Source organism: Marivibrio sp., from assembly GCF_040218065.1.
Lineage (GTDB): Bacteria > Pseudomonadota > Alphaproteobacteria > UBA8366 > Aestuariispiraceae > Marivibrio.
In genome coordinates, this window is record NZ_JAVJQE010000007.1 from 54,286 (window position 1) to 110,473 (window position 56,188).

At 69.3% G+C, this 56,188-nt stretch carries 52 protein-coding genes (2 of these 52 running past the window's edge); 24 read left to right on the forward strand and 28 right to left on the reverse strand.

Annotation, left to right across the window (positions count from 1 at the left end):
- A protein-coding gene (locus RIB45_RS05400) for a hypothetical protein (RefSeq protein ID WP_350049209.1) crosses the window boundary here: on the forward strand, positions 1-242 show its 3' portion. It extends 289 nt beyond the left edge of the window; the window shows 242 of its 531 coding nt (coding positions 290-531); the start codon falls outside the window, past its left edge; the stop codon is at positions 240-242.
- A 13-nt stretch (positions 243-255) separates the two neighbouring features.
- On the opposite strand, the gene serA is transcribed toward RIB45_RS05400, so the two are convergent.
- Together serA and RIB45_RS05410 are read right to left on the reverse strand one after the other, a co-directional pair.
- On the reverse strand, positions 256-1,848 hold the full coding sequence (gene serA / locus RIB45_RS05405) for a phosphoglycerate dehydrogenase (protein WP_350049210.1): 1,593 nt from the start codon (positions 1,846-1,848) through the stop codon (positions 256-258).
- Between the two features lie 42 nt (positions 1,849-1,890).
- Positions 1,891-3,060 (reverse strand): phosphoserine transaminase, encoded by a 1,170-nt coding sequence (locus RIB45_RS05410; protein ID WP_350049211.1) that lies wholly within the window; start codon positions 3,058-3,060, stop codon positions 1,891-1,893.
- A gap of 306 nt (positions 3,061-3,366) precedes the next feature.
- Between RIB45_RS05410 and RIB45_RS05415 the strand changes: the two genes are divergently transcribed.
- Positions 3,367-3,804, forward strand: a complete 438-nt coding sequence (locus RIB45_RS05415; RefSeq protein ID WP_350049212.1) for a CBS domain-containing protein — start codon at positions 3,367-3,369, stop codon at positions 3,802-3,804.
- A 10-nt stretch (positions 3,805-3,814) separates the two neighbouring features.
- On the opposite strand, the gene folK is transcribed toward RIB45_RS05415, so the two are convergent.
- Positions 3,815-4,321 carry a 2-amino-4-hydroxy-6-hydroxymethyldihydropteridine diphosphokinase gene (gene folK / locus RIB45_RS05420; protein ID WP_350049213.1) on the reverse strand — a complete coding sequence of 169 codons (507 nt, stop codon included), beginning with the start codon at positions 4,319-4,321 and terminating at the stop codon, positions 3,815-3,817.
- A 4-nt stretch (positions 4,322-4,325) separates the two neighbouring features.
- Positions 4,326-5,204, reverse strand: coding sequence for a dihydropteroate synthase (gene folP, locus RIB45_RS05425; protein WP_350049214.1), 879 nt, complete (start codon positions 5,202-5,204; stop codon positions 4,326-4,328).
- Between the two features lie 185 nt (positions 5,205-5,389).
- Between folP and folB the strand changes: the two genes are divergently transcribed.
- Together folB and RIB45_RS05435 are read left to right on the forward strand one after the other, a co-directional pair.
- The gene (gene folB / locus RIB45_RS05430) at positions 5,390-5,884 is read left to right on the forward strand and encodes a dihydroneopterin aldolase (RefSeq protein WP_350049215.1); all 495 of its coding nucleotides are present in this window, start codon (positions 5,390-5,392) and stop codon (positions 5,882-5,884) included.
- Between the two features lie 284 nt (positions 5,885-6,168).
- Positions 6,169-9,045, forward strand: a complete 2,877-nt coding sequence (locus tag RIB45_RS05435) for an ankyrin repeat domain-containing protein (protein WP_350049216.1) — start codon at positions 6,169-6,171, stop codon at positions 9,043-9,045.
- Here RIB45_RS05435 and RIB45_RS05440 read toward each other — a convergent pair.
- From RIB45_RS05440 to RIB45_RS05485, 10 genes are all read right to left on the reverse strand, one after another.
- Positions 9,042-10,322 carry an FAD-dependent oxidoreductase gene (locus RIB45_RS05440; RefSeq protein WP_350049217.1) on the reverse strand — a complete coding sequence of 427 codons (1,281 nt, stop codon included), beginning with the start codon at positions 10,320-10,322 and terminating at the stop codon, positions 9,042-9,044. The genes RIB45_RS05435 and RIB45_RS05440 overlap by 4 nt on opposite strands.
- A gap of 203 nt (positions 10,323-10,525) precedes the next feature.
- A complete protein-coding gene (gene boxB / locus RIB45_RS05445; protein ID WP_350049218.1) occupies positions 10,526-11,950 on the reverse strand; it encodes a benzoyl-CoA 2,3-epoxidase subunit BoxB in 1,425 nt (474 codons plus the stop codon).
- Positions 11,951-11,955: 5 nt separating this feature from the next.
- The gene (boxC, locus tag RIB45_RS05450; RefSeq protein ID WP_350049219.1) at positions 11,956-13,665 is read right to left on the reverse strand and encodes a 2,3-epoxybenzoyl-CoA dihydrolase; all 1,710 of its coding nucleotides are present in this window, start codon (positions 13,663-13,665) and stop codon (positions 11,956-11,958) included.
- Positions 13,666-13,828: 163 nt separating this feature from the next.
- Positions 13,829-14,683, reverse strand: coding sequence for an ABC transporter permease (locus RIB45_RS05455; RefSeq protein ID WP_350049220.1), 855 nt, complete (start codon positions 14,681-14,683; stop codon positions 13,829-13,831).
- Positions 14,680-15,645 (reverse strand): ABC transporter permease, encoded by a 966-nt coding sequence (locus tag RIB45_RS05460; protein ID WP_350049221.1) that lies wholly within the window; start codon positions 15,643-15,645, stop codon positions 14,680-14,682. The genes RIB45_RS05455 and RIB45_RS05460 overlap by 4 nt, the downstream gene beginning before the upstream one ends.
- 53 nt (positions 15,646-15,698) lie before the next feature.
- Complete coding sequence (locus tag RIB45_RS05465) at positions 15,699-17,198, reverse strand: ABC transporter substrate-binding protein (protein ID WP_350049222.1); 1,500 nt, start codon at positions 17,196-17,198, stop codon at positions 15,699-15,701.
- A gap of 73 nt (positions 17,199-17,271) precedes the next feature.
- On the reverse strand, positions 17,272-18,231 hold the full coding sequence (locus tag RIB45_RS05470; protein ID WP_350049223.1) for a P1 family peptidase: 960 nt from the start codon (positions 18,229-18,231) through the stop codon (positions 17,272-17,274).
- Positions 18,228-19,718, reverse strand: coding sequence for a M81 family metallopeptidase (locus RIB45_RS05475; RefSeq protein ID WP_350049224.1), 1,491 nt, complete (start codon positions 19,716-19,718; stop codon positions 18,228-18,230). The genes RIB45_RS05470 and RIB45_RS05475 overlap by 4 nt, the downstream gene beginning before the upstream one ends.
- Before the next feature lie 61 nt (positions 19,719-19,779).
- Entirely contained in the window at positions 19,780-21,159 is a 1,380-nt protein-coding gene (locus RIB45_RS05480; protein ID WP_350049225.1) for a sensor histidine kinase, read from the reverse strand.
- A gap of 95 nt (positions 21,160-21,254) precedes the next feature.
- Positions 21,255-22,034: a TVP38/TMEM64 family protein gene (locus RIB45_RS05485; RefSeq protein WP_350049226.1), complete on the reverse strand. Its 780-nt coding sequence runs from the start codon at positions 22,032-22,034 to the stop codon at positions 21,255-21,257.
- 211 nt (positions 22,035-22,245) lie between these two features.
- On the opposite strand from RIB45_RS05485, the gene rpmH reads away from it, so the two are divergent.
- From rpmH to RIB45_RS05515, 6 genes are all read left to right on the forward strand, one after another.
- Positions 22,246-22,380: a 50S ribosomal protein L34 gene (gene rpmH, locus RIB45_RS05490; RefSeq protein WP_210682604.1), complete on the forward strand. Its 135-nt coding sequence runs from the start codon at positions 22,246-22,248 to the stop codon at positions 22,378-22,380.
- A gap of 15 nt (positions 22,381-22,395) precedes the next feature.
- Positions 22,396-22,863 (forward strand): ribonuclease P protein component, encoded by a 468-nt coding sequence (gene rnpA / locus RIB45_RS05495; protein WP_350049227.1) that lies wholly within the window; start codon positions 22,396-22,398, stop codon positions 22,861-22,863.
- Positions 22,850-24,643, forward strand: a complete 1,794-nt coding sequence (gene yidC, locus RIB45_RS05500) for a membrane protein insertase YidC (RefSeq protein WP_350049228.1) — start codon at positions 22,850-22,852, stop codon at positions 24,641-24,643. Before rnpA ends, yidC begins: the two co-directional genes overlap by 14 nt.
- 5 nt (positions 24,644-24,648) lie before the next feature.
- Positions 24,649-25,326: a ribosome biogenesis GTP-binding protein YihA/YsxC gene (gene yihA, locus RIB45_RS05505; RefSeq protein WP_350049229.1), complete on the forward strand. Its 678-nt coding sequence runs from the start codon at positions 24,649-24,651 to the stop codon at positions 25,324-25,326.
- Positions 25,327-25,423: 97 nt separating this feature from the next.
- Positions 25,424-26,332, forward strand: coding sequence for an acetylglutamate kinase (argB, locus tag RIB45_RS05510; RefSeq protein ID WP_350049230.1), 909 nt, complete (start codon positions 25,424-25,426; stop codon positions 26,330-26,332).
- 34 nt (positions 26,333-26,366) lie between these two features.
- Positions 26,367-27,326: a DMT family transporter gene (locus tag RIB45_RS05515; RefSeq protein ID WP_350049231.1), complete on the forward strand. Its 960-nt coding sequence runs from the start codon at positions 26,367-26,369 to the stop codon at positions 27,324-27,326.
- A 1-nt stretch (position 27,327) separates the two neighbouring features.
- Here RIB45_RS05515 and thpR read toward each other — a convergent pair whose 3' ends face one another.
- The 4 genes from thpR to RIB45_RS05535 form a co-directional block, all read right to left on the reverse strand.
- Entirely contained in the window at positions 27,328-27,894 is a 567-nt protein-coding gene (thpR, locus tag RIB45_RS05520; protein ID WP_350049232.1) for an RNA 2',3'-cyclic phosphodiesterase, read from the reverse strand.
- Between the two features lie 113 nt (positions 27,895-28,007).
- Positions 28,008-29,063: an NADP(H)-dependent aldo-keto reductase gene (locus tag RIB45_RS05525; protein ID WP_350049233.1), complete on the reverse strand. Its 1,056-nt coding sequence runs from the start codon at positions 29,061-29,063 to the stop codon at positions 28,008-28,010.
- A 56-nt stretch (positions 29,064-29,119) separates the two neighbouring features.
- Complete coding sequence (locus tag RIB45_RS05530) at positions 29,120-30,268, reverse strand: FIST signal transduction protein (protein WP_350049234.1); 1,149 nt, start codon at positions 30,266-30,268, stop codon at positions 29,120-29,122.
- Positions 30,265-31,020: an arylesterase gene (locus RIB45_RS05535; RefSeq protein WP_350049235.1), complete on the reverse strand. Its 756-nt coding sequence runs from the start codon at positions 31,018-31,020 to the stop codon at positions 30,265-30,267. Before RIB45_RS05535 ends, RIB45_RS05530 begins: the two co-directional genes overlap by 4 nt.
- A 49-nt stretch (positions 31,021-31,069) precedes the next feature.
- Between RIB45_RS05535 and RIB45_RS05540 the strand changes: the two genes are divergently transcribed.
- The 3 genes from RIB45_RS05540 (at position 31,070) to RIB45_RS05550 (ending at position 35,289) form a co-directional block, all read left to right on the forward strand.
- Positions 31,070-31,777, forward strand: coding sequence for an ABC transporter ATP-binding protein (locus tag RIB45_RS05540; protein WP_350049236.1), 708 nt, complete (start codon positions 31,070-31,072; stop codon positions 31,775-31,777).
- A gap of 14 nt (positions 31,778-31,791) precedes the next feature.
- Complete coding sequence (locus RIB45_RS05545; RefSeq protein ID WP_350049237.1) at positions 31,792-34,332, forward strand: ABC transporter permease; 2,541 nt, start codon at positions 31,792-31,794, stop codon at positions 34,330-34,332.
- A 207-nt stretch (positions 34,333-34,539) separates the two neighbouring features.
- Complete coding sequence (locus RIB45_RS05550; RefSeq protein ID WP_350049238.1) at positions 34,540-35,289, forward strand: Bax inhibitor-1/YccA family protein; 750 nt, start codon at positions 34,540-34,542, stop codon at positions 35,287-35,289.
- 90 nt (positions 35,290-35,379) lie between these two features.
- Here RIB45_RS05550 and RIB45_RS05555 read toward each other — a convergent pair whose 3' ends face one another.
- A complete protein-coding gene (locus tag RIB45_RS05555; protein WP_350049239.1) occupies positions 35,380-35,688 on the reverse strand; it encodes a DUF1674 domain-containing protein in 309 nt (102 codons plus the stop codon).
- Positions 35,689-35,909: 221 nt separating this feature from the next.
- Positions 35,910-36,551, reverse strand: a complete 642-nt coding sequence (locus RIB45_RS05560; RefSeq protein ID WP_350049240.1) for a dimethylsulfonioproprionate lyase family protein — start codon at positions 36,549-36,551, stop codon at positions 35,910-35,912.
- A 74-nt stretch (positions 36,552-36,625) separates the two neighbouring features.
- On the opposite strand from RIB45_RS05560, the gene RIB45_RS05565 reads away from it, so the two are divergent.
- Positions 36,626-37,405 (forward strand): MBL fold metallo-hydrolase, encoded by a 780-nt coding sequence (locus tag RIB45_RS05565; protein WP_350049241.1) that lies wholly within the window; start codon positions 36,626-36,628, stop codon positions 37,403-37,405.
- A 65-nt stretch (positions 37,406-37,470) separates the two neighbouring features.
- On the opposite strand, the gene RIB45_RS05570 is transcribed toward RIB45_RS05565, so the two are convergent.
- Positions 37,471-38,010 (reverse strand): PAS domain-containing protein, encoded by a 540-nt coding sequence (locus RIB45_RS05570; RefSeq protein WP_350049242.1) that lies wholly within the window; start codon positions 38,008-38,010, stop codon positions 37,471-37,473.
- 106 nt (positions 38,011-38,116) lie between these two features.
- On the opposite strand from RIB45_RS05570, the gene RIB45_RS05575 reads away from it, so the two are divergent.
- The 3 genes from RIB45_RS05575 (at position 38,117) to RIB45_RS05585 (ending at position 40,313) form a co-directional block, all read left to right on the forward strand.
- Positions 38,117-38,527: a very short patch repair endonuclease gene (locus RIB45_RS05575; protein ID WP_350049243.1), complete on the forward strand. Its 411-nt coding sequence runs from the start codon at positions 38,117-38,119 to the stop codon at positions 38,525-38,527.
- Complete coding sequence (locus tag RIB45_RS05580) at positions 38,524-39,690, forward strand: DNA cytosine methyltransferase (RefSeq protein WP_350049244.1); 1,167 nt, start codon at positions 38,524-38,526, stop codon at positions 39,688-39,690. Before RIB45_RS05575 ends, RIB45_RS05580 begins: the two co-directional genes overlap by 4 nt.
- Positions 39,691-39,767: 77 nt before the next feature.
- Positions 39,768-40,313 carry a PAS domain-containing protein gene (locus RIB45_RS05585; RefSeq protein WP_350049245.1) on the forward strand — a complete coding sequence of 182 codons (546 nt, stop codon included), beginning with the start codon at positions 39,768-39,770 and terminating at the stop codon, positions 40,311-40,313.
- 30 nt (positions 40,314-40,343) lie between these two features.
- Here the strand turns inward: RIB45_RS05585 and RIB45_RS05590 are convergent, their stop codons facing one another.
- The 3 genes from RIB45_RS05590 to RIB45_RS05600 form a co-directional block, all read right to left on the reverse strand.
- On the reverse strand, positions 40,344-41,333 hold the full coding sequence (locus RIB45_RS05590) for an NAD(P)-dependent oxidoreductase (protein WP_350049246.1): 990 nt from the start codon (positions 41,331-41,333) through the stop codon (positions 40,344-40,346).
- 92 nt (positions 41,334-41,425) lie between these two features.
- A complete protein-coding gene (locus tag RIB45_RS05595) occupies positions 41,426-42,892 on the reverse strand; it encodes a protein adenylyltransferase SelO (RefSeq protein ID WP_350049247.1) in 1,467 nt (488 codons plus the stop codon).
- A gap of 100 nt (positions 42,893-42,992) precedes the next feature.
- A complete protein-coding gene (locus RIB45_RS05600) occupies positions 42,993-43,190 on the reverse strand; it encodes a hypothetical protein (RefSeq protein ID WP_350049248.1) in 198 nt (65 codons plus the stop codon).
- Between the two features lie 154 nt (positions 43,191-43,344).
- On the opposite strand from RIB45_RS05600, the gene RIB45_RS05605 reads away from it, so the two are divergent.
- The 4 genes from RIB45_RS05605 (at position 43,345) to RIB45_RS05620 (ending at position 45,814) form a co-directional block, all read left to right on the forward strand.
- Positions 43,345-43,782, forward strand: a complete 438-nt coding sequence (locus RIB45_RS05605; RefSeq protein ID WP_350049249.1) for a hypothetical protein — start codon at positions 43,345-43,347, stop codon at positions 43,780-43,782.
- A 17-nt stretch (positions 43,783-43,799) separates the two neighbouring features.
- Entirely contained in the window at positions 43,800-44,279 is a 480-nt protein-coding gene (locus tag RIB45_RS05610) for a DUF427 domain-containing protein (RefSeq protein ID WP_350049250.1), read from the forward strand.
- Between the two features lie 111 nt (positions 44,280-44,390).
- On the forward strand, positions 44,391-45,164 hold the full coding sequence (pyrF, locus tag RIB45_RS05615; RefSeq protein WP_350049251.1) for an orotidine-5'-phosphate decarboxylase: 774 nt from the start codon (positions 44,391-44,393) through the stop codon (positions 45,162-45,164).
- Entirely contained in the window at positions 45,161-45,814 is a 654-nt protein-coding gene (locus RIB45_RS05620) for a phosphoribosylanthranilate isomerase (protein WP_350049252.1), read from the forward strand. The genes pyrF and RIB45_RS05620 overlap by 4 nt, the downstream gene beginning before the upstream one ends.
- Positions 45,815-45,817: 3 nt before the next feature.
- Here the strand turns inward: RIB45_RS05620 and RIB45_RS05625 are convergent, their stop codons facing one another.
- The 4 genes from RIB45_RS05625 to ahcY all read right to left on the reverse strand — a co-directional run bounded on the left by RIB45_RS05625 (position 45,818) and on the right by ahcY (position 50,947).
- Positions 45,818-46,534: an LrgB family protein gene (locus tag RIB45_RS05625; protein ID WP_502882555.1), complete on the reverse strand. Its 717-nt coding sequence runs from the start codon at positions 46,532-46,534 to the stop codon at positions 45,818-45,820.
- Positions 46,531-46,959: a CidA/LrgA family protein gene (locus RIB45_RS05630; protein ID WP_350049253.1), complete on the reverse strand. Its 429-nt coding sequence runs from the start codon at positions 46,957-46,959 to the stop codon at positions 46,531-46,533. Before RIB45_RS05630 ends, RIB45_RS05625 begins: the two co-directional genes overlap by 4 nt.
- A 16-nt stretch (positions 46,960-46,975) precedes the next feature.
- Positions 46,976-49,381: a PAS domain-containing sensor histidine kinase gene (locus tag RIB45_RS05635; protein ID WP_350049254.1), complete on the reverse strand. Its 2,406-nt coding sequence runs from the start codon at positions 49,379-49,381 to the stop codon at positions 46,976-46,978.
- A gap of 162 nt (positions 49,382-49,543) precedes the next feature.
- The gene (gene ahcY / locus RIB45_RS05640) at positions 49,544-50,947 is read right to left on the reverse strand and encodes an adenosylhomocysteinase (RefSeq protein ID WP_350049255.1); all 1,404 of its coding nucleotides are present in this window, start codon (positions 50,945-50,947) and stop codon (positions 49,544-49,546) included.
- Positions 50,948-51,391: 444 nt separating this feature from the next.
- On the opposite strand from ahcY, the gene RIB45_RS05645 reads away from it, so the two are divergent.
- The 3 genes from RIB45_RS05645 to RIB45_RS05655 all read left to right on the forward strand — a co-directional run.
- Positions 51,392-52,465: an OmpA family protein gene (locus RIB45_RS05645; RefSeq protein WP_350049256.1), complete on the forward strand. Its 1,074-nt coding sequence runs from the start codon at positions 51,392-51,394 to the stop codon at positions 52,463-52,465.
- A gap of 107 nt (positions 52,466-52,572) precedes the next feature.
- Complete coding sequence (locus tag RIB45_RS05650; protein ID WP_350049257.1) at positions 52,573-55,605, forward strand: [protein-PII] uridylyltransferase; 3,033 nt, start codon at positions 52,573-52,575, stop codon at positions 55,603-55,605.
- Positions 55,606-55,670: 65 nt separating this feature from the next.
- On the forward strand, positions 55,671-56,188 hold the 5' end (the start) of the coding sequence (locus RIB45_RS05655; RefSeq protein WP_350049258.1) for an oxidoreductase. 670 nt of this gene lie beyond the right edge of the window; 518 of the gene's 1,188 nt are visible here — the first part of the coding sequence; its start codon is at positions 55,671-55,673; its stop codon lies off the right edge, out of view.

Genomic DNA, 56,188 nt, shown 5'->3' on the forward strand with positions numbered 1-56,188 from the left:
AGACCTGGACCGGTCAGGTGGTGATGACCACCAGCAACTATTCGCTGGTCCAGGTGGTGGAGTTCATGCGCCGCCAGATGCCCGACTACGGCTGGACGGAGACGGCGATCGTGCGCTCCAAGCGCACCTCGATCACCTACGTCCGGGACGAGCGCTTCGCGACCGTGCGCATCATGCCGAACCAGTCGGGCGCCGAAATCGACATCGTCGTGGCCCCGCTGCGCAATCGCTCGCGGGGGTAGATCGTCCGCCGCCTCAAAACGCCAACGGCTTCGCCTGGATGACCTGCGGCAGGGCGCGGATCTTCTCCAGCACCGAAGGCTCGACCTCCCCGTCGGTGGCGATCAGCGCGATGGCGTCGCCGCCTTGGGCCGCGCGGCCCAGATGGAAGGTGGCGATGTTGACGCCGGCGTCGCCCAGGAGCGTGCCAAGGCCGCCGATCAGCCCCGGCTCGTCCTTGTTGGTGATGTAGAGCATGTGGGCGGTCAGCTCCGCCTCGATCGCGATGTCCTTGATCGAGACGATGCGCGGCAGGCCGCCGCCGAACAGCGTGCCGGCGATCGAGCGGGTGAAGCGTTCGGTCTCCACCGTGATGCGGATCAGCGTGTTGTAGTCGCCGGGGCGTTCATGGACCGTCTCAGAGACGTCGATCCCGCGGTCCTTCGCGAAGACCGGGGCGTTCACCATGTTGACCGCGTCCGAGAAGGGCTTCATCAGCTCCGCCAGCGCGGCCTGGACCAGCGGCTTGACGTTGAGCTTCGCGACCGCGCCCTCGAACTCCACGGTCACGGATTTGAGCCCGGTCTCCGTCACCTGACCCGCGAAGGAGCCGAGCTGGCAGGCGAGCTTCATGTAGGGCTTCAGGCGCGGCGCGTCCTCCGCCGTAATCGAGGGCATGTTGAGCGCGTTGGTCACGGCGCCGGTCAGCAGATAGTCCGCCATCTGCTCGGCCACCTGAACGGCGACGTTTTCCTGCGCCTCCTCGGTCGCCGCGCCCAGATGGGGCGTGCAGACCATGTTGGGCTTGCCGAACAGCACGTTCTCGCGCGCCGGCTCGTCGACGAAGACGTCGAAGGCGGCGCCGGCGACCTTGCCGCTTTCCAGCGCGTCGGCCAGCGCCTGCTCGTCGACGATCCCGCCGCGCGCGCAATTGACGATGCGCACGCCGTCCTTGCACCGGGCGAGGGCATCCGCGTCCAACAGATTGCGGGTGGACTCGGTGAGCGGCGTGTGGATGGTGATGAAATCGGCTTTGGCCAGCAGCGCGTCGAACGCGACCTTCTCCACCCCCATCGCCTTGGCGCGTTCGTCCGACAGGAACGGGTCGTAGGCGGCGACCTTCATCTTCAGACCCTGCGCGCGGTCGGCGACGATGGAGCCGATATTGCCGACGCCGATCAACCCCAGGGTCTTGCCGTAGAGCTCCGCCCCCATGAAGCGGGATTTCTCCCACTTGCCGGCCTGGGTGGAGGCGTCGGCGGCGGGGATCTGGCGCGCGCAGGCCATCATCATGGCGATCGCATGTTCGGCCGTCGTGATGGAATTGCCGAACGGCGTGTTCATCACCACCACGCCCGCCTCGGTCGCGGCCTCCAGGTCGATATTGTCGACGCCGATGCCGGCGCGCCCGACCACCTGCAGGCGCCCTTCGCCGGACTTCAGCACGTCGGCGGTCACCTTGCTGGCGGAGCGCACGGCGAGGCCGTCATAGTCCTTGATCCGCGCGACGAGCTCTTCGGCGGGCAGGCCGGGCTCGAAGTCGACCTCGACTCCGCGGCGCTCGAAGACCTCCAGCGCGCGGGGGCTCAACTTGTCGGAGATCAGCACTTTCGGCGCGTCGGCGGCCATGGTTCGGTCAATCCTCGCGTGGTGTGTCGGGGTCTGTCGGGATCACGCGCCCGCGACGCGGGCGTAGGCCCAATCGAGCCAAGGGGTCAGCGCCTCGATATCGCTGCGCTCCACCGTCGCGCCGCCCCAGATTCGCAGGCCCGGCGGCGCGTCGCGATAGCCGTTGACGTCGAAGGCGACCGCCTCGTCCTCCAACAGCTTGGCGATGCGCTTGGGCGCGGTTTCGCGCGCCTCGCCCTCCAGCGGACAGGCGTCCGACAGCTTCAGGCAAATCGAGGTCGAGGAGCGGGTCGCCGGATCGCTCGGCAGGAACTCGATCCAGTCGGCGCGGTGCACCCACGCCTCAATCGCATTCAGATTGCCTTCCGAGCGCGCGATCATTCCATCCAGCCCGCCGACGGTCTCCGCCCATTTCAGCGCGTCCAGGCAATCCTCGACCGCCAGCATGGAGGGGGTGTTGATCGTCTCGCCCTTCCAGATCCCCTCGTTCAGCTTGCCGCCCTTGGTCATGCGGAAGATCTTGGGCAGCGGGCGGTCGGGCGAATAGCTCTCCAGCCGCTCGACGGCCCGGGGCGACAGGACGAGCATCCCGTGCGCGCCCTCCCCGCCCAGGACCTTCTGCCAGGACCAGGTGACGACGTCCAATTTGTCCCACGGCAGCGGCATGGCGAAAGCGGCCGACGTGGCGTCGCAAATCGTCAGACCCTCCCGGTCGTCGGCGATCCAGTCGCCGTCGGGCACGCGCACGCCGCTGGTGGTGCCGTTCCAGGTGAAGACGCAGTCGCGGTCCGGATCGACGGTGGAGAGATCCGGCAGCAGACCGTAGTCCGCCTCGATCAGCCGACAGTCGTCGAGCTTCAGCTGCTTGACCGCGTCGGTCACCCAGCCCGCGCCAAAGCTCTCCCAGGCCAGCATGTCGACGCCGCGCGCGCCCAGCATCGACCACATCGCCATCTCCACCGCGCCGGTGTCGGAGGCGGGGACGATCCCGATGCGGTAATCCGCCGGCACGCCGAGGATCGCGCGCGTGCGCTCGATCAACTCCGCCAGCTTCTTCTTGCCCGGACCGGAGCGGTGCGAGCGCCCGACCAGCGCGTCCGACAGCGCCGCCGGCGACCAGCCGGGCCGCTTTGCGCAAGGGCCGGAGGAGAAGTTCGGATTGGCCGGCCGCTTCAAGGGCCGATCGTCTGCAGGGGCGGCGGCGGTCGCCATGGGCGAAGCGCTCCTTCGGGTTGGAGACGGCGTGACGCGCCGGGCCGGAAAACCGGGACGCGCGCGGCGCGAAAGCTATGGCGCGGGCGACGGCGAATCAACGCCCTTTTTGTCGCTGATACGGGAAAAACCGTCGCTTTCGGCCCGGCCGGACCGTTCGAACGCTTTTCCCTCCCCGGACCGCCCTGTTATAGTTTTGTGACATGCAGAGACGCCGGCCGCCAGACGCCGGCCCAACCAGGGCGGGACGGGAGAGCTGTCGGGGCGAGGGTCGTCCAGACCGCCGCCGAACCGGGAGAAACGCCGATGTCCAACCGACCGCTTGAAGACATGCTGCGCGGCCGCACGGCCGTGTCCGTCGCCCCGGACGCGAGCGTCACGGACGCCGTCCGGGTGATGACCGCGAACGACGTCGGCGCCGTGCTGGTGATGCAGGACGGCGCGTTGAAGGGAATCTTCACCGAACGCGATCTGCTGCGTCGCGTGGTCGCGCAAGGGCGCGATCCCGCCGCCACCGCCGTCTCCGACGCCATGACCACCGAAGTCGTCGCCCTCGACGCCAAACACAAGGGCTACGAAGCCTTCCAGCTGATGCATTTCAGCGATGTCGGCCATGTGGTGGTGACCGGTCTCCCCGACGCGGCCGGCTTCGGCGTGGTGTCGATCCGCGACTTTCCGCCCGGCGATCTGTGCCGTTTCGAAACGGAGCTCGAGTTCGAAGACCACCTCTGGCAGGTCGTCTAGCCCGTCGCGCTCAGCCGAGCGTCGGCGGCGAGGCCGGCCGCACCGTCTCGCGCCCCGGCGCCGCGGCCAGCATCTCAGCGACCGTCCGGCCGGTTCGCGGATCGCGCCGCTCCGGCGCGACGTCCGCCGCCGGGATCAGCACGAAGGCGCGCTCGGCGATCCGCGGATGCGGGATTTCCAGCCCCGGCGCGTCGACGATCCGATCGCCGTAATAGAGGATGTCGAGATCGATCGCGCGCGGGCCGTTGCGAAAGGTCTCCACCCGACCGACCGCCGCCTCGATCGCCTTCAGTCGGGCCAGCAGATTTTCGGGCGTAAGGGCGCTCGTCCCGCGCAGCGCCATATTCAGGAAAGCCGGCTGATCTGCGACGTACATCGGCGCCGTCTCATAGACCCGGCTTTGTGCGGCGACGGCGATCGCCGGCGGCAGCGCCTCGATGGCGGCGCGCAGATTCGCGCGGCGATCGCCCTGATTGCTGCCCAGCGCGAGCAGGATCTCGACCCCCTTATCCGTCATCCCGTCAAGCCTCCGCCGTCAGGATCGCGCGGGTCATGCGCATCACCTGATTCATCCGGCGGACGTCGTGGACGCGGATCACGTCGGCCCCGCGCAGAACGCCGACCATGGTCGTCGCCGCCGTTCCGTCGACCCGTTCGTCCGCCGGCACGTCCAAAACCTTGCCGATGAAGCTTTTGCGGCTGGCGCCCAGTAACACCGGGAAGCCCAGCGCCTTTACATGATCCAGCGCGTTAATCAGCACCATGTTCTGCCGCACCGTCTTGCCGAAGCCGACGCCGGGGTCGAGCAGGATCTTCTCCCGCCGGACGCCGGCCGCCAGCGCCGCCTCGGCCAACGCCTGCAGTTCGGCCAACACTTCCGGCAAGAAATCGCCGTAGTCGGGCGCGACGTAGCTGGCGCCGAGCCGCCGGTCGATCTCTGCATGGCCGGGCTTGGAGCGATTGTGCATCAGCACGATCGGACAGCCGCGCGCGGCCGCGAGCGAGAGCATCCCCTCGTCGGCGCGCCCGCCCCAGACGTCGTTGATCCAGTCCGCGCCGGCGTCGAGCGCGGCGGCGGCTGTTTCGGCCTTGAAGCTGTCGATCGAGATTACGGCGTCGGGAAACCGCGCGCGGATCGCGGCGATCGCCGGGGCGGTTCGGTCGATCTCCTGTTGGACGGAGACCGGCTCCGCGCCCGGGCGGGTGCTTTCCCCGCCGAGGTCCAGGATGGCGGCGCCGTCGGTGAGAAAACCGGCGGCCTGATCCACTGCGGCGGCGACGATGTCGCGTTCCCGCGCAAGCCCGTCGCCCGAGAAAGAGTCCGGCGTGACATTCAAGATACCCATGAGCTGCGGCTCGCCCTGGAAGTCCAGACGGCGGATCGCGACGGGATCGGTCATGGCCGGCGGCCCTTTCGGCTGCGCCGCGCGCCCCGGCTGGCGCGCCGGGATTGTTCGCGCATCGGCTTTTGGCTACTGTTCGCCCGGTCGTGCGGGACGGCGCTTGGGGTTACACGAGGCGCTCCCGTTTGCAAAGAGACCGCGCGCCGCATGTCGCGGCGCGTCAGACGTGAGGATTGCCGCCCATGCGCATCGTGTCCGACAGCACCGCGCCCATCACCGCCGGCGCGGCGCTGGAGAGCGAGTCCCAGAGCCTGCGACGGGAACCCTTCCGCCGCACCGGCGAGGAGCAGCACGCGCAGAGCGCGCCGGCGCCGGTCTACCGCATCCTGGTGCGCGACCTCGACATCGCCTGGTCGATCGGCGTGTTCGATCACGAGCATGAAACCGTGCAGCCGATCCGCATCAACCTGGAGCTCGATGCGAGCGACCTAGAGGATTGGGAGGCGGACGACTACACGGCCGTCCCCTGCTACGCCCGGATCGCCGAGCGCATCCGCGCCATGGCCGCGGAGGGGCATGTCCGCCTGGTCGAAACGCTGGCCCATCGCATCGCCGGCATCTGCCTGGAAGACCCGCGCATAGAACGCGCCCGGGTGCGCGTCGAGAAGCCGGAAGCGCTCAAGAACGCGGGCTCGGTCGGCGTCGAGGTCGAGCGCAGCCGCCCGCCCTCGCGCTGAGCGGCGACCCGATCGCGAATCACTTGGTGAAAAGACGCCCGCCGGCCGCGCCGGCTGGGTCGATCGACCCTGTGCGTCGCACCCGTTTCGTGCGCGTCTTGTTCAAATATGGCGAGTCAAAGACGCCCGACGCCGCCCGCCCGATTCCGCTTCACCCCCGGTCGCGTTCGGACACTCCCCCTACGAAATATGCGCAATTGCATCGCCGCCTCCCCTGTATATAGCATTTTCAATCGGAAACGACCGAGGGGTCCCCGATGGGGGGCCGAACGGACCGAAAGCCTATGGCCGAGCGAGAACAGAGCGGCGGCGCCGTCGGCCGGGTCTTCTGGATTCAGGGCCGGACGGGCGTCTATTGGCAGAACCTGGAGCATGACGAGGACGGCCAGCGGGCGATCGCGCGGCTGGGCGAACTCGTCGGCGACGGGCGCTATGACGAACTGCGCCTGATTCAGGCCGAGATTTCGCCGATCACCGGGGCGAGCGACTATCTCCACATCGTCACCGTTCGCGACGGGCGCGTCCTCGCGCCGAACCAGGACGAGTTCGCAAGCCGCGGCCCTTACGCCGAGGCCGAGGCGGAGAGCGCGCCGGAGGAGATGCCGCAGTTGCTCCTCTGGCCGGAGGCCGACGACCCAGACGATCCGGCGCGCCAGCACGCGCTGCCGCTGACCGACCCGGCCGGCGCAAATCTGAGCGCCCCGTCGGCCAAGCCCGGCCCGCCGACGCCCGGCCGCGGCGCCGAGCGGCGCCTCGAGGACGGCAGTTGGGACATCGGCGGCTGGCGCATCTCGGACGAGGCGCACGCCGCCCTCGCCGCGGCCCGAGAGGAGCGCGCAGAGCGCGACGAGGGCGAGACGGCGACGGAGCGCGCGTCCGGCGGCCTGGCGGTGGAGGCGGAAGACGCCGCGGTTTTCGGCCATCGCCGCGCGGGCGGCGCGCGCGCAAGTCGACCGCGCCGCAACGATCCGAACGCCGCGCCGCGTCGCGCCGGCGGCGCGCGGCGGCTGATCCCCGAAAGCCCGGGCCGGCGTTTCGCCTTGTTGAGCGGGGTCTTCGCGGGGGCGGTCGCACTCGGCCTGACGCTGGCGGCGTCGGCGCCGGAAAAGGCGGCCCAACTTTACGCCGCCGCCATCATGGACGTCACCCGCCTCGCCCCGCAACCGAGCCTGGAGGAGGCGGTCGCCGCCGGCGACCTCGCCGCGGTCAGTCGGCGCCTGTCCGCCGGCGCCGACCCGAACGGCCGCGACCGGGAGGGAGCGCCGCTGCTGCTGCGCGCGGCGCGAAGCGGCAATCTGCAGACGGTGACCCTGCTGCTGCAAGCCGGGGCCGACCCGACGCTGCCGGGACCCGACGGCCGCACCGTCCTGCACCGAGCGGCCGCCGAGGGTCGCGCGCTCGCGCTCGCCCGGATGCTGGACGCGGGCGCGCCGGTCGACCTCGCGGGCGGCGTCTACGGCTGCCTCACGCCCTTGGCGTTGGCGGCGGCCAACGGCAAGCCCCGCGCGGCGAGCCTGCTGGCCGAACGCGGCGCCTCGCTGGCGCCCCAGCCGAACTGCGACGCCGGCCCGATGGAAATCGCGGCCGGCCATCCGCCCGTGCTGGCCCGGCTCGAGCAGATTCGCGCCGAGCGTGAAGCGCTGTTGCGCCTAGCCGCCGGTCCGCGCCCTCCGCTCCAGGCCCCGACGACGACGCCGACGCTGACCGACGCGGGCGAAGCGCCGGAGACGCCTTCCGCCCCGGTCGCCGCCCCGCTGGGGCAAGTCGCCGCCCTCAGCCTGCAAGAGACGGTCGTCGACCCGCCGCCGATCGTCGGCAACGATCTGCTGGATGAGGCGATCGGGGCGGCGAGCGATCCGGCGCCCTCGGCGCCGGCCGCCCGACCGCCCGGTCAATCCGGCGCGTCCCAGCCCGCCGCACCCCAGTCCGTCGCACCCCAGCCCGCCGCATCCCAGTTGGCCGCGCCCCAAGTCGACGCGGCGCGCGACGGCCGGGCGCCCAGCATGGAGGACCCCGACGCGCCGCTTGAGACGGTGGAGGTGGCCGCCCTTGAGGTGAAGGCTGCGCCGCCGCCCGCCCCTCCCGTCATGCCGCGGATCAAGCCCGACCCGCCGCCGGCGTCCGCGGCCGCGCCGTCGGCGCCGCCTTCGCAGCCGGTTACGCCCGATACGCTGGCGGCGCGCATCGCCACCGCCATCGACCGCGGCGAGGCGGGCGAGGTCGCGCGGCTCGCCGATCAGTTGGGCCGCACCCAGTTGGCGGCGCTGACCACGGTGGCGGACGACCGCTACGGGGCGGGCGAACGCGCGTTGGTCGACCATGCCGTGCTGCGGGGGCGCCGTCGCATCGCCGATATGTTGATCGAGCGCGGCCTGGCCCCCACGCCCGTCGCCCTGCACGCCGCCGTGGCCAACGCCGATCGGCCCGAACTCGCGGGAACGGCGGCGTGGCTCGTCGAGCGCGGGGTCGACGTGAATGCGCGGCATGAGGGGCTGACCCCGCTGATGCGGGCGGCGCTGCGCGGACGCGCCGATCTGGCGGAAACGCTGCTTGCCGCCGGCGCCGATCCGGGCGCGGCGACCGAGGACGGGCGCGTAGCCTCCGATTTCGCCCGGCGCGCCGGGCGACCGGCCCTGCAGGAGACGCTGCTGCTGGCCGCGCAGGAGGAGCGCTATCGCGCGCTGATGCTGGGCTTCAGTTGGACCGACACGCTGGCGAGCCTCGATCAGCGCACGGAAGTCTGCAAGGACATCGGCGACGACTTCACCGCGTGCAAGCTGCAGACGGACCCCTGGCTGGACGATGCGGCGGTGGTGGTCGGGCAGTTCGACCGGCGCGCGGGCGACCGGCTGGTCGCCTTGCAGATCGACAGCCGCCCCTTCACCGACCCGACCGCCGCTAAACGGCGCTTCGAGGAGGTGGCGAGCGCGATCGAGAGCCGCCTGCCGAGCGATCACGGCGGCTTCACCAACCGGCGCGCGCCCGACGGCGGCTCGTTCTTCCGCGCGCTGCGGCCTGAGATCAATCAGGGCGCCTATTTCGGCTATTGGCCGGACCACGACCGCGCGCGGCCGGTCTTCGTGCATCTGAAGCTGGCGGGGATCGACGACGCGCGGGGCTTCTACCGCATCGTCATCGGCAATCCGTTCCGGGCGAGCTAGGAGCCCTTCGCGGCGGCCAGCATATCGTCCAGCGCGGTGAATTTGCGCCGCACGCGGCCCGCGCCGGCGCGCTCGGTCTCGGCGGCGTCGATCCGGCCCCAACCTTCCCAATCGACGGGCTGCGCGCCCGCGGCTTGCAGCCGCTCCAGGATCGCGCCGCGGCCCGGCCTGTCGGCGGGAGCGACTTCCTCGAGCACCTTGTCGGCGACGCCGTGCGCTTCGGCGCGGTTGAGCCCGATCGTCCCGCTCGGCCCGCGCTTGGCCCAACCGACGACATAGAGGCCGGCGTCGATGCGCCCTTCGTCATTGGCGAGGCGCCCGCCGTCGGCGTCCACGCCTTCCGGCGCATCGGTACGGTATCCGATGCAGGAGACGACGAGATCCGCCGGCAGATCGACGTTTTCACCCGCGCCCTCCAGATCGGTCCGCGTGAAGCGCATCGCGGCTACGCGGCCGTCGTCGCCGGCGACGCATTCCTCCGGCTGAAGATTGAACAGGAAGCGGATCCGTTTGCGCGCGCTCTTCACCGGCCCGGACGCCAGCTGCTGCAGCGCCGCGAAGCCCGGCGGGCTTTCTGCCCCCTCGTTGTCGCCCGCGACCAGGGCTGGATCGATCTCGACCGCCGCGTCGGCGAGCTCGCCCAGCTCCAACAGCTCGGTCGGCGTGAACTTCACCGCCTTCGCGCCGCGCCGGGCGACGATGCTGATCGTCTCCAACGGCGCGGCCTGCAGGGCGGCTTCGACCTCGGGGCTCAGGTCGGAATTCTCGATCTCCGCGGCCGTCTTCGCCAACAGGCGGGCCGCGTCGATCGCGACGTTGCCGGCGCCGATCACCACCGCGTGGCGCACGCCGGCCAGATCGGCCGCGCGGTCTTCTGCGGCCGGGTGGTCGTTGATCCAGCGCGTGAAGGCGCCGGAGCCGACGACGCCCGGCAGATCTTCGCCCGCGACGCCGAGCGCGCGATCGCTCGGCGCGCCGACCGCAAGCACCACCGCGTCATAGGCCTGGCGCAAGTCGTCGAGGCTCAGCTCCCGGCCGATCTCCACATTGCCGAAGAAGCGGACCTCCGGCTTCTCCAGCGCCTTGGCCATGACCCGCGCGGCGGCCTTTGTGGTCTGATGGTCGGGCGCAACGCCCGCGCGCACCAGACCGAACGGGGTCGGCAGGCGGTCGAACACGTCGACCTCGACCGCGCCCTTGGCCTTCTTGCCCAGCCGTTCGGCCACATAGCAGCCGGCCGGGCCGCTGCCGACGATGGCGACCTTGAGGTGAGGCATGGAGCTCTCCGGAGCCGACGTGTGAAGAAGAAGGCCTTCCCCCTTGATGGGGGAAGGTTGGATGGGGGTGAGCGATCTTCTTCTCGGAAGATCGCCTCGGCGCCATGCGCCGAGATTTTATCGATGCGCGCCTGACGGCGCTCCGACCCCCACCCCGACCCTCCCCCATAAAGGGCGAGGGAGGGGGCGCGGATTGAGCCGCCTCAGTGCAGCTTCACATACTCGTAGTCGACCGGCTTCGAGTCGATGCCGCGGTCCGGCGGGGCGATCCAGCCGGCCATCTTGCCGGGCTCGATCACCTGCTGCATCAGGCTCTTGACGTAGGCGCGGTCGGCCTCGGTCGGCAGCCAGGCGGTCTTCATCCGCTCGAACTCCTCGGCCGAGATCGGATTGCCTTCCGGATCGGTCGGGACGCCGGCCCAGGGGCCGACGGCGCGGCGGAAGCGGGTGGAGGGCAGCTTGATCTCGAAATCGACGCCGGCCTTCTTGATCAGACGGTTCCAGCGCGTGACGCCGATCGCGCAGTCCTTCACATAGGCTTGACGCACCATCTCGTTGACGGCGTTGCGCGCGGGCGCGCTTTCGATCGTCATCCCGCCCGCGCCGTCCGGCACCGTCAGGTCGTAGGCGGCGTCGGCGAGGATGTGGTCTTCGAAGCTCGCCTCGTCCGGGCGGCCCTTCAGGCCGGCGGCGAAATAGGTGGCGGCGTTTGACGACTTCTCCGAGCCGAACAGATCCATGCAACTGGAGAACCAGAAGTTCACATAGCGCTGCAACAGCGGCAGATCGATCGCGCCGGCCTTGCGCACGGCCTCCGGGTCGTCGCTGTTGATCTCCTTCATCACCTCGAGCGCGCGCTTGACGATGCGCCCGATCCCGGTCTCGCCGACGAACATGTGGTGCGCCTCCTCGGTCAGCATGAACTGACAGGTGCGCGCCAGCGGATCGAAGGCGCTTTCGGCCAGCGACTTCAGCTGGAACTTGCCGTCGCGGTCGGTGAAGTAGGTGAACATGAAGAACGACAGCCAGTCGTCGATCGGCTCGTTAAAGGTGCCCAGGATGCGCGGGTTGTCGCTGTCGCCGGAATGACGGTGCAGCAGCTCCTCGGCCTCCTCGCGGCCCTGGCGGCCGAAATGGGCGTGCAGCAGATAAACCATCGCCCACAGGTGACGGCCTTCCTCGACATTGACCTGGAACAGGTTGCGCAGGTCGTAGAGCGACGGGCAGGTCTGACCCAGCAAGCGCTGCTGCTCGACCGAGGCGGGCTCGGTGTCGCCTTGCGTGACGATCAGGTTGCGCAGCGCGGCGCGGTGTTCGCCCGGCACGTCCTGCCAGACCGGTTTGCCGAATTCATCGCCGAAGCCGATCGTGCGGTCCTTGTCCTGGTCGGCCAGGAAGATGCCCCAGCGATAGTCCGGCATCTTGACGTGCCCGAAGGTCGCCCAGCCCTTGGCGTCGACCGAGGTGGCCGTGCGCAGATAGACGTCGGAGGCCTGGAAGCCCTCAGGCCCCATCTCGGTCCACCAGTTGATGAAGTGCGGCTGCCAATGCTCCAGCGCGCGCTGCAAGGCCCGGTCGGTGGAGAGGTTGACGTTGTTGGGGATGCGTTCCTGATAATTGATCGACATAGCGCTTACACCCTTTTCCAGTCGAAGTCGGCCTTCGAGCCCGAGCCGAACAGTTTCAACGCGCCTTTTTCCCCCACCGCGTTGGGTCGAATGAAGATCCAGTTCTGCCAGGCGCTGAGGCGGCCGAAGACGCGCGTCAGCATCGTCTCCTTGGTCGGGAAGCGAAGATTCGCCTCCATGCCGGTCAGCGCGTCGGGCGAGAGGCTCGCGCGTTCTTCCGTCGCGATGCGGATCTCGTCCGTCCAGTCCAGATCGTCGGGGATGAAGGTGACGAGCCCGGCCTCCTCGGCAGCCTCCGCCTTCATCACCTCGCCCTTGCGGGCTTCCAGGGCGGCCAGCTTCTGCGCGTCGTCGTAGAACCGCGCGGCGAGGCGCGTGCGGTCGTCGACGCCGTTCAGCCGGCCGAAGTTCATCGCGCTCAAGACGATCCCCGGCGCCGCGTCGGGATCGTCGGGCAGGTCGAGCATGTAGCTCCGGTCTGCGGCGAAGGCGAGCTCGGCGAACGTCCCCGCGAAGCAGCTGCCCTCGTCGATGATGGCGAAGAGCGAGCGCGAGGTGACGTCGACCCGTTGCAGCGTACGCCGCCAATAGCCGAGCGTCTCGCGCACGAACCAATGCCCGTCGGCGTGCGCGTCGAGGAAATCGTCATAGGCGAGCACCTTGTCGGCGTCGCCCTCGGTCTTGAGGCGCCACAGGCCGAAGGTCTCGTTGTTGGTGCGCAGCATGAGGATCGCGTCCTCGAGCTCGCGCGCGACCTGCAGCGGCCAGAAGGAGACGCCCTGGGCGCGGGCGGCCTCGCCGTCGGCGGGCGGGGCGTCTTCCGGACCCTTCAGGGTCAGCGTGACGACGCGGGTCGCCTCATCCAGACGGACGTCGACGAAGCGATAGCCGTAACCGTCCTCGCGCATCTCGCGCTCGACCGGGGTCAGCTTCACGCCCTCCGCCTCGCTCGGCCGCACGCTCTCGGCGGCGAGCGCCTCGGCGCGGGCGCGCACCTTCTCGTCGAACGTCTGCTTGGGCGCGATCTCGTCGACCAGGCCCCACTCCTTGGCCTTCTTGCCGCGCACGCCCTCTTCCGAGGTGCAGAAGACGTCGGCCAGATCGCGGCGCACCTTGCGCTTGTCGGTGACGCGGGTGAGCCCGCCGGTGCCCGGCAGCACGCCCAAGAGCGGCACCTCCGGCAGGCTGACGGCGCTCGAGCGGTCGTCGATCAAAAAGATCTCGTCGCAGGCGAGCGCCAGCTCGTAGCCGCCGCCGGCGGTAACCCCGTTGCAGGCGGCGATGAACTTCAGGCCGGAATGCTTGGAGCTGTCCTCCATGCCGTTGCGGGTCTCGTTGGTGAACTTGCAGAAATTCACCTTCCAGCCGTGGGTCGACTGTCCCAGCATGTAAATGTTGGCGCCGGCGCAGAACATGCGGTCCAGGCCGGAGGTGACGATCGCGGTCTTGACCGTCGGATGCTCGAAGCGGAGGCGGTTCAGCGCGTCGTTCAGCTCGATGTCGACGCCGAGGTCGTAGGAGTTGAGCTTCAGCTTGTAGCCCGGACGGATGCCGCCGTCCTCGTCGACCGTCAGTTTGAGCGTCGCGATCTGGCCGTCGACCTCGTAGGACCAGTGCCGGTACTGCGACGGATCGCGGTCGTAGGTGACGATGTTCGGATACTGTTCGCCGCCGGCTTTATCATGCGTTTCGGCGGATGCGGCCTCTGCGCTCATCGGATGTCCCTTCCCTTGACGCCGACGCGGCCTGAACGCCCGGAGATCCGCAGGGCGCGGCGCGTCGCTTGGTTCATTCGCGTTTCTGATGGATGCACTATAGTGCACTATACGCCGGCGCGCAAGGAATTATGGTGCGTGTTTTGGGCGTTCGGCCGCCGGCTCACCCCAGGCGCAGGGGCTTGAGGCGCGGGTCGAGCGCATCGCGCAGCCCGTCGCCCAGCAGGTTGAGGCCGAGCACGGCGAGCATGATCGCCGCGCCGGGGAAGACCGCCTGCAGCGGATGGGTGAACATGAAGGTCTGTGCGTCGGCCAGCATCTTGCCCCAGCTCGGCTCCGGCGGCTGGACGCCGAGGCCGAGATAGCTGAGCCCCGCTTCGGCCAGGATGGCGACGGCGAACTGGATCGTCGCCTGGACGATCAGTACGCCGGCGATGTTGGGCGCGACATGGACCAGCGCGACGCCGAGGCGCGAGCGTCCGATGGCGGCGGCGGCGGTGACGAACGGGCGCGCCGCCACGCCGATCGCAGCCCCGCGCGCGACGCGGGCGAAAATCGCGATGTTGAAGATCCCGATCGCGACCACGGCGTTGACCGCGCCCGGCCCGTAGACGGCCGTGATCAACACGGCCGAGAGCACGGCGGGAAAGGCGAAGATAAGATCGCTCACCCTAGCGATCGCGGAATCGATCAACCCGCCGCGATTGAGCGCGGCGGCGAGCCCGAGCGGCGCGCCGATCCCGAGGCCCAGCCCGACGGCCGTCACGCCCACCGTGACGGAGGTGAGCGCGCCGCCCATCAGCAGGCTGAGCACGTCGCGTCCGAAATGATCGTTTCCCAGCGGATGGGCGAGGCTGGGTCCTTTCAGGCGGTTCAGCGCGTCCACCCCGTCGATCGGATAGGGCGTCCAAAACACGGCGAGCGCCGCGGCCGTCAGCACCATCCCCGCGATCGCCCCGCCGATCACGAAGCTGGGATGACGGCGGCTCGCCCATAGGCGCTCGGCGGTGGGGCTCATCGCGCGTCTCCCCCGGCGGCGGCCGTGCGCGGGCGCGGGTCGATCGCGGCGTAGGCGAGGTCGACCAGCAGATTGACCAGAATGACGAAGCCGGAGAGCAGCAGCACCAGATCGCGCACGACGACCAGATCGCGCTGGAAGATCGACTGCAACAGCAACCGACCGAGTCCCGGCAGATAGAAGACGTTCTCGACGATCACCGCGCCCATCACCAGGAAGGCGAATTGAAGCCCCATGATGGTCGCGACCGGGATCATGGCGTTTCTGAGCGCGTGGCCGAACAGGACGCGGCGTTCGCTCAAACCCTTGGCGCGTGCGGTGCGGATATAGTCCTCGCCAAGCGTCTCCAGCATGGCGGAGCGCGCGACCCGCGCCAGGATCGCCGCCTCCGACAGAGCCAGCGCGACGGCGGGCAGGATGAGCGCCTTGATCGCCGGGCCGATCCCCGCCTCCCAGCCCGGAAAGCCGCCGGAGCTGAACAGGCCCCACTGCACCGCGAAGACCAGAATCAGCAGGATGCCGAACCAGAAGTTCGGCACGGCGAGACCGATTTGCGCGAAGCCGATCACGGCCCAATCTCCGGCGCTCCCGCGCCGGGTCGCCGCAAACACGCCGAGCGGCAGCGCCAAGACGGTCGAGAGCGCGAAGGCGAGCAGCGCCAGCGGCGCGGAGAGCGCGATGCGCTCGGCCAGCATGTCGGCGATCGGCACGCCGTAGATGTGGCTGGTTCCCAGATCGCCGGTCAGCAGGCCGCCGATCCAGCCGCCGTAGCGCGCGACCGCCGGCCGGTCGAGACCCAGCTGCTCGCGCAGGGCCTTAAGGGTCTCCGCGTTCGCCTCGGTTCCCAGCAGGATCTGCGCCGCGTCGCCCGGCAGGACTTCCAAGGCCAGAAAGACGATCAGCGACGCGGCGACCAGCGTGCCGACGAACTGCAGCAGCCGATGGGCGGCGTAGGCCAACATTCAGGGGGCCTCCGCCTCCCGGATCGCACGCGACGCAGGCGTCCGGCCCGCAGTCACTCCCACCGCACGGCGGTCAGATCGTTCGCCTGAACCGGCGCGTTCAGCCACAGCCCCTCCAGCCCGGCCTTCTTCACGCCGACCTTGGCCAATTGGAAAAGGAAGCCGTTGACCTGATCGTCGGCGATCATCTCCTGCGCCTCGACCAGCAATTCGGCCCGCCGCACGGGATCGGCCTCGACCTCCAACTCCGCCATGTGGGCGACGAAAGAGGGGTTCTCATAGCCGAAGTAATAATCCTCGCGGGCGTAGATGCCGATATCCAAAGGCTCGGTATGGGAGACGATCGTGAAATCGAAGTCGTGCGGCGCCTTGAAGACCTCCGCCAGCCACTGACCCCATTCGACCGGCACCAGCTCCAGCTCGATGCCGACGGCCTTCAACTGCGCGGCGATGATCTCGCCCCCGCGCCGCGCGTATGTCGGCGGCGGCAGCTTCATCACCGCCCTCAGCGGCGTCTCGACGCCCGCCGCCTCCATCAGCTCCGCAGCCTTGGCGGGGTCGTAAGGGGCCGTCCCGGTGAGATCGATATAGGCCGGATGGTGCGGCGCGAAGTGGCTGCCGATCGGCGTGCCGAAGCCGAACATGGCGAGATCGATCAACGCTTGCCGGTCGATGGCGTGCTGGATCGCCCGGCGCACCCGGACGTCGGACCAGGGCGCGCGGCGGTGGTTGATCGACAGGATGGTCTCGCCCTCTGTCGTGCCGACATAGACGTCGAATCGCGGGTCGGCCTGGAACTGTCCGACGGTCTCCGGCGCGCCCATGTTGGGAAAGGCGTCGATGTCGCCGGCCAACAGCGCCGCCACCTGCGCGGCCGCGTCGGGGATGAACTTGAAGGTGGCGCGTTCCAGCGCGGGGGCGTCGCCCCAATAGGCGTCGTTGCGCTTCAGGCGCACATTATCGCCCTGCGTCCAGCCGTCGAAGGCGAAGGGGCCGGTGCCGATCGGATTGGTCTTGTTGGTTTCGGCCGTGGCCGGATCGACGATCACCGCATCGCCCCAGCCCATGTTCCACAAGAACAGCCCCTGCGGCTGCGTCAGCTCGATCACCAGGGTGTGGTCGTCCGGCGCGCTCATAGACTCGATCGCGGAAAAGAGCTGCTTCTGGGCGTTGACCGAGCCTTCCGCCATCGCGCGTTCGTAGGTGAATATGACGTCCTGCGCGTCGAAGTCGGCCCCGTCGTGGAACGTGACGCCGCGCCGCAGCGCGAAGGTGTAGGTCGTCCCGTCCTCGGAGATCTCCCAACTGCGCGCCAGCGCCGGCTGGACCGCGCCGGCGGCGTCGATCCGGGTGAGCCCCTCGAAGACGTTGGCGTAGACCACCTCGTCGATCGCGGCCGCGGCGCCGGCGGTCGGGTCCAGGTGCGGCGGCTCCAGCGTCATGCCGATGACGGCCGACGTCTCGCCCTGCGCCGAGGCGGTTCCCTGACCGGCGACGAGCGGGACGATCAGACAAAGGGCGGCGGCCAGGCCGGCGCGCAAGCGGTTCATCATGACGGTCTACCCCCGGATGGCGGCGCGCCGATCCGCGCGCCGTTTATGCTGTTGTAAGGAGGGAGCTTAGCAATTAGCGCGCGGCTTCGTAAACGGCGCGCGCAATGGCGCGCGCAATGCAGTCGGCCGCAATCGCGCCGAGTCGGGCCTGAACCAGCGCGTCGACGACGCCGGACCGCCGGCCGGTCGCCAGCGCAAAGACGCTGTCTCCGTCGAACGGCGTGTGCACCGGCCGGATCGCGCGGGCCAAACCGTCCTGCGCCATCACGGCGAAGCGCTGCGCGGCCGACCGGTCCAACGGCGCGTCCGTCGCCGCCACCGCCAGCGTCGTGTTGGTCCGCGCCATCTCCATCTTGGGGAAGCGGGGCGCGGGCTCCTCGGTCGCGCCGCTTGGTCTGAGACCGCCGAACTCGTCGTCTATCTCGAAGGCCCAGGCGTAGGGGCAGCCGTCCGCCATGCGGGTCGAGCCGAAGCTGTTGACCGCCGCCAGCGCGCCGACCGTGAAGCCGGTTTGCGGATCGATGATCGAAACGCTGCCGACGCCCCCGGGCTCTCCGCCGGCGCGCGCGCCGCGCCCGGCGCCCACCCGGCCTTGCCGCAGATCGCGGTCGGCGGCTTCGCAGGCTGCGAGCCCCAAGGCGCGATAGGGCGGCTCGCCGCCCCAGTCCTTGTCGCCCTCATTCGCCAGATCGTAGAGGATCGCGGCCGGCACGATGGGGACGATAGCGGCGCCCGTATCGAACCCGCGCCCGCGCTGCGCAAGCCAGCTCATCACGCCGTCCGCCGCCGCCAACCCAAAGGCCGAGCCGCCGGACAGGACCAACGCGTCGATCCGATCCACCAGCGCGCCGGGGGCGAGCGCGTCGCTCTCGCGCGTGCCGGGGCCGCCGCCGCGAACGTCGAGCGCCGCGACGCAGCGCTCATCCGGCAGAATGACGGTCACGCCGCTCTCCGCGCGCTCGTCCTCGGCGTGCCCGACGCTCAGGCCGGCGACGTCGCAGATCGTATTCAGAGGACCCGGGCGCGCGCTCATGGGAAGGCCGCGTCAGGGTCGAGGGGATAGATCGGCCGCCGGACCTTCTCGAACCGCAGCAGCGCGTTGTCGGAGGTCGTCACCCCCTCCCCGTCGAGAGTCAGCGTGTGGCGCGCCAGATCGCCGAAGCCGGCGCGGTAATGAATCCGTGACTTCAGCATCAGATAGCGGATCGTCTCCGGCGCCAGGCCCATCATTCGGAAAACCCCCAAATCCCAGGGCTCGTGATGGTGCGAGGTGACGATCAGCCGAACCCCGCCGATCCGAAACAGCGCCGACGGGCCGCAGTCCACCGTGATCCCGGTGTACATCGGCCCCTCCACCTGAAAGCGCCCGTCGCTGAGCGCCTCCACCACCCCCGTCGTACGCATCGGCCGACCCTCCAGGCCGATCGAGGGCATGTCGGTCTTGCCGCCGAGGTCGAGCGTGAGCTCGGCGCCCACGCCCGCCGCGCCCATAGCGGCGACCGCCTGCGGGTCCCAAACGGTTGCGACGGCGACGTCGTCGAGGCCGGCGCGCACAACCGCCTGGATCGCCGTCATCACGTCCTGCGTCGCCCCCGAGCCGCAATTGTCCGCATGGTCCAGCAGCACGATCGGGCCGTGATTGAGGCGCGAGGCCTCGGCGACGGCCTCGCCGATCGGGCGGCCTTGATAAATGAAATCGGCGCGCGCCGCCCAGGCGGCCTCGGCCAGCGCGTTGGCGCCGGCCTGCGCCCGTTCGACCGCGCCGTCGGTCTTGGCGTCCGCGACCAGGATCGCCGAGGTTCCGGCGTCTTCGATGTCCGCCAAGGGAAAGCCGCCGAAGACGGTCGCCGCCAGTATGCCGACGTCACCCTCGAGCCGGCGCGCCTCGGCGATCAGGCCGGCCATCGGCGCGTCGTCGGTGCCCTGGCGCAGCGTCTGGGACAAGAGCGGCGGGCGCGCCCAGCGCATGACGGGCTCGACCGTCCCCTCCATCGCGTCCAGGACGATCCGGCCCACCTGCTCCGCCACCTCGTACATGTCGATATGCGGATAGGTCTTGTAGCCGATCAGCGCCGTGCAATTGTCGACCATCGTCTGTGTCAGATTGCAGTGCAGATCGAGCGTCACCGCGATCGGCAGATCAGGATGCGCCGCGCGCAGGCGGCGCAACAGCTCGCCCTCGCCGTCGTCGGCGCTCTCGCTCACCATCGCGCCGTGCAGATCGAGCAGCGCCGCATCGCAACCCTCCGCCGCCTCCAGAATCGCGTCGGCGAGGCGCTCATACGCGTCGGCGGTGACGGGCCCGGCAGGCATCGCCTCGGCGGCGACGGGAGTGACAACCTCCGCCCCGCGCTCCTGCGCCAGCTTCATATAGGCCGCCTGCGGCATCGCAGTGCCTTCCATGGCGCGGCGCGCATCCGCGTCGAAATGCAGCCCCCAGGCGCGAAACCGCGCCAGATCCGTGACGATGGGCGAGAAGGTGTTCGTCTCGTGCTTGAAGGTCGCGCAGAGGATTTTCATGGACGGGGCCGTCTCCACAATCGCCGGACAGGCCGCCAGTGTAGCCGCGCGGGAAGGCCGCTCAAGCGTTGCGCGCCTCAACGGGAAGGATCAGGCGAAAGCGCGCGCCGTCCGCGCCGCTGGCGACCAGCGTCAGATCCCCCCCGTTGCTGTGCGCGAGCTCCCGCGCGATGGCGAGGCCGAGACCGGTCCCGCCGGCCCGCGCCGAACCTTCGAACGGCTGGAACAGTTTTTCCTGCGCCCGCGGCGCCAGGCCCGGGCCGTCGTCCGCGACGTCGAGGGCGACCGTCGCCGCGTCGTCCGGAGCGCTCGCCGAGACGGGACGGGCCGTGACGGTGATGCGCGTCGCGCCCGCTTCGGCGGCGTTGCGGAGCAAATTGTTCAGCATGCGATAGAGCTGATCGCGGTCGGCGTAGACTTGCACGCCCGCGCCCGTCCGATTGTCCAGAAGCGCGCCGTTGGCGAGACCCTGGCCGGCTTCCTCGACCGCCTCGGCCAGACGAACCGTTTCGGGTCGGCGGGACGGTTGGTCGCGCCCGACGTAATGCAGCGTCTCGGAGGCGAGCTTGACCGCCCGCTCGATTGAGGCGACGAGCGTCGGCGTCACCCGCTGAACCTCCGGGTCGGCCGAACTCTCCAGCCGGTCGGACACGACCAGAGCCGTCGACAGCACGCCGCGCAGATCGTGCTGGATCTTCGCGACCGCCGCGCCGAGCGCGGCCAGATGCCGACGCTGGGTGAGCGTGTCGTGCAGCGCCTGCTGCATCACCGCCAGTTCGCGCTCCGCCACGCCCAGCTCGTCGCGCCGGGCGGACGGCTCGACGATGCGGCTGGCGTCGTCGGGGGCTTCGCGAAATCGCACCATCCGGCCGGTGAGCCGGCGCATCGGGCGCACGAACTGCCAGCGCAGCACCAGAAAGACCAAGCCGGCGGTGACCATCGAGATCACCAGGCTCAACATCAAAATCCGGCCGGCGAAGCCGATGATGGCGGAGCACAACGGCCCCTCCGTCAGCACCAGTTCAATATCCACGGCCGGGTCCTTGGGCGACGGGCCGACGACGCGGATCACGCCCTCGCCGTCGCTCACCAGGGCGGACAAGGCGCGGCCGATCATGTCGACCGGCCCTTCCTGGGACAGCTCGTAGCTGCGGTCCACCGCCGGCGGCATGTCGTTCAAAAGCGCGACCCTGGCCCCGTCTCGGCGCAGCGCGATGGCTTCGGCGCCGACGAAGTCCAGCAACTGGCGCTCCAACTCCTCAGAGACCATGGCGTCCGGCGCCGCCTCCAATGTGAGGATCGCCACGTGCGCCGCGCCCAGCCGTTCGGCCAGCCACGTGGTTCGGTAGCGCGCGACCGACGGCAGAAAGATCAGCACCTCCGCTAACATCACGAAGACGATGGTCAGGATCAGCAGCCGGGCGGACAGGCTTTTCTGCATGGGGCGCGGGGGTCTTCCTCGGCGAACGAAAACTTGGACGGGACGCGCACGCCGCAGTCTACGCCGATCGGAGGCGTCGGGTCATCACCCGTGCGTCACGGGCCGAGCCGGCGCTTGCCCTTGATCTTCTTGTAGGCGGCCGGGATCAGCGCGATCACGCCGAGGCCGACGAGGCCCGTCAGGATTTCCGGCGTCAGCACCGCCGAGACGGAGAAGCTCTCCCCCCGGTCGAAGATCGCGCCCAGACCGGCCCCGAAACTGGCGTAGACGAAGGTCCCTGGGATGATGCCGACGAACGTGGCGATCACGTAGGTGCGCAGCCGCACGCCGAGGAACGCCGGCGCCAGATTGGCGACGAAGAACGGGACGACCGGCACTAGGCGCAGGAAGAGCATATAGCTCAGCGCGTTCTCGTTGAAGCCTGCGCGCATCCGCGCGAGCCACGGACCCGCCTTTCCCGCCAGTTGATCGCCCAGCGAGGTCTTGGCCGCGAGAAAGACCAGCGTCGCCCCGATCGTCGCCGCGACCACGACGTAGGCGGCGCCCGGCGCCTGGCCGAACAGGAAGCCGCCCGCGATCGTCATCACGGCCCCGCCGGGCAACGAGAAGGCGACGACCGCGATATAAACCAGCGCGTAGACGATCACGGCGAGCGCGCCCCAGCGCTCCACCCAATCAAGCAGCGCGGCGCGATTCTGCTGCAGCTGCTCGAAGCTGAGATAGGCGTCCAACCCGAAGGCTTTCGCCGCGACGAGGCCCGCCGCCAGCAGCGCGATCGGCCACAGGCGGCGCCACTGAAACGGCGTGCGCCCGCTCGCGCCCGGTCCGCTCTCTCGCGCCCGCTCGGGCTCGTCCATCGTCTTGATCTCCGTCATATCGCGACCGCCCTCGTCTCGCGCCCCGCATCCTGGCCGACTTCGCGACCGATTGCGAGATAAGCCGGCCCGCGCCGACGGGCCAATCAAGCCTGCGTGAAAGCGTCGCGAGCAAGCCGGAAAACCCGCGTCCGCGACGCGTTGACTTGGGCGCCGTCAGCCCCTATACACCGCCAGCGATTTTTGGGGCATTTCCCGCAGGAGACGAGACGTGAAACGCACTTTTCAGCCGAGCCGTCTGGTTCGCAAGCGCCGCCACGGGTTCCGCGCGCGCATGGCCACCAAGGCCGGCCGCCAGGTGATCAACCGCCGCCGCGCGAAGGGCCGCAAGCGCCTCTCCGCGTAACGGACGCCCGTGCGCGTGCTGCGGCTCAAACGGCGCGCGGACTTCCTGAAGGCGACGCGCGCACGCAACAGCGCGGCTGCGCCGGGGCTGGTCCTGCAAGCCCGCCTCTGGAGCGAGGCCGAGCGAGGCGAGCTGTCGCGCGCGGCGCCGGGCGAAGACATTCTCCGGGTTGGCTTCACCGCCAGTCGAAAGGTCGGCAAGGCGGTGACGCGGAACCGGGCGAAACGCAGATTGCGCGCGCTGGCCGACGAGGTTTTGCGCGCGCACGCGCGTCCGGGGGTCGACTATGTCGTCATCGCGCGCGCGGCGACGACGGAGCGGAGTTTCGAGAAGTTGCGCAAGGACATGCTGTCGGCGTTGAAGCGCGTCGGCGGCCTGCGCGAGCGAGAGCCACACGCCGCGGCCGAGGGGCGGCCGACCGGGGCCGACGCGCCCGCCGCCCCTGACCGCTCAAGCCGGGAAGGACCCGATGGATCAGGATAAACGCAACCTCTGGCTCGCCATCGTCCTGTCGGTCGCGATCCTGATCGGCTGGCAGTTCGTCTTCCCGGACCCGGCGCTGCAACAGCAGAGCGCCCAACAATCCGATCCGCAGAGCGTCGCGCCGTCCGCCCAGCAAGGCGGCCAGGCGCCGAACGCGGGCGGGACCGCCGCCCCCAGCGCGGACGGCGCCCAGGTCCCCGGCCAAGGCGCGCTGCCCGGGGCCGACCCGAGCGTGAGCCGCGCCGACGCGCTGGCCGCCGCCCCGCGGGTGACGATCGAAACGCCGGCGGTCGCCGGCTCCATCAATCTTCGCGGCGCGCGCTTCGACGACCTAACCCTCAAGAACTACCGCGAGACGGTCGACCCGGACTCGCCGCGCATCGACCTGCTGCATCCGGCCGGCGGCGCGCAGCCCTATTACGCGGAGTTCGGCTGGGCCCCGATGCAGGGCGTCGAGACGCCGACCCGAGAGAGCGTCTGGACCGCCGATCGCAATCGCCTGACGCCGGAGGAGCCGGTAACGCTTAGCTGGTCGAACGGCGAGGGGCTGACCTTCGAGCAGATCGTCGAGATCGACGAAGACTACATGATCACCGTCACCCAGCGCGTGGCGAACCAAGGCGAGGAGGCGGTCTCCGTCTCTCCCTACGGGCTGATCAGCCGGACGGGGACGCCGGATACGCTCGGCTTCTACATCCTGCATGAGGGGCTGATCGGCGTGCTGCAGGACGGTCTCGAAGAGATCGACTACGACGACCTGCGCGACGCGCCCAACCGGCGCGAGACCTTCGAGACCACCGGCGGCTGGATGGGGATCACCGACAAGTACTGGCTGGTCACGCTGGTGCCGGATCAGTCGCTGCCGGTCGGCGCGCGCTATCTGGCCTCCAAGCGCGGCGGCGCCGATCTCTACCAGGTGGACTTCCTGTCGCCCGGCCAATCGATCGCGCCGGGCGAGACGGCGCAACGTCAAAGCCGTCTCTTCGCCGGCGCGAAGGAGACGACGCTCCTCGACCGCTACAGCGAGGAGCTCGGCATCGTCAATTTCGACCTCGCGGTCGATTTCGGCTGGTTCTATTTCCTCACCAAGCCGATCTTCCTGGCGATCCACTGGCTGCACGGCGTGTTCGGCAATTTCGGCGTCGCGATCCTGCTGCTGACGCTCGGCATCAAGATCGTCTTCTTCCCGCTGGCGAACAAATCCTACAAGTCGATGAGCAAGATGAAGCTCCTCCAGCCGAAAATGCAGGAGTTGAAGGAGCGTTTCGGCGACGACCGCCAGAAGATGAACCAGGAGCTGATGGAGCTCTACAAGAAGGAGAAGGTGAACCCGCTGTCGGGCTGCCTGCCGATCCTGGTTCAGATCCCGGTCTTCTTCGCGCTCTACAAGGTGCTGTTCGTCACCATCGAGATGCGCCACGCGCCGGGCCTGTTCTGGATCGACGATCTGTCGGCGCCGGATCCGTTCGGAATCCTGACCGCCTTCGGGCTGATCGACTGGCAGGTGCCCGGGCTGCTGGCCTTCGTGAACATCGGGCTGTGGCCGCTGATCATGGGCCTGTCGATGTATCTGCAGCAGAAGCTGAACCCGGCGCCTTCGGACCCGATCCAGGCGAAGGTCTTCATGCTGATGCCGATCATGTTCACCTTCCTGCTGGCGCAGTTCCCGGCCGGCCTGGTGATCTACTGGGCGTGGAACAACACGCTGTCGATCGCACAACAATACGTCATCATGCGCCGCATGGGCGTCGCGATCGGCGGCGGCAAGGCGAAGAGCTGACGGGGATGGGCGACGCCGACGGCCCGACTTTCGCCGCCCCCGGCCCCTATTCCCCCGACGCGGACGCGCTCGAGACGGGGCGGCTGTTGTTCGCCAAGGAGGCGCAGTTCATGCTGGGCTGCACTTCGGTCCGGCAGTTGCCCCAGCCGATCGCGCCGGAAGTCGCCTTCGCCGGACGCTCCAATGTCGGCAAATCGAGCCTGATCAACGCGCTGACCGGTCGCAAGACGCTGGCGCGCACCTCGAACACGCCGGGCCGCACGCGCGAGATCAACTTCTTCGACCTGGACGGGCGGCTGCGCCTCGTCGACATGCCGGGCTACGGCTACGCCAAGGCGCCGAAGACCGCAGTGGAGGGCTGGACCGAACTGATCCGCGACTATTTGCGCGGACGCCTGGAACTGCGCCTCGTCTGCCTGCTGATCGACGCGCGCCACGGCGTGAAGGCCTCGGACGAGGGCTTGATGGAGCTGATGGATCAGGCCGGCGTCGCCTATCAGATCGTGCTGACCAAGTGCGACAAGCCGAAGAACGCCGAGCTCGAGGCGATCGACCGCAAGGTCAGCGAGGCGATCGCCAAACGCCCGGCCGCCGCGCCCCGCCCGATGCGCACCAGCGCCGAGAAGGGCTGGGGCGTCGCCGACCTGCGCGCGCGGCTCGGCGCGCTGGCCCTGCCGGCGTAAGGGCGCGCCCGGCTGGAAAAGTCCGGGCGTCTGGGCTAGACCAGCGTCGGGTGGATAACGACGCAAAGATAAACAGCCTTCGAGGAAACCCCGGACCATGACCGTGGACAAGGCGCGCAGGCGGGTGGAATGGCTGGCGCAGGCGGGCATCCTGACCGAAGCCCTGCCCTTCATGCGCCGCTACACCGGCAAGACCGTGATCATCAAGTACGGCGGCCACGCGATGGGCGACGCGTCATTGGCGCAACTGTTCGCGCGCGACGTGACGCTGCTGAAGCAGGTCGGCGTCAATCCGATCGTCGTGCACGGCGGCGGCCCGCAGATCGGCGAGATGCTGACGCGCCTCGCCAAGGAAAGCGAGTTCATCGACGGGCTGCGCGTGACCGACCAGGAAACCGTCGACATCGTCGAGATGGTCCTGTCGGGGCGCATCAACAAACAGATCGTCGCCGCTTTGCAGCAGGCGGGCGGCTACGCCGTCGGCCTGTCGGGCAAGGACGGCGGGCTGTTGCAGGCCAAGAAGCTGACCCGCACCGTCAAGGACCCGGAAAGCCGGATCGAGCGCCATCTGGACCTGGGATTCGTGGGCGAGCCGACGGCCGTCGATCCGACGATCCTGGAGACGTTCCGGGACACCAAGGTGATCCCGGTGATCGCGCCGATCGGGATCGGCGCCGAGGGCGAGACCTATAACATCAACGCCGACACGGCCGCCGGGGCGATCGCAGGCGGCGCGGGCGCGCGCCGCCTCTTGCTGTTGACCGACGTGCCGGGCGTGCTGGACCGGGACGGCGAACTGATCCGCGAGCTCACCGTCTCGGAAGCGGAAACGCTGCAGGCGAAGGGCGTCATCTCCGGCGGCATGATCCCCAAAGTGCAGACCTGCATCGAGGCGGTGCGCGCCGGCGCCGAGGCCTCCGTCATCCTGGACGGGCGGGTCGCCCATGTGATCCTGTTGGAGCTCTTCACCGAACACGGCTCGGGCACCATCATCCGGCCGGATTGATCCTTTTTCCCGGTTTTCAGGAGCCGTCATCGCCATGTCGGGCGCTTCGGGCTTGAGTTCGGGCGGGGCCTTGAAGGCCTACGCCCTCTTGGTCGGCACCATGACGTGCTGGGGCATGAACGCCGTCCTGGGCAAGCTGGCCGTCGGGGAGGTCTCGCCGATGGTTCTGGTCAGCGCCCGTTGGCTCGGCGTCATCCTGTTGATCGCGGTCTTCCTGCAAAAGGGCGTGCGGCGCGATTGGCCGAAGCTTAAGCCCCACCTGCCCTTCCTGGCCGCAATGGGCGCGACCGGCTTCACCTGCTTCAACGCGCTGTTCTACATCGCCGCCCACAGCACCACCGCGATCAATATCGGCATCCTGCAGGGCGCGATCCCGATCTTCGTGATGATGATCGCCTTCGCCGTCTATCGCGACCGGATCACGCCCTTGCAGCTGGTCGGCGTGCTGATCACGGCGACCGGCGTGGTGGTGGTCGCCAGCGGCGGCTCGCTTGAGCGCCTGGCCCAGCTCGCGATCCGCAACGGCGATTTTCTGATGATTCTCGCCTGCCTGCTCTACGCCTCCTATGCGGTCGGGCTGCGCCGCCGGCCGGACGTGCCGACGCTCAGCCTCTTCGCGGTGATGGCGGCGGCCGCCTTCGTCGTCTCGATCCCCTTCACCGCGGCGGAGGCGGCGATGGGCTGGTTCCAGTGGCCGACGCTCACGGGCTGGATCGTGATCGCGCTGGTCACGGTCTTCCCCTCCTTCCTGGCGCAGATCTTCTTCATCCAGGGCGTCGACATCCTGGGGCCCGGACGGGCCGGCGTCTTCGCCAATCTGGTGCCGGTCTTCGCCTCGCTCTTCGCGGTGATCGTGCTGGCCGAGGACTTCGCCTTCTTTCACGCCGTCGCGCTCGCGCTGGTGCTCACCGGCATCTGGATGTCAGAGCGCTTCAAGCGCCCGATCGCGGCGCCCGAGACGACGGTCCGGAAGACGGGCGACGCCAAGCGCTAATTCAGCCCCAGGCGTCCGCCGGCTCCGCCATCAGGCGCAAAGGGTATTCCGCCTCCGCCTCGTAGATCGGGCCGGAGGAGGAGAGGAAGCTGGAATAGAGCGTGAAACAGTCCGCCTCCCACGTCGCGGGCCCGTCCAGCTTGCGCTCGCGGATGTAGCGCTCGACGTCGGGCACGGCCGTGTGCTTGCAGCGCGCCAACGTCACATGCGGGCAGAACTTGCGGCTTTCCGGCTTGAGGCCCGCGCGCACGACGGCCGATTCCACCTTCTTCTGGAGATGGACCAGCGGGTCGGTCTTTTTCACGCGGGCGTAGAGGCTGGACGGCTTCCATTTGCTGCCGAACCAGTCGAGCCCGTCGATCTCCAGCTCCAGCGCCGGCGCGTCGATCCGCGCGAGCGAATCGTGGACGTCGTGGGCGAGACCGTGGTCGATCTCGCCGATGAAGCGCAGGGTGACGTGAAAATTCTCGGGCGGCACCCACCGCGCCCCCGGCAGGCCGTTGCAGATCACCCGCAGGCTCTCTGCGACGGCGTCGGAGACGGGCAGCGCGACGAACAGACGAACCATGGGGCGCGCTCCTTCCTCGCCGGCGGGGCGGCGGGGCGGAGAGCCGAAGCGCTTATATCGCCGCGGTTTCCCTGCAGTCTCCGCCGCCCGCAGCCTTAACGATACCCGATTCTTCAATAGCCGATAGGGGTTTCGGCAAACAGTCGGGCGATCTCTTCCAGCACCTCTTGTGACAGATCGACGTCCGCGGAGTCCAGCAGGGTGTCCAGCTGCTCCAGCGAGGTCGCCCCGATGATGTTCGCCGTCAGGAACGGCTGCCGATTGACGAAGGCGCAGGCCATGACCGCCGGGTCGAGGCCGTGCCGGCGCGCGACGTCGACATATTTCGCCGTCTCCGCCTGGGCGCGCGGGCTCATATAGCGCTTGTATTCGTCGCCGTAGAGGGTGAGGCGCGCGCCCGCCGGCCGGGCCCCGTCGAGATACTTGCCGCTCAACACCCCCATCGCCAGCGGGGAATAGGCCAGCAGACCCATCTCCTCGCGGATCGAAACCTCCGCGCAGCCCACCTCGTAGGTGCGCATCAGCAGATTGTAGGGATTCTGGACCGAGACAGGCCGCGGCAGCCCCGCCTGCTCCGCCAGCCGCGCGCAGTGCATCATGCCCCACGGCGTCTCGTTGGAGAGACCGACCCATCGGATCTTTCCGGCGTCCACCAGCTCCTTCATCACCGCCATCGTCTCTTCCAGCGCGATGGCGTCGTCCTGCGGATCGTGCTCGTAGTTGATCGCGCCGAAGAAGTTCGTCTTCCGCTCCGGCCAATGCAGCTGGTAGAGGTCGATGCGCTCGGTCTGCAGGCGCTTCAGACTGGCGTCGACCGCCTCCAGGATCGACTGGCGGTCAAGGCGCGTCTCCCCGTCGTGCAGATGCGGGCGAATCCACGGCAGCCGCCGCGCGCGGCCGGTGACCTTGGTCGCGATCACCAGATCCTCGCGCTTGGCGCGGTTGGCGGCGAGCCAGGTTCCCAGGATCTCCTCGGTGCGGCCTTGCGTCTCGGCCTTCGTCGGCACGGCGTACATTTCCGCCGTATCGATGAAATTGACGCCGCGCTCGACGGCGCGATCGATCTGGGCGTGACCCTCGGCCTCGCTGTTCTGCTCGCCCCACGTCATCGTGCCCAGACAAATGACGCTAACCTGCTGACCCGTACGGCCCAGCGGACGGTACTGCATCGAACCTCCCCCATTACACACTTTGCGGATTAATCTTCGGATCGACCGTCCGGCGCTTAGAAGAAGAGCGTGAGAACGCCGGTGTAGCCGTACAGCCGATCGTTGGATATTTCGCCGTTGGCGAAGAAACCGACCAGCGGCGCGTCCCCGAAGGCTTCACGGATCAACTGATGCTCGCGCTCCGGCTCGCGGAACTGATGCGGGCCCCGCGCCGCGCAAGAGACGTAATGCGCGCCGCGCACGGGCCGTCCGCCGATGCGGCGTTTCAGGTCGGCCAGCATGGCGCGCATATCCTCAACCGCCGCGCGGCTGTCGCGCCGGCAGAACAGGATCGGATCGCCCGGCTCGACGCCCTGGGTGATCGCCAGCGCGCCGTGGTCGACGTCGATCCCAGTGATCGGCCGCACCAGATAATCGCGGTCGTCCGCGCCGGGGACCGGCAGACCGGCGAAGATGCGGCCCGCCACCTGCTCCAGCCGGCTGGCCAGCGGTTCGCCCAAATCGCGCTTGAAGACCTCCAGCGCCGGGCGGTCGTCGATCTCCAGCAACACCGGCCCTTCGGATTGGGTCACGGTATGGACCGCGCCGATCGGCGTGCAGCCTTGGCTGACGCCGGTTTGCAGCGGCGTGCGGTCGGGAGCCAGCATCACCCCGCTCAACCCGCCGCCGGTGGGACCGTCGGCCAGCTGCGCGCCGACGCCGCTGGCGCAGGCCAGGCCGCCCACCATGAAGCCGTCGGTCTCCTCCACAAGGTCGCGGATCAAGCCGGGGACCATGCGGTTGCCGGTGTCGGCGTGCGCCAGGATCAAGGGCGCGGCCGTTTCCCCCAGCCAATCCGCGTGGCTGCGCGTAACCCCGTCGGTTTCGTCGACGACGCCGTCGAAAACCCGAAAGGCGGCCTCCGGGATCGGCAAGACCATGACGGCGATCGCCGGCGCCTCAACCACTTCGACGCCGGTCGCGATCACGCCGTAGCCGACCGACCCGATCCAGTGCGGCACGCCCGTCGCCTGACGCAGCAGCACTTCGATCTCGCGCAGGTTCCGCGCGAAAGGCGGCGTGACGTAGATGACGCCGAGCCGATAGCTCTGATCCAGCGCGCCGAGCTGGCGGATGATCTCGCCCGCCGCCGTCTGCCAGCTGTCGCCCGCGCCGTGAGCGGCGCGGAAGGGCGCCGCCGAGTGGCTTTCCGCGTCACGGCTCATCCCGCAGCTCCCTCGCCCGTCCCGGCCGCCGCATCCAGCGCTTCAATCACGGTCGGCAAGATGTTGTCGACGATCACCTCGACCCCGTCGGCGTTGGGGTGCATGCCGTCCGACTGGTTCAGCTGCGGCTCCGCCGCGACGCCTTCCAGGAAGAAGGGGTAAAAGGTGACGTCGTACTCATCCGCCAGACGCGGGAAGACGGCGTTGAACTCCCGCCCGTAGTCGCGTCCGAGGTTCGGCGGCGCCAGCATGCCGGCCAGCAGCACGTGCGCGCCCGCCTGCTGGGACTTCTCGATGATCGCCGCGAGGTTCTCATAGGTCTGCTGCGGGTCGAGCGCTCGCAGCCCGTCGTTCGAGCCGAGCTCAAGCAACACGACGTCGGGATCCTCGGTCAGCAGCCAGTCGACCCGCGACAGCCCGCCCTTCGTGGTGTCGCCGGAGACGCCGGCGTTGATCACCTCGGCCGGACGGCCGGCCTCGGCGAGCGCGTCTTCCAGAACGCTCGGAAAGCTCTCCGCCTTCGACAGCCCGTAGCCGGCCGTCAGGCTGTCGCCCAGCGCCAGGATCACCGGTCGCTCGTCGCCGTCCTGGGCGCGGGCGGCGCCGATCAGGACCGCCAGCATCAGCGCCGCCGCGCCGATCGCCAGCGCGATCGCGTTGAAAACCGCCGCGCGCGCGCCATATCGCGTTCGGCGCCGCACCGCGGCGACGGCCTCGACTGTCTCTCTTTGCGTCTTGGAAGGACCCGCCATGCCCGCTTCCTCGTCACAGTCCGACCGTGACACGAGCCCCAGCGGCCCGATGGTCAGCCTCGAAAATGTCGAGTTAAGACTGGGGTCGGGCGCGGGGGAGGTCAACATTCTCCGCGGGATCGACCTGAGCGTCGAACGGGGCGAGGCCGTCTCCATCGTCGGACCGTCCGGCTCGGGCAAGACCTCCATGATCATGGTGATCGCCGGCCTGGAGCGTGCGACGGAAGGCCGCGTCGCGATCGGCGGCCGGGATTTCGGGCGGCTCAGCGAAGATGATCTGTCGCTGTTCCGGCGCGATCACTTAGGCGTCGTCTTCCAAAGCTTCCATCTGATCCCCACCATGACGGCGCTTGAGAACACGGCCGTGCCCTTGGAGCTCGCCGGTCGGCGCGACGCCTTCGAGCGCGCCGAGGCGATGCTGGAGCGCGTCGGCCTCGGCCATCGGCTGACGCACTATCCGGGGCAATTGTCCGGCGGCGAACAGCAGCGCGTCGCGCTCGCCCGCGCCTTCGCGCCGGAACCCGATCTGATCCTGGCGGACGAGCCGACCGGCAATCTGGACGGCGAGACCGGCCGCCAGATCATCGAGCTGATGTTCGAGCTGTCGGAGGCCCACGCCACCACCTTCCTGCTGATCACCCACGACCGCGACCTCGCGGAGCGCTGCGGGCGCGTCATTCACATGGCCGACGGCCGGATCGTCGAAGATCGTCAGCGAGAGCCCGGCGAGCCGCCGCGCGCTGCGCAGGCCGGCTGAGGGGCGCGCAGATCATGGCGGAACCGGGGCTTCTCCCGCTCGCTTGGCGGATCGCTCGGCGCGAATTGCGCGGCGGCCTGAAGGGATTCCGCGTCTTTCTGGCCTGTCTCGCGCTCGGCGTGGCGGCGATCGCCGGCGTCGGCTCGGTCGCCTCGGCGATCGAGGAGGGGTTGCGTCAGGACGCCAAGACGCTGCTGGGCGGCGACGTCGATCTGCGCCTCACCCACACCCCGGCGACGCAAGCGCAGGAACGCTGGCTGCGCGACAACTCCGCCGGCGTCTCCCAGACGGTCGAGATGCGGGCGATGGCGGTCATGCCCGACGGCTCCGATCGGCGGCTTGTCGAACTGAAGGCGGTCGACGGCGCCTATCCGCTCTATGGCGAGGTCGTGCTGCAGGATCAGGCGATTCCGGTGCAAGAGGCGCTTAGGCCCGTCGACGGCGTCCCCGGCGCGGCGGTCGCCCCGCAACTGGCGCGGCGCTTCGACGTGGGCCTCGGCGATCGCATCCGGATCGGGGAGCAGACCTTCCGCATCGGCGCGATCATCGCCGACGAGCCGGACGGCGGCACCCAAGCCTTCAATCTCGGCCCGCGCGCCATGATCGCCTATGAGGATCTGCCGGCCACCGGGCTGGTTCAGCCGGGCAGCCTGATCCGCTATCACTACCGGATCGCGTTGGGTCCGGAGCAAGCCGTCGATGCGTGGATCGCGGCCCTGAAACGGGAATTTCCGGACGCCGGCTGGCGCATTCGCGCGCTCGACAACGCCGCGCCGAACATCCAGCGCTTCGTCGACCGGGTCGGGCTGTTCCTGACGTTGGTCGGATTGACGGCGCTGCTGGTCGGCGGCGTCGGCGTCGGTAATGCGGTGCGCGCCTTCCTGGGCGGCCGCACGGCGACGATCGCGACGCTGAAGTGCCTCGGCGCGTCAGCCAAGACGATCTTCGCGGTCTATCTGATCCAGGTTTCGATTCTGGCGCTTGTCGGCATCGCAATCGGCCTCGTCATCGGGCTGGGCGCGCCGCTGGGCGCGGCGCCGCTGCTGGCGGAACGGCTGCCGGTCGAGGCCCGCGTCGGCTTCTACTGGGAGCCGGTGCTGGTCTCGATCGGCTTCGGGCTGCTGGTGACGCTCGTCTTCTCCCTCTGGCCGCTGGCGCAGGCCTGCAGCGTGCCGGCGGCGACCCTGTTCCGCGATCTGTTGGCCCCGGTCACCAAGCGACCGGGCGCGCGGGTGCTGGGCGCGATCGCGCTTGGCGGCGCGGCGCTGGCTGGGCTGGCGCTGTTGACGGCGGACGATCCGCGCGTGGCGGCCGGCTTCGTCGGCGGGGCGATCGCGACGCTGGTCGCCTTCCGACTGGCGGCGGCGGCGGTGATGCGGACGGCCGCGGCCCTGCCGCGGCCGAAGGGCGTACGCCTAGGCCTCGCCCTCGCCAACCTGCATCGGCCGGGCGCGCCGACAGGGGCGGTCGTGGTTTCCCTCGGCCTGGGGCTGACGGTGTTGGCCGCGGTCGCGCTGATCGAGGCGAACTTGAACCGCCAGGTGAACGAGACCCTGCGCGGCGAAGCGCCCGGCTACTACTTCATCGATATTCAGCCCGACCAGATCGACCCCTTCATGGATCTCGTCCAGGGCTTCGAGGGCGTGCGCGACGTTCAGGCCGTCCCCATGCTGCGCGGGCGGATCGTCGCCATGGACGGCGTCTCGGTCGACGCGATCGACGCCCCGCCGGACGAGGCCTGGATCCTGCGCGGCGACCGCGGCATCACCTGGTCGGCCGCGCCGCCGAACGAAGGCAGCGAGGTGGTCGAGGGCGAGTGGTGGCCGGCCGACTATGCGGGTCCGCCGCTGGTCAGCTTCGACGTGGAGGCGGCGCGCGCCTTCGGTCTCGCGCCCGGCGACACGCTCACGGTCAATGTGCTGGGCCGCGAGATCCAGGCGGAGATCGCCAACCTGCGCCAGATCGATTGGACCTCGCTCGGCATCAATTTCGTCATGGTCTTCTCGCCCGGCCTGATGGAGACGGCGCCGCAAAGCTACATCGCGACGGCCTATCTGCCGGCGGACCAGGAGACCGAGCTGGAAGCGGCCGTCGTCGACCAATTCCCCAACGTGTCCGCCATCCGGGTGAAGGAGGTTCTGGAGAATGTGAACCAGATCCTCTCTAACTTGGGCGTGGCCGTGCGCGCGATCGCGGCGGTCGCGATCCTGGCGGGCGTCCTGGTGCTGGCGGGCGCGCTGGCCGCGGGGCATGAGCGGCGGATCTACGACAGCGTCGTGCTCAAGGTCCTCGGCGCGACGCGCCGCGACGTGATCGCGGCGTTCTCCATGGAATACGGGCTGATGGGCCTTATCACGGCCCTGATCGCAAGCGCGGTCGGGGCCGGCGCGGCCTGGGTCGTGGTCTCGCAGATCATGGGCGCGGAGTGGATTTTCGCCCCGGACGCGCTCGCCGCCACGGTGTTCGTGGCGCTGGCGACGACGATCGGCTGCGGGCTGATCGGCACCTGGATCGCGCTGGGCCGCAAAGCGGCCCCGCTGCTCCGCAACGAATAGGGGGCGCAACGAATAGGCGCATTCGCCGCAGGGAAACAGCATCCGAATCGGTCCGGTTTTCGTTGAAAACGGCTCGCAGTCTGCCAATATATGCGCGGAACCGAGCGGCCGCGGGAACGCGCCGCCGTCCGGCGGAACGGTCCGGCGGACGACCACCAACCTACGGAAACACCGAAGGGTTACGGGAAAGAAGGGGCTAGCAAGACGATGGCGCTTAATCCCAATCGCAATTACGCCGCGACGGCGGCGGGCGCGCGCACCGGGGCGGAGGTCGACGAGGGCCTGCGCTCCTACATGCTGCGCGTCTACAACTACATGGCGCTTGGCGTCGCCGGCACGGGTCTCATCACCCTGTTCATGGCGATGCAACCGGATCTCATGTACACGCTGGCCGTCGGGCCCATCAAATGGGTGCTGTTCGCCGCCGTGCTGGGCATGGGCTTCTTCTCCGGCAAGATCGTGACGATGAAGAGCGTGGTGGGCGCGCAGGCCTTCTACTGGGTCTATTGCGCGCTCTGGGGCGTGATGATCTCGCCGCTGATCTACGCCTTCCTGCAGACGCCGGGCGGCGTCCTGGACATCGCGCGCGCCTTCTTCATCACCGCCGGCATGTTCGCGGCCGTCAGCCTGTACGGCTACGTCACCAAGCGGGATCTGGCGCCGATCGCCAAGTTTCTGTTCATGGCGATCGTGGGGCTGATCATCGCCGGGCTGGTCAACTGGATCTTCTTCGAGCCGTCGAGCGAGTTCTCGATGATCTTCTCGGTGGTCGCCGTCCTGCTGTTCGCTGGCATGACCGCCTATGAGACCCAGATGATCAAGAACATGTACATGGAGCATCTGGGCCAGGACGCGGTTTCGAAGATGGCCATCTTCGGCGCGCTCCAGCTCTACGGCAGTTTCGTGGTGATGTTCATCCACATCCTGAACATCATCGGGATCATGCGCAGCGAATAAGCGCCCGGTCCTGCTGCACCCAAAGAAACCGCCCGGCGAAGGGGTCGCCGGGCGGTTTTCTTTTTCGCTCTATTGTCGCAGGCGGGCCGCCTAGAAATCGTAGCAGCGCCCCGCCTTCTCCCAATCGCCGTAGCGCGTCGGCTCAAGGCCCTGCGGCCCGCCGCTTTCCTTCGGCTTGTCGCCGCGCGCCTCAGCCTCGCGCCGCCAGCGGCGGCCGGCCTCTTCGGCCTTCAGATCGGCGAGGCGACGCGCGTCGACCCCCTGCACCTCGGGATCGAGCATCGGCGCCTCCGCGCCGCTTTCGTCCGCGGCGGCGTCGGAGACGGCGCGCGCCTGTTGGGCGGTCGTCCGCGCTTTGGGCGAAGCGCCCGGCTTGAGAAGGTCTTTCAGGTTTTTCATGGCGCATCGTGATATGGCGCATGCGGGCCGTCGGGCAAGGGGGTTGTTTGAGCCGCATGCAATCGCTGGCGGCGACAATCCTCGCCCCGGCCGTGCGCCGGGGGATTGTCGGCCGGTTCCGACAGCGAGGGGGCGCTGTCGGGCGGGAACGGGTCCGACCCCCTGCTCTGGTTCTACCGGACCATCCAAGAGAGAGGGCGGGGCAAAAGAGAGTCGCCCCCTCACTTGCGCGAGAAGGTCATCTTCTGATGCACAAGGCTCTCGCGCGCGCCGGTCCACGCGTAGGCGAGCAGGCAGGGCTCCCGGTCGGCGGTGGTGATCCGATGATAATGACCTGGCGGATTGAGGATCAGCGAGCCCGGCGCATAGACGCCGACGTCATTCTCCGAGGTGTGGCCGGATATGCAGACGTAACTCTCCGTGAGCCCTTTATGACTGTGGCCCGGATAGGTCGTCTTCGGGCCGAACAGCACGAGGCCCAGGATGATCCGATCGCTCACAACCGGGCCGGTCGGCCCCAGAATTTCGGCGTAGCCGTATTTCCTGGTCAGACCGCGCGGCACCTTCTCATAGCCGTACTTCCAATGCAGATGCTCCCGAACCCCCTCGATCGAACGGGCGAGACGGGCCGTGCGATAGCCTACCGCATTCGACAGCGCGCGATCGAGATGCACGCACACCGGCAGCTCTTCGCCCTCTTCCTCCTGGACGGCGGGGTCGTCGTCGATCACCTTCCCGAGCAGACGGCGAACCTCCGCCATGTGGCTGCGGATTTTCGCGCTGCCGCCGGCCGACCCGCTTTGATAGAGTTCCAGCACGTCGCGCAGCAGGTACTGCCAATAGGGCTCGGTCGAGAGTTTCATCGGCGGACCTCTGTTTCGCTGCGGCGCACAACGCAGCATAGCGCTAGCGCCGGTGCAGGGAAGAGGAGAGTCGCATGGCCGGGATCGAACCGGAGAGACGCGCGCCGCCTGAGGTCGCAGACCCTTCGCGGCCGCCGATCGCCGCCTGCTGGTTTTCGGTCGAGCGCGCGGCGGAGGGGATCGTCCGGTTGCGCGAGGCGCATGTCGACCCCTATGCGGTCGGCGACGTCTGGCTCGTCTGCGGGACGCAGCGGGCGTTGGCGGTCGATGCGGGCTCCGGCCTCGCACCGTCGGCGCCGCTGGCGGAGGCCGTCGCCGAGCGGCCCGTCGCGGCGGTCGCCCTCAACCCCTATTACGACCACGCCGGCGGCTGGGCCGACTACGCCGAGCGCCTGTGCCACCCGCTGGACGCGCCGGCCTTGGCCGATCCGCGCGCCGAGAACGAAAGCCTGCACGATTTCCTGACGCCCGAGACCCTGGCGGCCCGGCCCGACGCCGATTTCGAGCTGGCCGTCCACGCCATGCGCCCGGCGCGAGCGACCGGTCTGGTCGAGGACGGGGCGACGATCGATCTGGGCGGCCGGCGGCTCGAGGTTCTGCACGTCCCCGGCCGCTCGCCCGGCGGCTTGGCGCTGTGGGAGGCGGAGACCGGCGCGCTCTTCACCTCCGACATGCTGTATGACGGGCCGCACGGCCCCGCTTGGCCGCCGGACGCGCCGGCGGCCTATGTCGAAAGTCTGCGGCGCTTTGCGACCCTGCCGGTCGAGAGGGTCTTTCCCGGCCATTACGGCCCCTTCGACGGGGCGCGCATGCGCGCCCTGATCGCTGAACAGACGGCCGATCTCAGCCTCTGAGCGTCCAGCGTCAGACGTCGGGCGTCAGACGTCGGGCGTCAGACGTCCAGCGTCAGACGTCGACGTCAGGCGGGAAAACAGACCAGGGTGCAGACGAACCGCGGGAGCGCGTCAGGCGGGGCGTCGCTCGCGCGGAACGGCGCCGTCACCTGATGGAAGGTGCGGTAGGCGCGCCCCTCCCACCAGATGGAGCCGCTGAGGAAGACGGGTCGGCGCTCGCTCACGACCGTCTCAAGCATGTCGAGGAAAGGTTCGAGCGCGCCGTCCATCGTCTCGGCGTCGAGCGGCTTGCCGGTCAATTCTCGGCCCAAGACGTCGCGCATCTCGGTGCCGAACAGGCGGTAGCGATAGCGCCGCGGCCCCTCGCGCTCCGACAGGATGAGCCGCCCGAGCATCGCGCGCGGCAGGGTCAGGGGGTCGAGGGCGCTGCGCGGGGCGGGCGCGCCGTCGGGACCGCAATGGGTCCGCCAGTGGTCCGCAAAGGCTTGCAGTTCCGGCTCGGCTGCGGCCTGAGCGCTCGGCCATTCGAGCGGCGGACCGCCGCGGTCCGGCGCCCCGAAGGGATGGGGGGAGGCCCCGGCCCCGATGTGAAATCGTCCAGCCACACGATTCCCCTCTAAGGTTTCGTGCGGAAATTGTACTCTTTTTCGCCGATCCAGGGAATGGGCCTTGCAGTCGGCGCCGCAGCGGCTCTAGCCTCGCCGTCTGATCATGGTCGACACCCTCAGCCCCGCCCAGCGCCGCCGCGCGATGCAAGCGGTCAAGGGCAAGGACACCAAGCCCGAATGGGCGCTGCGCCGGCGCCTGCATGCGCGCGGCTTCCGCTACCGGCTGCACGATCCGAGGCTGCCCGGCAAACCGGACCTTGTGCTGCCGCGCCGGCGAACGGCGATCTTCGTCCACGGCTGTTTCTGGCACGGCCACGACTGTCCGCGGGGATCTCGACGCCCGGCGACGAATCAAGCCTATTGGGAGGCCAAGATCGCACGCAACCGCGCGCGCGACCAAGCCGCCGAAGAAAGGCTCAAGGCCATGGGGTACCGCGTACTGATCGTCTGGGAATGCGAGCTCAAGGACCCCGACGCCGCGGCCGAGCGGGTGGCGACGGCGCTCGCGGAATGAGCGCGGGCCGCCCCTTCTACGAGTTCTTCGCCGGCGGCGGGCTGGCGCGTCTCGGGCTCGGGCCCGGTTGGGACTGCCGCTTCGCCAATGAGTGGTCAGAGACCAAGGCCGCCGCCTATCGCGCCGCCTTCGGCCCGGCGCCGGAACTGCGCGTCGCCGACGTGGCCCGGCTTGCGCCCGCCGATCTTCCGGGCCGGGCCGACCTGGCTTGGGCGTCCTTTCCCTGCCAGGACCTCTCGCTGGCCGGCGGGCGCGCGGGGATGGCCGGCGCGCGGAGCGGAACCTTCCACGCCTTCTGGGGCCTGATGCAGGGGTTGGCGGCGGAGGGTCGCGCGCCGCGCGCCGTGGCCTTGGAGAATGTGACCGGCTTGTTGACCAGCGCCGGCGGCGCCGATTTCGCCGCGCTGGTACGCCTGCTGGCGGCCGGCGGCTACCGGGTCGGCGCGCTGACCCTTGACGCCGGAGCCTTCGTTCCGCAATCGCGCCCGCGGCTGTTCGTCTTGGCGCTCGACCCTTCGGCCGCATCGGCCGCGCCGCAAGCGCCGGGGCCGACGGGCGCCGTCGGCTCCGGCGCGCTGGCCCGGGCGGTCTCGGGATTGGAGGAGCCCTCGCAGGCCGCTTGGCGCTGGTGGCGCGTCCCGGCGCCGCCGGCGCGCAACGCAAATCTGATCGACCTGCTTGAGCCGGACGCCGCCGTGACAAACTGGCATAGGCCGGCCGAGACGGAGCGGCTGATCGCCCTCATGGCGCAGGCCTCGCGCGCCAAGCTGGCCGCGCTGCAGGCGGCGGAGACGCGCGCGGCTGCAACGGTCTATCGCCGCACGCGCCCGGACGGCGCCGGCGGCAAGGCGCAGCGCGCCGAAATCCGCGACGACGGGCTGGCAGGCTGCCTGCGCACGCCCGCCGGCGGGTCGAGCCGCCAGATCGTCCTGATCGCCGAGGGGGGCCGCGTGCGCTCGCGTCTGCTGACCCCGCGCGAGGCCGCGCGCCTGATGGGCGCGCCGGAGGAGTACCCGACGCCGGCCGGCCGCACCGCCGCCTACCACCTGTTCGGCGACGCGGTCGCGGTTCCGGTGGTGCGCTGGCTGGCGCAGCATCTGATCGAGCCGGCGTTGGACGGGACGGCGGCCGGGGGGCGGACCGCGGTCGTCGCCGCAGAGTAGCCATCGCGCGGTCCGTCGGCCTATAGTCGCAATCCGCGCAGGACTATGCGCGGTTTGAGACTGGGGTGGAACCGTCAATGCCGAGAGCGCCGAGTCCGGCCGAGACCAGCGCCGCGGGCGGCGAAATCGACGACGATACGCCGTTGTCGGCGCGCAGCCGACGCTTGGTGGAGTATTGGCGCACGCTGCGTCCGGGCTCCAAGGCGCTGCCGTCGCGCGCGCTGTTCGACCCGGCGGCGGTCGTCGACCTGCTGCCCGACGTCTGGCTGTTGGAGACGATGGACCGGGCCGGCCGACGTCCGACGGCCGAGGGTCCGCGCTTTCGCTGCCGGCTCTACGGCTCCGCGCTCGCCGAGGCGTTCGGGCGGGATCTGACCGGCGCGCTGCTGGACGAAGCCGACCCGGCCTTCGAGACGAGCGAAGCCGGCCGCGACTTCCGCGCGGTGGTCGCGCGCCGCCTGCCCCGCTGGTGGCGCGGGCCGGTCGCGATGACGACGCCCCGTCAGACGGCTGGGGTAGAGGTGGTCATGCTGCCGCTGGCCGTTGACGGCGAGCATGTCGACATGATCCTGAACTACGCCCAGCCGCTTTACGGCGACCCGCCGCGTCCGCTGGACCGCTGACGGGCCGCTTTGAGGAGTCTTTGGAGGGCGCTACTCCGCCGCCGGGGCGGGGATGGGGGCGCGGCTCACCTCTTCGCCGGGAACCTCCGGCTCTTCGTCGACCATTTGCGCCGGGAAGCCGTCGGCCAAGACCGAGACCTGGGCCGCCTCCTCCAGCCGCTTGATGATGTTGGGCGACCATTCGCGCGGGCCGTAGCGCTCGGCGCCGTCCTCGAAGATCTTCTGGAACATCGGACCCAGTTCCAACGGCGCGCCGATGCGCTCCGCCAGACCGTTGAACAGACCGATGTCCTTGAGGACCAGGTCCATCGTGAAGTTGATGTCGCGGCTGCCGTTCAGGATCACCTGGCTTTCGGTCTCGTGCACGAAACTATTGCCGGACGAGATCCGGATCGCCTCGTACGCGGTCCCCAGATCCATCCCCGCCTTGGCCGAGACGGCGAGCGCCTCGCAGACCGACAGCAGGTTGGCGGTCGCCAGATAGTTGGTGACGACCTTGAGGACCGAGGCGCTGCCGAGCGGCCCGGTGTGCAGCAGCCGGCGGCCCATCGCCTTCAGAGCCGGCAGCGCCGCCTCGAAGGCCGCGCGCTCGCAGCCGGCGAAGATCGAAATGTTGCCGGTCGCCGCGCGATGGCAGCCGCCCGAGACCGGGCAATCGATCGGCAGGCCGCCGACCGCCGCGACCCGCGCACCGAGGCGCTGGACTTCGGCCGAATCGGTGGTGCTCATCTCGGCCCACACGGCGCCCGGCTTGAGCGTCTCCAGGACGCCGCCCTCCGCCTCCATCACCGCGGCGCTCGCGGCCGGCGAGGGCAGGCAGGTGATGACCATATCCTTTTCGGCCGCGAGGTCGGCGGCGCCGGTCGCCGCCTTGGCGCCCTTGGCGACCAGTTTCTCCACCGCCGCCGGGGCGAGGTCGTAGACCGTGACATCGAAGCCGTTTCGGACCAGCGAGCCCGCGAGCTGCGCCCCGACATTGCCGAGACCGATGAAGCCGATTTTCATGAGGGCGCGTTCCACTTCCCGATAAGAGGTTGCCGTCGGCGCGCAGCATCACGCCGAATCCCCCCCGGCGCCAACCGATTTCTTTGCGGCGGCGAGGCGCGCGCCGATCAGCCTCCAGGCGAGCCGTCGGGCGGGCCGTCGGGCGGCGGGGTCGCCGCGCCGACTTCGCGCAGGCGAGCGACCTTCGCCTCAAGCGGCGCCCAGTCGTCCTCGCGATCGATCGCCGACCAGAGGCTTTCCACCTCGTCGATCAGCATGTCCTCGGGCGCGCGCTGAGCCCAGAAGGCCTGGGCCGCCGGTCCTTGCAGATGCGGCGACGGCGCCTCCGTCCGTACGGCCTCGATCGCGGACGTCCAGGGCTCGTTCGCGTACAACTCGGCCAGCGGGCTTTCCGCCAGACGTTCCGGCCGCGCGCCGCCGGTCAGATCGAAGAACACCCGTTCGAACGGGGCCTCTGTTTCATGCAGCGCGGCCCACAGGGCGTGCGCCGTCGTACGCGCCGCTTCGGCGTCCTTCACCGCCAAGCCTAGACGGTAAAAGGTCTGCGCGACCAAGGCCTTGTCGAATCTCTCCGAGAAAGACTGATAGATCGGCTCCAACCGCTCCACCGGCGTCAGCGGCAGCAGACACTCGGCCAGGCGCGCCAGATTCCAATGCAGCGCCTCCGCCTGCCGTCCGTACGCGTACAAGCCTCCATGATCGAAATAGGCGGCGGTGAAGTGCGGATCGTAGCGCTCCAAGAAGCGCCAGGGACCGTAGTCGAAACTCTCCCCGGTGATGACGATGTTGTCGGTGTTGAGTACGCCGTGAACGAAGCCGGCGGCGAACCAGGCGGCGCCCAACTCGGCGACGGCCTGGACCACCGCTTCATAGAGCAGCGCCGGCGCGTCGTTCGCATCGGCGATCGTCGCCCGGTCGGCGGCCTGCGGGTGGTAGACGGCGAGGCAGTAGTCGACGAGTCGGCGGATCGCCTCGACCTCCTCCTGCGCGCGCAGGCGCTGGAAGGTGCCGATGCGGATGTGGCTGTGGCTCAGCCGCACCATGACGGCCGAGCGGGTCGGCGACGGCTCGTCTCCGCGATAGAGCTTCTCGCCGGTCTCGATCAAGCTGAAGGTCTTTGAGGTCGGGACGCCCCGCGCCTCCAGCGTCTCCGTCGCCAGAATCTCGCGCACCCCGCCCTTCAACGTCAGACGACCGTCGCCCGAGCGCGACCAGGGCGTCTGGCCGGAGCCTTTCGTCCCGAGATCCAACAGCCGACCGTCCTCAGCGTCGCGCATCTGGGCGAACAGGAATCCCCGGCCGTCTCCCAGGTCCGGATTGTAGACCCGGAACTGATGGCCGTGATAGCGCAGCGCCAGCGGCTCGCCCAAATTGTCCGGCAGCGGCGCGAAGCGGCCGAAATGCTCGATCCATTCGGCCTCGCTCAACGCCTCCAACCCGACCCGCGCGGCCCAGCGGTCGTTGCGGAAGCGCAGGATATGCTGCGGGAAGTCGGCCGCCGGCACGGGATCGTAGAACAGGCTCCCCAACTCCGGATGGCGGGGGTCGGGACGGTAACGCTCGGTCACGGGCATGGACGGGCCTTGGGCTTGGACGGGTGGACGGGCGGGCGGGCGGGCCGCGCGTCTCAAAACGGCGGCGCCCCTTCACCCCTCCCTAGCTAAGGCCCTGGGCTCAAGCCGGCAAGCCCGCCTGTTCCGCCTCGACCTGCTTGACCAGACGAAGGGCCACCGGCGCGGCGAGATTGGGGCGCGCGGCGAGCAGCGTTGCGACGGCGGCGCGCCGGCGTTCGATCGCGCAGGCGAGAGACGCGGCCGCGCGAGCGAGCGCGTCGCGCGCGAGATGCTTCAGGTCGGCGAGGTCGGCGGACATCGATCGACTCCTTGATAAAAGGCCGGAACGCGAACGCGCTTGCAGCGCGCTATAAAGCGCGTCGATGAACGCGGCGTGACGGCATGATGTCGATTTAGCGTCCGCCCCGCCCTATCTTTTGCATTGTCAGACGAAGCCGAAGGAGCCCCAATCGATGTCGAGCGAGCGTCGAACCGCGCCCCAGGCGCCTGCGGATCACGCATTCTGGGCCGCCGTCACCGGCCGCCGGCCGGACGGCGAGGCGGCCTTGTTCGCGACGCTGGAGGCCGCCCTGGCCGACGGGCGCCCGCCCGACATGGCCGAGGCGGAGGCGGAGCGGTTGGAAGCGCTGGCGGGGGAGCGCGGTTACGCCGTCATGGCCGCCGCCATCGCCCAGCACGCGGCGCAGCCGCCGACGACGGACGCCGCCTATTTCGACGCCCTGGCCCGGTCCGAGACGCGGCTTCTCGCCGCCGCGCGGGACGCGGCCGCCGAGGAGGCCGTGCGCTTCCTCATGGCCTGCCTGCGCGACGCCTTTGATCTGGGACGCGGTCGGCGCCTTGCCGGCGGCGAGCGGGCGCTCGCCGCCGACGGGCCGACGAGCGTCAATTGAGGGAGGAGACCCGCCCATTGCCGCGCGCGCAGGAATCCGTTTGGGACTATCCCCGACCGCCGCGACTTGAGAAAAGCGACGATCCGATCGAGATCGAGGCCGGCGGCCGGCTGATCGCGCGCACGACGCGCAGCTATCGCTGCCTGGAGACGAGCCACCCGCCGGTCTACTATCTGCCGCCGGACGCGTTCGCGGCGGACGTGCTGCAACCCGCCCGCGACGGCCGCGGCAGTTGGTGCGAGTTCAAAGGGCCGGCGCGCTATTTCGACATGCTCGTCGACGGCGGGCGGATCGACCGCGCAGCCTGGCGCTACCCCGATCCCACGCCCGCTTTCGCACCGATCCGCGACTGGATCGCCGTCTACCCCTCCAAGATGGACGCCTGCCGCGTCGCCGGCGAGAGCGTCGCGCCGCAGGAGGGCGATTTCTACGGCGGCTGGATCACCAGCTGGATCGCCGGACCCTTCAAGGGCGGCCCTGGAACGATGGGGTGGTAGCGGGCGATCGGGAGGGCCAGGCCCGCCGACGAGGAGGCGCGCCCAGCTTGCGCGCGGCGCCCCGCGGGGCTAATCAGGAGAGCGAGTCGCCCTCTACCGGAGCTGCGCCCCATGACCGACGTCGCCCCGCCGCCCAAACGCCCGCAGGACCGCATCCTGGTCGCGATCGACACGCCCGACGAGGCGCGGGCCGCCGATCTGTCGCGCAGGCTGGCGGGCGCGGTCGGGGGGATCAAGCTCGGTCTCGAATTCTTCAACGCCAACGGACCTGAGGGGGTGCGTCGCGTCGCCCGCGCCGCGCCCGAGGAGACGCCGCGCGGTCAGGCGCCCGCGCAGCAGCGGCTGTTCCTGGACCTGAAGTTCCACGACATCCCGAACACGGTCGCCGGCGCGGTGCGCGGCGCCATGCAGCTCGGCCCCTGGATGCTTAACGTCCACGCTTCCGGCGGCGCGGCGATGATGACCGCCGCCCGTCAGGCCGCGGAGTTTCAGGCGGACAGCCTCGGCGTCGTGCGGCCGATGCTGATCGCCGTCACCGTGCTGACCAGCCTGGATGAGGACGATCTCGCCGTCGTCGGCCAGCAAGGCCCGGCGGCCGACCAGGTGGCGCGCCTCGCCCGGTTGGCGCAGGAGTGCGGGCTGGACGGCGTCGTGTGCAGCGCGCGTGAGATCGCGGCCATCCGCGCGGCCTGCGGCCCCGACTTCCGGCTGATCGTGCCCGGCATCCGCCCGGCGGGGGCCGAGACCGGCGACCAGAAGCGCACCATGACGCCGGCCGAGGCGCTCGCCGCCGGCGCGGATTATCTGGTGATCGGCCGGCCGATCACCGGCGCCGCCGATCCGGCGGAGGCGGCGCGCGCCGTCGCCGCAGAGATGACGCCATGAGCCTGACGATCAAGATCTGCGGCCTGTCCGACCCGGCGGCGGTCGAGGCGGCGGTCGAGCGCGGCGCCGACATGGTCGGCTTCGTCTTCTTCCCGAAAAGCCCGCGGAATGTCGCGGTCGAGGCCGCGGCGGCGCTCGCCGCGCGGGTTCCCGAGCGGGTCGCCTGCGTCGGCCTGTTCGTCGATCCGGACGACGCCCTGCTGGCGCGCGTACTGGATCAGGTTCCGCTGTCGATCATCCAGCTGCACGGCAAGGAGACGCCCGCGCGCTGCGCGGACGTGCGCGCGCGCTTCGGCCGGCCGGTGATGAAGGCGCTGGGCGTCGCGACCGCGGAGGATCTGGCGGGCGCGAAGGCCTATGAAGGGCCGGCCGACCGTCTGCTGCTGGACGCCAAGCCGCCGGAGGGCGCGGACCGTCCGGGCGGCAACGCCGCCGCCTTCGATTGGATGATCCTGAAGGACGGGCGGCGGCCGACGATCCCGTGGCTGCTGGCCGGCGGCCTGACGCCGGACAATGCGGCGAGCGCGGTGCGCTTGGCCCGGCCGCCCGGTCTCGACGTCTCCTCCGGCGTCGAGACGGGCGGCGCAGGCCGTAAGGATCCCGAGAAGATCCGCCGTTTCCTGGAGGCCGCGCGGCGCGCGGCCGCCTGAGGCTCAGAACAACAGCGTCGCCAGCGGCGCCAGCAGCGCCGTCACCACCCCGTTCATCCCCATCGCGATGGCGGCGAAGACGCCGGCGATCTGATTCACCTGAAAGGCGCGCGCGGTGCCGATGCCGTGCGCCGCGACGCCGACCGCGAATCCGCGCGCCCGCCAATCGGAAACGCGCAGGCCGTTCAACAGCGGGGTGACGAAGATCGCGCCGATCACGCCGGTCGCGATCACCATGCTGGCGGTCAGCGAGGGCAGACCGCCGATGCTCTCCGAGATGCCCATGGCGATCGGGGTGGTCACGGATTTCGGGGCGAGCGAGAGCAGCGTCTCGCGGCTGACGCCCATGGCCGCGGCGACCGCAACCGCGGTTCCGACCGCCGCGGCGGCCCCGACGATCAGCGCCGCCAGCATCGGAATCATCGCCGCCTTGACCCGCGGCAGATGGCGATAGAGCGGGATGGCGAGCGCGACCGTCGCCGGCCCCAGCATGAAATGGACGAACTGCGCGCCCTCGAAATAGGTCTCATAGGCCGTGTCGGTCGCCAGCAGCAGCGCGATCAGCAAGCCGGCCGCGATCGCCACCGGATTGACGATCGGGTTGGCGCCGCTCCTCTCGAAACACCAATGACCGGCCCCGTAGGCGATGAGCGTGATCGTCAACCAGAAGAGCGGGGTTTGCGAGAGATAGACCCAGATGTCGGCGGGCGCGGCGATCACGGCGCACGCTCTTCTGGGGGCGGCCCGTCGCCTTTCACTTCCTCGCCCGCCGCGCGCCGATCCGTCAGCCGCGCGACGCCGACGAAGGTGAGCGCCCCGATCGCGATCGCGGCCAGCGTGCTGACGACCAGCGCGACGGCGATCGCCGCGCCTTCGCTCTGCAGCCGCTCCAGATGCTGCACCAGCCCTACGCTGGCGGGCACGAACAGCAGCGATAGATGCTTCAACAACCCGTCCGCCGTGCCGCCGAGCCAGTCGGGCGCGCCGGCCGGTCCGCCGATCCCCCGCTTGCCGTAGCGAAGCAGCAGGACGATCAGCAGCAACGCCATTCCCAGAACCGGCCCCGGGACCGGCAGCGTCAGCGCGCGCACCAGCGTCTCGCCGAGCAGCTGGAACGCCAGAAACACGGTCAGCGCCTTCAGCATGGGAGACGGACTCCCTTCATCGGCGTGCGCTCGAATCGCGCGCGGCGAGCCCGACGCGAGCCTCAGGCGAGGGGGCGTCGTCCGCAGGATTTCGGCCCTCGCGGTCGCCGTCGCCCTCGACGATCGGAGCGTCGGTCACGGGCAGCACAAGAACGATCCGACCCGGCGCGCCGTCAAGGGCGGGCTCTCTGTCCAGGCGGCCGCCGTGCAGCTCCATCAGGTTCTTGCACAAAGCGAGGCCGACGCCGGCGCCGGTCAACTGCCCGGCGCGCGCCCCGGCCTCTTCGCCGATGGCGCCGATCCGCTCCACCCCCAGAAGGCCGTGGCCGGGATCGCCGACGGCGATATGGATCGCCGCGTCGACCCGTCGGGCGACGACGCGCACCTCTGAGCCTTTCGGCGCATAGGCGATCGCCGTGGAGAGAATGCGTCCGATCGCCTGCCGCAGGCGGCGCTCGTCCGCGTCCAGCGCGCCAAGCGCTCCCGCGATCTCCATCGACAGCGTGACGCCGCGCTCCGCCGCTTCTCGCGTCGCGGTTTCGCCGATTTCCTGCAGCAGATCGCCCAGACGCACGGCGCGGCGCTCGATCGCCAGATAGCCGGCCTGCAAGGCGGCCAAATCCAGGATGTCGTTGATCAGCCCCGCCAAATCCTGCGAGGCGGCGTGGATATGACCCACCTGTTCGCGCTGACGCTCGTTCAACGGACCGAACAGCTGCTCGCGCAACAGCTCGGTGAAGCCCAGGATCGCGTTCAGCGGCGAGCGCAGCTCATACGAGATCGAGGAAATGAATTGGCTCTTCAGGAGGTCGGCGTTCTCGAGCGCCGCGTTGCGCTCCTTGAGCGCGCGCTCGACCCGCACAGTGTCGGTCACGTCGAGATAGATCAGCAGGCATTGCGCGTCCGGCAGCGGCACGTAGGCGAAATCGACGATCCGATTGGTGCGCAGCTCCATCCGGCCGGAGTGCGCCTGCGGCTCGGCGATCGACAGCACCATCTTGCGCTTCGCCGCCTCCCAATCGTCGACCTCGGGCAGCACGGGGCGGGCGGATTCGACCAACTCGGAGATGTGCGGCTCGCTCGCCAGCCATTCCGGGTCCTGAAGGAAAAGCCGGGCGAAGCCGTCATTGGAGAGCCGCAGCCGGCCGTCCGGACCGAACACCGCCACCGCCTCATACAAGGAATCGAGGGTCAGCCGCTGCACCGCCGTCAGCGTGTTGTGCGAGCGCTCGAGCGCGACGCGCGCGGTGACGTCCTCATAGACGAAGATCAGCCCGCCCTGCGGGTGCGGCGAGGTGGTGACGCGGACCGTCCGCTCGTCGGGCAGATGCAGGAGATCCTCCTGCGGTTCGATCAGCGAGGTGAACAGGCGATCCTGCCGGCGCTTGAAGGCGGGGAAATCCACCATCTCCGGCAACACCCGGCGTTCGCGCATCAGTTCGAGCACCTCGCCCAGGGTCGGACCGGTCTCCAAGCGCTCATTGGGCAGATCCCAAAGTTTCAGAAACGCGCTGTTGTGAAAGGTCAGACGGCGATCGGCCGAATAAATCGCGATGGCCGCATCCAGGCGCTCCAGCACTTCTCCGTGGGCGGCGATATATTCCCCGAGCTTCTCCTGCAGCCCCTCCAGGGCGCTGACATCCTGGGCGTAGCCGATCAGGCGTCCGGGCGCAGCCGGCGCCGGGGCCTCGGTCAAATCGAGGAGCCTCCGCTCCCCGTCCACCACGACGTAGTGGCTTTCGCTCTGGGCGACGCCGGTGCGCGCGGCGCGTTCGGCCAGCTCCCGGCCGCGCTCTCCGCCGAGCTCCGGCCCGTGATCCGCGATCCGCCCGGGCGTCGCCCCGACGACGCGCGCATAGGCCGCGTTGCCGCCGAGCAGGCGCTGGGTTTCCCGATCGCGCCACCAGACCGGCCACGGCAGGCCCTGCAGCAGGCTCTGCACCTGGCCGAGTTCGAGAATTCGCTCGGCGTAGCGTTCGGCCAGCATTGCGGAGTCGCTGACGTCCAGGAGCCAGACCAGCCGATCCAGTCCCGAAGCGCGCCCGCGCATCTCGAAGACGCTGAGCCCGTCGACGCGCTCGACCGTAAGCTCGAACGGCGCGCCCTGCGTGATCAGGTCGTCAAGCGCGTCGGAGAGCGCGCGGCGGCCCTCCGAGGCGAGCTGGTTAAGCACTACCTGGGGGGCCGGATCGACCGTCTCGTCGAGCCCCAGCATCGCGGCGCCGGCCGTGCTTAGGCGCCACGCCCCGCGATCGGATTCGCGCCGCCAAAGCCCGACAGGCGCCTCCGCCATCTCGCGGCGCAGACGATCGCGATCGCGCAGACGCGCGCGCCGGACCAAACCATAGGCGCCCAAGGCCGTCGCCGCGGCGGAGGCCGCGGCGGCGACCGCCACGGCCCCGGTCAAGCTCAACGCCTCCATCGCTCTCGTCCGACCCCTTCTGCGCTCCCGCCTCTTGGCGCCGGGATGGTACGCGAGGGCGCCGCAGGGCGTACAGACTTTTCAACCGCTTACCAAACGAAACGCCCCGCCGGACGGACCGGCGGGGCGTTTTGCGGTCGCGATCGCGATCGCTAGGTCGGATCAGTAGCGGTAGGTCTCGGGCTTGAAGGGGCCGTTGACCGGAACGCCGATATAGGAGGCCTGCTTCTCGTTGAGCTGGGTCAGCATGGCCCCGACCTTGTCGAGATGCAGCGCCGCCACCTTCTCGTCGAGATGCTTGGGCAGAACGTAGACGTCGTTCTTGTACTGGCCGTCCGAATTGTTCTTCCACAACTCGATCTGCGCCAGCACCTGGTTGGTGAAGCTGGCGGACATCACGAAGCTGGGATGGCCGGTGGCGCAGCCGAGATTGACCAGCCGACCCTCGGCGAGCAGCAGCATCTTCTTGCCGTCGGGGAACTCGATTTCATCGACCTGCGGCTTGATGTTCGACCACTTGAAGTTCTTCAGCGCCTCGACCTGGATCTCGCTGTCGAAATGGCCGATGTTGCAGACGATGGCGCGGTCTTTCATATCGCGCATATGGTCGACGGTGATGACGTCCACATTGCCGGTGGCGGTGACGAAGATGTCGCCGCGCGGCGCCGCGTTCTCCATCGTGACGACCTCATAGCCCTCCATCGCGGCCTGCAGCGCGCAGATCGGATCGGCCTCGGTCACCAGGACGCGGCAACCGGACTGACGCAGGCTGTCGGCCGACCCTTTGCCGACGTCGCCGAAGCCGGCGACGACCGCAACCTTGCCGGCCATCATCACGTCGGTCGCGCGGCGGATGGCGTCGACCAGGCTCTCGCGGCAGCCGTACTTGTTGTCGAACTTCGACTTGGTGACGCTGTCGTTCACATTGATGGCCGGGAACATCAGCGTCCCTTCCTTGGCCATCTGATACAGGCGATGGACGCCGGTCGTGGTCTCTTCGGTCACGCCCCTGATCGCCTTGGCGGTCTGCGCGTACCAGCCCGGCTTCTCGGCCAGGCGCTTCTTGATCGCGGCGAACGCGGCGCGCTCCTCCTCGTTCTGCGGATTGTCGAGGACGCTCGCGTCTTTCTCCGCCTTCATGCCGAGATGCAGCAGCATGGTGGCGTCGCCGCCGTCGTCGAGGATCATGTTCGGCGCGCCGCCGTCCGACCACTCCATGATGCGGTGGGTGTATTCCCAGTAGTCGTCCAGCGTCTCGCCCTTGACCGCGAAGACGGGCACGCCGCTCTCGGCGATCGCCGCGGCGGCGTGATCCTGGGTCGAATAGATGTTGCACGAAGCCCACCGCACGTCGGCCCCGAGCGCGGTCAGGGTTTCGATCAGCACCGCGGTCTGAATCGTCATATGCAGCGAGCCGGCGATCCGCGCGCCCTTGAGCGGCTGCGCCTTGGCGTACTCCTCACGGGTCTGCATCAGGCCGGGCATCTCAACCTCGGCCAGCTCGATCTCCTTGCGCCCCCAGGAGGCCAACGACATGTCTTTTACGACGTAATCTTCAGCGGCCATGCTCCGCTCCTCGCTTTCTGCAATCGTGAAAGACGCGCCAAGAGATGCGGCGCGTCATCGGGACATATAGCGTCGTCCGCCCGCGGATCAGCCCCGGGGCGGACGGCGCGACCGCGCGGTCTATAGCAGGCGGGCCGGCGCTGCGGCAAGCCGGGCGGCGAACTGGGCGGCGGACTGGGCGGCGGACTGGGCGGGCCGCCGCGGAATCCGGGCGCGTGACGCCGCGCTCGGGGGTTGTGCCAAAAATGCAACATTCCTGCGCTTGTTGCGCTGCAATGCGGCCCGCCCTCTCGACAAGTGCGCCCAGATCGGGCAATTAAAATTGCATGCGTTTCGGCTTTCCATCGCGCGCTGCGCGCCGACCGGACGCGCAGGTTACGTCACGGCGTGCGGGCCGCTCGGGTCCGCTCCGTCCTTCACATCGTGAGCCAGGGGCCACACAGAATGATCAAGAACTTCCAGCGCATCGCCGTCGCCGCGCTCGGCGCGGCCGCCCTCACCGCCGGCGCGGCGGGCGGGGCCTCGGCCGATTCGGACCGCGAGGGCTACTATGTCGGCGTCAGCGCCGGCTACAACGCGCCAGAGGATTCGGACATCGACGGCGGCACCTTCAACCAGGAGGCCGAGATCGACGACGGCGTCGGCTTCGCAGGCGCGGCGCTCGGTTACGATTATCTCGGCCCGCTGCGCGGCGAGTTGGAGCTGGGTCATCGTTTCAACGATCTCGACTCGGTCAGCGGCGTATCGGCCCAAGGCGACGTCGACGTCACCTCGCTCATGATCAACGGCTTCTACGACTTCCACGGCTTGATTCCGAGCGTGACGCCCTATGTCGGCGCCGGCCTCGGCTTGGCGCGCGCGGAAGTCAGCGGCGCCAACCCGATCAACGGGCAGAGCGCCAGCGACCTCGACACCGTGCTGGCGGGTCAGCTGCTCGCCGGCGCGGCGCTGCGCCTGACGGACAGCATCGATTTGACCGGCCAGTACAGCTACTTCCTGACCGACGACGCGGATCTGACGCTGGCGAACGGCCAGGACTTCTCGGCCGAGTACAGCGCGCACACCGTCGCGATCGGCCTGCGCTTCAGTTTCGCCGAGCCGGAGCCGGCCCCCGAGCCCGCGCCGGAGCCCGTCGCGGAGCCCGCGCCGGAGCCGGAGCCCGCGCCGGAGCCTGAGCCCGAGCCGGAGATCGTGCGCAACTTCATCGTCTTCTTCGATTGGGACAGCGCGGCGGTGACGCCGGAGGCCATGGACGTGCTGCGCGAGGCCGTCGGTTACGCCGAGCAGGGCAACGTCGCCCGCATCGTCCTGACCGGCCACGCCGACACCTCGGGCCCCGCGACCTACAACATGGGGCTGTCCGAGCGCCGCGCGGCGGCCGTGCGGACGGAAATCGTCGGCCTCGGCTTCGACGGCGGGATCGAGACCCGGGCGCGCGGCGAGACCGAGCCGCTGATCGAAACCGGCGACGGCGTGCGCGAGCCGCAGAACCGCCGCGTCGAGATCATGCTCGACTAAGTCAGGCGCGCTTCGGCGACGCTTAAGGACCCCCGGCGCCCTCGGCGCCGGGGGTTTCTTATTGCGGCCCCTCGCAATCCCCTCCACGGGGCGCTACATTCCAGCCCATGGCGATGAGCGACGAAACGGCTATGGCGAGCGCGTCGTCCGCGCGCCCGGGCGGCAAGGGCGCCGGTGCGGCGGCCAAGGGCGCCCGTCCGGCCGGACCGCAAACCCAGGTGCATGCGCAGCTCGCCAATCGGCGGGCCGTCATCAACCGTCAACAGTTGACCGAGACGTTGGACCGCGCGGCCGCGCAGGCCGAGAGCGCCGACGCCCGGCGGCAGGCGTGGCTCACCGCGCTGAAGCAGGCGCTGAAGGACGGCCGCGCCGAGGTCGAGCGCCGCTTTTTCCGGGATCAAGACGGGGCCGCGGCGGTGGCCGGCAACTGTTTCCTGGTGGATCAGCTTCTGCGCGTACTCTACGACGCCGCCACGACCCATCTTTACCCAGCCGCCAACCCGACCGAGGCGGAGAAGCTCTGTCTCGTGGCCGTCGGCGGCTACGGACGCGGCGAACTGGCTCCCTATTCAGACATCGACCTGCTGTTCCTGCACCACTACAAGCCGTCCGCCCGGATTGAGCAGCTGGTGGAGGAGATGCTCTACATGCTGTGGGATCTGGGGCTGACGGTCGGCCAGTCGACCCGCTCGATCGACGAATGCGTGCGCCAGGCGAAGGCGGATTGGACGATCGCGACCGCGCTGCTGGAGGCCCGCTACATCTGGGGCGAGAAGCCCTTCTTCGCCGAATTGAAAGCCAGTTTCCGTCGCCAGGTGATGGACCAGAACGGCCCCGATTTTCTGGAAGCCAAGCTGGCCGAACGCGACGAGCGGCATGAGCGGCTCGGCGATTCGCGCTACGTGCTGGAGCCGAACATCAAGGACGGCAAAGGGGGGCTGCGCGATCTGCACACGCTCTTCTGGACGGCCAAGTTCCTCTACAAGGTGGAGGACATCGAGGAGCTCGCCCCGCTGGGCGTGCTGACAGGCGGCGAGGTCGAGCGCTTCCGTAAGGCGCAGCAGTTCCTCTGGACGCTGCGTTGCCATCTGCACTATCTGGCCCGTCGACCGGAAGAGCGGCTGACCTTCGACGTCCAACCGGAACTCGCCCGGCGCATGCTGTACACCGACCACGCCGGCGCGTCCGGGGTGGAGCGCTTCATGAAGCACTACTTCCTGATCGCCAAGGAGGTGGGCGACCTGACGCGGATCTTCCTTGCGGCGTTCGAGGCGCAACACAAACGCAAATCCCTGTTCCGCCTGCCCGCCAATCTGTTCCGACGCGAAGTCGACGGGTTTCCCATCGAAAGCGGCCGGATGAGCACGCGCAGCAAGAACCATTTCGCGGACGCTCCGATCGACATGCTGCGGCTCTTCCTCGTCTCGCACGAGGCGGGGTTGCCGATTCACCCGGACGCCTTGGCGCAGGTGACCCGCAATCTGCGCCGCACGCCGAAGCTGCGCGAAGACCCGGAGGCCAACGAGATATTCCTTCAGATCCTGACGCACGAGCGCGATCCGGAGGGCGTCTTGCGCCAGATGAACGAGTGCGATCTGTTCGGCAAGTTCCTGCCGGACTTCGGGCGCGTCGTGGCCCAGATGCAGTACGACATGTATCATGTCTACACGACCGACGAGCACACAATCCGCGCCATCGGGATCTTGAACCGGATCGAAGCCGGTCGTTTGCAGGAGGATCACCCGGTCGCGACCGAGGTGATCCAGCAGGTCCAGTCGCGCCGGGTGCTCTACGTCGCCCTGCTGCTGCACGACATCGCCAAAGGCCGCGGCGGCGATCATTCGGAGCTGGGCGCCAAGGTGGCCAAGCGCGTATGCCCGCGGCTGGGCCTAAGCGAGGACGAGACGGAAACCGTGGCGTGGCTGGTGCGCTATCACCTCGCCATGTCCATGACCGCGTTCAAGCGCGACCTGGACGATCCCAAGACGCTGTTCGACTTCGTCGATCTGGTGCAGTCGCCGGAGCGGCTGCGTCTGCTGTTGTGCCTGACGGTGTGCGACATCCGCGCGGTCGGCCCGAACGTCTGGAACAACTGGAAGGCGACCCTGTTGCGCGAACTTTATTGGCGCGCGGAAGAGGTGATGACCGGCGCCGCCTACAAAGAAGGACGGCGCAAGCGCGCCGCGATCGCCCGCCAGAAACTGGCCCACGCGCTGCACGAGGCGGACTGGCCGCAGGACGCGATCGATCGGCATCTGGAGCGCGGGCCGGACGGCTATTTCCTGTCGATCGATCATGACGCGCTGGTCCGCCAGGCGCGCATCGTGCGCGACGCGGAGAACCGGGAGGCCGAGCTGACGCTGGAGACCCGCGTCGACGAAGCGCGCGCCGTCACCGAGGTGACGATTTACTGCGTCGACCATCCGGGCCTGTTCTCGCGTCTGACCGGCGCGCTCGCGGTGGCGGGGGCCAGCATCGTCGACGCCAAGATCGCGACGTTGAACAACGGCATGGCGCTTGATCTGTTCCTGATCCAGGACGCGGACGGCGGCGCCTTTGCGCGCTCGGACCGATTGGCGAAGCTCTCGGTGCTGGTTGACCGGGCGCTGTCCGGATCGCTGAAGCCGGCGGAGGAGTTGGCCGGCAGGGCCGCGCAAGGCGTCGCCAAACGCTCTCAGGTCTTCTCGGTCGCGCCGCGGGTGATCATCGACAACAAGGCGTCCACCGCGCACACGGTGATCGAGGTCAACGGCCGCGATCGACCGGGGGTGCTTCACCAGTTGGCGTCGGCGCTCACCAAACTCGGCTTGCAGATCGCGACGGCCAAGATTTCCACCTACGGCGAACAGGTGGTGGACGTCTTCTACGTGAAGGACGTCTTCGGCATGAAGGTCGACCATCCCGGCAAGCTGGACGCCATTCGACAGGCGCTGTTGGCCGTGCTGATCGACCGGGCCGAGGGGGAGGAGACCCCGGCCGGCCCCGCGACCCCGCTGCGCGGCGCCGCGCCCAAGCTTCCGGCCGGCAAGGCCCGCAAGCACGCCGCCAAGGCCCGCGCCGCGAAATCGGCCGCCAAGGCGAAGGGCAAGACCAAGCCGGCGGCCAAAAAGGCGCCGGCGAAACCCAAGGCGGCGGAGTAGGGTTTAGCCCCGCGGCGCTCTCGCGCTTGCGCTCCCGCCGCCCCGTGGGGAGGCCCGAGGCCCCGATGACCCTGTTCGAGCCCTTCCGCCTTCCCTGCGGCGCCGTGCTGCGCAATCGGATCGTCAAAGCGGCGATGTCCGACGAACTCGGCGACGGCGCGGGCGGAACGACGGCGGCGCAGCGCCGGCTCTACCAGCGTTGGGCCGAGGGCGGCGCGGGCTTGTCGATCGTCGGCGAGACCCAAATCGTCGCGACCCATCCGGAGAATTGCTTGAACCTGCTGCTCGCGCCGATGCAGGACGCCGCCGGTCTGCGCGCGCTTACCGAGCGGGCGACCCAGGCCGGCGCCTCGCTATGGGCGCAGCTGGGCCATGCCGGCGCATTGGCGGCGCCGCTTGGCGCCCCGGTAAAGGCGCCGTCCGCGCTTTCGGCGGAGGGCGTGGAAGCCGTCGCTATGACGTCCGAGGAGATTGCGGCGCTGCCGGCCCAGTTCGCCGCCGCCGCCCGCAACGCGGTCGCCGTCGGCTTTACGGGCGTCGAAGTCCACGCCGGCCACGGCTTCTTGTTGAGCCAGTTCCTCTC

Coding starts and splice junctions, on each gene's coding strand:
- serA (WP_350049210.1), bottom strand. CDS start 1,848: ATGGCCGCCGACGCGCCGAAAGTGCTGATCTCCGACAAGTTGAGCCCC.
- RIB45_RS05410 (WP_350049211.1), bottom strand. CDS start 3,060: ATGGCGACCGCCGCCGCCCCTGCAGACGATCGGCCCTTGAAGCGGCCG.
- RIB45_RS05415 (WP_350049212.1), top strand. CDS start 3,367: ATGTCCAACCGACCGCTTGAAGACATGCTGCGCGGCCGCACGGCCGTG.
- folK (WP_350049213.1), bottom strand. CDS start 4,321: ATGACGGATAAGGGGGTCGAGATCCTGCTCGCGCTGGGCAGCAATCAG.
- folP (WP_350049214.1), bottom strand. CDS start 5,204: ATGACCGATCCCGTCGCGATCCGCCGTCTGGACTTCCAGGGCGAGCCG.
- folB (WP_350049215.1), top strand. CDS start 5,390: ATGCGCATCGTGTCCGACAGCACCGCGCCCATCACCGCCGGCGCGGCG.
- RIB45_RS05435 (WP_350049216.1), top strand. CDS start 6,169: ATGGCCGAGCGAGAACAGAGCGGCGGCGCCGTCGGCCGGGTCTTCTGG.
- RIB45_RS05440 (WP_350049217.1), bottom strand. CDS start 10,322: ATGCCTCACCTCAAGGTCGCCATCGTCGGCAGCGGCCCGGCCGGCTGC.
- boxB (WP_350049218.1), bottom strand. CDS start 11,950: ATGTCGATCAATTATCAGGAACGCATCCCCAACAACGTCAACCTCTCC.
- boxC (WP_350049219.1), bottom strand. CDS start 13,665: ATGAGCGCAGAGGCCGCATCCGCCGAAACGCATGATAAAGCCGGCGGC.
- RIB45_RS05455 (WP_350049220.1), bottom strand. CDS start 14,683: ATGAGCCCCACCGCCGAGCGCCTATGGGCGAGCCGCCGTCATCCCAGC.
- RIB45_RS05460 (WP_350049221.1), bottom strand. CDS start 15,645: ATGTTGGCCTACGCCGCCCATCGGCTGCTGCAGTTCGTCGGCACGCTG.
- RIB45_RS05465 (WP_350049222.1), bottom strand. CDS start 17,198: ATGATGAACCGCTTGCGCGCCGGCCTGGCCGCCGCCCTTTGTCTGATC.
- RIB45_RS05470 (WP_350049223.1), bottom strand. CDS start 18,231: ATGAGCGCGCGCCCGGGTCCTCTGAATACGATCTGCGACGTCGCCGGC.
- RIB45_RS05475 (WP_350049224.1), bottom strand. CDS start 19,718: ATGAAAATCCTCTGCGCGACCTTCAAGCACGAGACGAACACCTTCTCG.
- RIB45_RS05480 (WP_350049225.1), bottom strand. CDS start 21,159: ATGCAGAAAAGCCTGTCCGCCCGGCTGCTGATCCTGACCATCGTCTTC.
- RIB45_RS05485 (WP_350049226.1), bottom strand. CDS start 22,034: ATGACGGAGATCAAGACGATGGACGAGCCCGAGCGGGCGCGAGAGAGC.
- yidC (WP_350049228.1), top strand. CDS start 22,850: ATGGATCAGGATAAACGCAACCTCTGGCTCGCCATCGTCCTGTCGGTC.
- yihA (WP_350049229.1), top strand. CDS start 24,649: ATGGGCGACGCCGACGGCCCGACTTTCGCCGCCCCCGGCCCCTATTCC.
- argB (WP_350049230.1), top strand. CDS start 25,424: ATGACCGTGGACAAGGCGCGCAGGCGGGTGGAATGGCTGGCGCAGGCG.
- RIB45_RS05515 (WP_350049231.1), top strand. CDS start 26,367: ATGTCGGGCGCTTCGGGCTTGAGTTCGGGCGGGGCCTTGAAGGCCTAC.
- thpR (WP_350049232.1), bottom strand. CDS start 27,894: ATGGTTCGTCTGTTCGTCGCGCTGCCCGTCTCCGACGCCGTCGCAGAG.
- RIB45_RS05525 (WP_350049233.1), bottom strand. CDS start 29,063: ATGCAGTACCGTCCGCTGGGCCGTACGGGTCAGCAGGTTAGCGTCATT.
- RIB45_RS05530 (WP_350049234.1), bottom strand. CDS start 30,268: ATGAGCCGTGACGCGGAAAGCCACTCGGCGGCGCCCTTCCGCGCCGCT.
- RIB45_RS05535 (WP_350049235.1), bottom strand. CDS start 31,020: ATGGCGGGTCCTTCCAAGACGCAAAGAGAGACAGTCGAGGCCGTCGCC.
- RIB45_RS05540 (WP_350049236.1), top strand. CDS start 31,070: ATGGTCAGCCTCGAAAATGTCGAGTTAAGACTGGGGTCGGGCGCGGGG.
- RIB45_RS05545 (WP_350049237.1), top strand. CDS start 31,792: ATGGCGGAACCGGGGCTTCTCCCGCTCGCTTGGCGGATCGCTCGGCGC.
- RIB45_RS05550 (WP_350049238.1), top strand. CDS start 34,540: ATGGCGCTTAATCCCAATCGCAATTACGCCGCGACGGCGGCGGGCGCG.
- RIB45_RS05555 (WP_350049239.1), bottom strand. CDS start 35,688: ATGAAAAACCTGAAAGACCTTCTCAAGCCGGGCGCTTCGCCCAAAGCG.
- RIB45_RS05560 (WP_350049240.1), bottom strand. CDS start 36,551: ATGAAACTCTCGACCGAGCCCTATTGGCAGTACCTGCTGCGCGACGTG.
- RIB45_RS05565 (WP_350049241.1), top strand. CDS start 36,626: ATGGCCGGGATCGAACCGGAGAGACGCGCGCCGCCTGAGGTCGCAGAC.
- RIB45_RS05575 (WP_350049243.1), top strand. CDS start 38,117: ATGGTCGACACCCTCAGCCCCGCCCAGCGCCGCCGCGCGATGCAAGCG.
- RIB45_RS05580 (WP_350049244.1), top strand. CDS start 38,524: ATGAGCGCGGGCCGCCCCTTCTACGAGTTCTTCGCCGGCGGCGGGCTG.
- RIB45_RS05585 (WP_350049245.1), top strand. CDS start 39,768: ATGCCGAGAGCGCCGAGTCCGGCCGAGACCAGCGCCGCGGGCGGCGAA.
- RIB45_RS05595 (WP_350049247.1), bottom strand. CDS start 42,892: ATGCCCGTGACCGAGCGTTACCGTCCCGACCCCCGCCATCCGGAGTTG.
- RIB45_RS05600 (WP_350049248.1), bottom strand. CDS start 43,190: ATGTCCGCCGACCTCGCCGACCTGAAGCATCTCGCGCGCGACGCGCTC.
- RIB45_RS05605 (WP_350049249.1), top strand. CDS start 43,345: ATGTCGAGCGAGCGTCGAACCGCGCCCCAGGCGCCTGCGGATCACGCA.
- pyrF (WP_350049251.1), top strand. CDS start 44,391: ATGACCGACGTCGCCCCGCCGCCCAAACGCCCGCAGGACCGCATCCTG.
- RIB45_RS05620 (WP_350049252.1), top strand. CDS start 45,161: ATGAGCCTGACGATCAAGATCTGCGGCCTGTCCGACCCGGCGGCGGTC.
- RIB45_RS05630 (WP_350049253.1), bottom strand. CDS start 46,959: ATGCTGAAGGCGCTGACCGTGTTTCTGGCGTTCCAGCTGCTCGGCGAG.
- RIB45_RS05635 (WP_350049254.1), bottom strand. CDS start 49,381: ATGGAGGCGTTGAGCTTGACCGGGGCCGTGGCGGTCGCCGCCGCGGCC.
- ahcY (WP_350049255.1), bottom strand. CDS start 50,947: ATGGCCGCTGAAGATTACGTCGTAAAAGACATGTCGTTGGCCTCCTGG.
- RIB45_RS05645 (WP_350049256.1), top strand. CDS start 51,392: ATGATCAAGAACTTCCAGCGCATCGCCGTCGCCGCGCTCGGCGCGGCC.
- RIB45_RS05650 (WP_350049257.1), top strand. CDS start 52,573: ATGGCGATGAGCGACGAAACGGCTATGGCGAGCGCGTCGTCCGCGCGC.